At 69.2% G+C, this 55555-nt stretch carries 56 protein-coding genes (1 of these 56 cut by a window edge); 26 read left to right on the top strand and 30 right to left on the bottom strand.

Annotated features, from left to right (window positions below; genetic code table 11):
• The 6 genes from QQK83_RS06615 to QQK83_RS06590 all read right to left on the bottom strand — a co-directional run.
• Nucleotides 1-564, bottom strand: partial view of a M16 family metallopeptidase gene (locus tag QQK83_RS06615; protein ID WP_284262805.1) — the 5' end (the start) only. Its footprint begins 813 nt before the window's first position; 564 of the gene's 1377 nt are visible here — the first part of the coding sequence; it begins with the start codon at nt 562-564; the stop codon falls past the left edge of the window.
• An 86-nt stretch (nt 565-650) separates the two neighbouring features.
• Complete coding sequence (locus QQK83_RS06610; protein WP_284262803.1) at nt 651-1187, bottom strand: DUF3035 domain-containing protein; 537 nt, start codon at nt 1185-1187, stop codon at nt 651-653.
• 24 nt (nt 1188-1211) lie between these two features.
• Nucleotides 1212-1706 (bottom strand): signal peptidase II, encoded by a 495-nt coding sequence (gene lspA / locus QQK83_RS06605; RefSeq protein ID WP_349816220.1) that lies wholly within the window; start codon nt 1704-1706, stop codon nt 1212-1214.
• Nucleotides 1707-1760: 54 nt separating this feature from the next.
• Nucleotides 1761-3344 carry a bifunctional phosphoribosylaminoimidazolecarboxamide formyltransferase/IMP cyclohydrolase gene (gene purH / locus QQK83_RS06600; protein ID WP_284262802.1) on the bottom strand — a complete coding sequence of 528 codons (1584 nt, stop codon included), beginning with the start codon at nt 3342-3344 and terminating at the stop codon, nt 1761-1763.
• Between the two features lie 15 nt (nt 3345-3359).
• Complete coding sequence (locus QQK83_RS06595) at nt 3360-5117, bottom strand: heparinase II/III family protein (RefSeq protein ID WP_284262801.1); 1758 nt, start codon at nt 5115-5117, stop codon at nt 3360-3362.
• Nucleotides 5118-5177: 60 nt separating this feature from the next.
• The gene (locus QQK83_RS06590) at nt 5178-6428 is read right to left on the bottom strand and encodes an RsmB/NOP family class I SAM-dependent RNA methyltransferase (protein WP_284262800.1); all 1251 of its coding nucleotides are present in this window, start codon (nt 6426-6428) and stop codon (nt 5178-5180) included.
• 68 nt (nt 6429-6496) lie between these two features.
• On the opposite strand from QQK83_RS06590, the gene QQK83_RS06585 reads away from it, so the two are divergent.
• A complete protein-coding gene (locus tag QQK83_RS06585; RefSeq protein ID WP_284262799.1) occupies nt 6497-6688 on the top strand; it encodes a DUF1674 domain-containing protein in 192 nt (63 codons plus the stop codon).
• A gap of 38 nt (nt 6689-6726) precedes the next feature.
• Here QQK83_RS06585 and QQK83_RS06580 read toward each other — a convergent pair whose 3' ends face one another.
• The 6 genes from QQK83_RS06580 to QQK83_RS06555 form a co-directional block, all read right to left on the bottom strand.
• Nucleotides 6727-9105, bottom strand: a complete 2379-nt coding sequence (locus QQK83_RS06580; RefSeq protein ID WP_284262798.1) for a Tex family protein — start codon at nt 9103-9105, stop codon at nt 6727-6729.
• A gap of 120 nt (nt 9106-9225) precedes the next feature.
• Nucleotides 9226-10005, bottom strand: a complete 780-nt coding sequence (locus QQK83_RS06575) for a citryl-CoA lyase (protein ID WP_284262797.1) — start codon at nt 10003-10005, stop codon at nt 9226-9228.
• Nucleotides 10002-11213, bottom strand: coding sequence for a CaiB/BaiF CoA transferase family protein (locus tag QQK83_RS06570; protein WP_284262796.1), 1212 nt, complete (start codon nt 11211-11213; stop codon nt 10002-10004). Before QQK83_RS06570 ends, QQK83_RS06575 begins: the two co-directional genes overlap by 4 nt.
• The gene (locus tag QQK83_RS06565; RefSeq protein WP_284262795.1) at nt 11203-12717 is read right to left on the bottom strand and encodes a tripartite tricarboxylate transporter permease; all 1515 of its coding nucleotides are present in this window, start codon (nt 12715-12717) and stop codon (nt 11203-11205) included. The genes QQK83_RS06570 and QQK83_RS06565 overlap by 11 nt, the downstream gene beginning before the upstream one ends.
• Nucleotides 12718-12729: 12 nt before the next feature.
• Nucleotides 12730-13224, bottom strand: a complete 495-nt coding sequence (locus tag QQK83_RS06560; protein ID WP_284262794.1) for a tripartite tricarboxylate transporter TctB family protein — start codon at nt 13222-13224, stop codon at nt 12730-12732.
• Between the two features lie 156 nt (nt 13225-13380).
• The gene (locus QQK83_RS06555; RefSeq protein ID WP_284262793.1) at nt 13381-14367 is read right to left on the bottom strand and encodes a tripartite tricarboxylate transporter substrate binding protein; all 987 of its coding nucleotides are present in this window, start codon (nt 14365-14367) and stop codon (nt 13381-13383) included.
• 109 nt (nt 14368-14476) lie between these two features.
• Between QQK83_RS06555 and QQK83_RS06550 the strand changes: the two genes are divergently transcribed.
• The 3 genes from QQK83_RS06550 to QQK83_RS06540 are packed head-to-tail and all read left to right on the top strand — an operon-like array spanning nt 14477 to nt 17507.
• Nucleotides 14477-15145: a response regulator transcription factor gene (locus tag QQK83_RS06550; RefSeq protein ID WP_284262792.1), complete on the top strand. Its 669-nt coding sequence runs from the start codon at nt 14477-14479 to the stop codon at nt 15143-15145.
• A complete protein-coding gene (locus QQK83_RS06545; protein ID WP_284262791.1) occupies nt 15145-16512 on the top strand; it encodes a sensor histidine kinase in 1368 nt (455 codons plus the stop codon). Before QQK83_RS06550 ends, QQK83_RS06545 begins: the two co-directional genes overlap by 1 nt.
• Nucleotides 16482-17507: an ABC transporter substrate-binding protein gene (locus QQK83_RS06540; RefSeq protein ID WP_284262790.1), complete on the top strand. Its 1026-nt coding sequence runs from the start codon at nt 16482-16484 to the stop codon at nt 17505-17507. Before QQK83_RS06545 ends, QQK83_RS06540 begins: the two co-directional genes overlap by 31 nt.
• Nucleotides 17508-17787: 280 nt before the next feature.
• On the opposite strand, the gene sctU is transcribed toward QQK83_RS06540, so the two are convergent.
• The 13 genes from sctU to QQK83_RS06475 form a co-directional block, all read right to left on the bottom strand.
• The gene (gene sctU, locus QQK83_RS06535; RefSeq protein WP_284262789.1) at nt 17788-18909 is read right to left on the bottom strand and encodes a type III secretion system export apparatus subunit SctU; all 1122 of its coding nucleotides are present in this window, start codon (nt 18907-18909) and stop codon (nt 17788-17790) included.
• A gap of 10 nt (nt 18910-18919) precedes the next feature.
• A complete protein-coding gene (locus QQK83_RS06530) occupies nt 18920-19369 on the bottom strand; it encodes a type III secretion system chaperone (protein ID WP_284262788.1) in 450 nt (149 codons plus the stop codon).
• 48 nt (nt 19370-19417) lie between these two features.
• Nucleotides 19418-20665: a hypothetical protein gene (locus tag QQK83_RS06525; protein WP_284262787.1), complete on the bottom strand. Its 1248-nt coding sequence runs from the start codon at nt 20663-20665 to the stop codon at nt 19418-19420.
• 86 nt (nt 20666-20751) lie between these two features.
• A complete protein-coding gene (locus QQK83_RS06520; protein WP_284262786.1) occupies nt 20752-21216 on the bottom strand; it encodes a type III secretion system chaperone in 465 nt (154 codons plus the stop codon).
• A gap of 16 nt (nt 21217-21232) precedes the next feature.
• A complete protein-coding gene (locus QQK83_RS06515; RefSeq protein WP_284262785.1) occupies nt 21233-22753 on the bottom strand; it encodes a hypothetical protein in 1521 nt (506 codons plus the stop codon).
• 4 nt (nt 22754-22757) lie between these two features.
• A complete protein-coding gene (locus tag QQK83_RS06510) occupies nt 22758-24665 on the bottom strand; it encodes a hypothetical protein (protein WP_284262784.1) in 1908 nt (635 codons plus the stop codon).
• A gap of 16 nt (nt 24666-24681) precedes the next feature.
• Complete coding sequence (locus tag QQK83_RS06505) at nt 24682-25083, bottom strand: hypothetical protein (protein ID WP_284262783.1); 402 nt, start codon at nt 25081-25083, stop codon at nt 24682-24684.
• A 10-nt stretch (nt 25084-25093) separates the two neighbouring features.
• Nucleotides 25094-25804, bottom strand: coding sequence for a hypothetical protein (locus QQK83_RS06500; RefSeq protein ID WP_284262782.1), 711 nt, complete (start codon nt 25802-25804; stop codon nt 25094-25096).
• A gap of 172 nt (nt 25805-25976) precedes the next feature.
• Nucleotides 25977-27956: a protein kinase domain-containing protein gene (locus QQK83_RS06495; RefSeq protein WP_284262780.1), complete on the bottom strand. Its 1980-nt coding sequence runs from the start codon at nt 27954-27956 to the stop codon at nt 25977-25979.
• Nucleotides 27957-27966: 10 nt separating this feature from the next.
• The gene (locus tag QQK83_RS06490) at nt 27967-28440 is read right to left on the bottom strand and encodes a hypothetical protein (protein WP_284262778.1); all 474 of its coding nucleotides are present in this window, start codon (nt 28438-28440) and stop codon (nt 27967-27969) included.
• Between the two features lie 90 nt (nt 28441-28530).
• The gene (sctX, locus tag QQK83_RS06485) at nt 28531-28908 is read right to left on the bottom strand and encodes a type III secretion apparatus assembly protein SctX (RefSeq protein WP_284262775.1); all 378 of its coding nucleotides are present in this window, start codon (nt 28906-28908) and stop codon (nt 28531-28533) included.
• Nucleotides 28909-28914: 6 nt separating this feature from the next.
• Nucleotides 28915-29532, bottom strand: coding sequence for a hypothetical protein (locus tag QQK83_RS06480; protein ID WP_284262772.1), 618 nt, complete (start codon nt 29530-29532; stop codon nt 28915-28917).
• Nucleotides 29533-29672: 140 nt separating this feature from the next.
• The gene (locus QQK83_RS06475; protein ID WP_284262770.1) at nt 29673-32390 is read right to left on the bottom strand and encodes an FHA domain-containing protein; all 2718 of its coding nucleotides are present in this window, start codon (nt 32388-32390) and stop codon (nt 29673-29675) included.
• 446 nt (nt 32391-32836) lie between these two features.
• On the opposite strand from QQK83_RS06475, the gene QQK83_RS06470 reads away from it, so the two are divergent.
• The 5 genes from QQK83_RS06470 to QQK83_RS06450 all read left to right on the top strand — a co-directional run bounded on the left by QQK83_RS06470 (nt 32837) and on the right by QQK83_RS06450 (nt 38809).
• Nucleotides 32837-35125 carry a secretin N-terminal domain-containing protein gene (locus QQK83_RS06470; RefSeq protein WP_284262768.1) on the top strand — a complete coding sequence of 763 codons (2289 nt, stop codon included), beginning with the start codon at nt 32837-32839 and terminating at the stop codon, nt 35123-35125.
• An 85-nt stretch (nt 35126-35210) separates the two neighbouring features.
• Complete coding sequence (locus tag QQK83_RS06465; RefSeq protein ID WP_284262767.1) at nt 35211-35687, top strand: hypothetical protein; 477 nt, start codon at nt 35211-35213, stop codon at nt 35685-35687.
• A 47-nt stretch (nt 35688-35734) separates the two neighbouring features.
• Nucleotides 35735-36823 (top strand): Tle-like phospholipase domain-containing protein, encoded by a 1089-nt coding sequence (locus QQK83_RS06460; protein ID WP_284262765.1) that lies wholly within the window; start codon nt 35735-35737, stop codon nt 36821-36823.
• A gap of 94 nt (nt 36824-36917) precedes the next feature.
• Nucleotides 36918-37397 carry a type III secretion system chaperone gene (locus QQK83_RS06455; RefSeq protein ID WP_284262763.1) on the top strand — a complete coding sequence of 160 codons (480 nt, stop codon included), beginning with the start codon at nt 36918-36920 and terminating at the stop codon, nt 37395-37397.
• A gap of 11 nt (nt 37398-37408) precedes the next feature.
• Nucleotides 37409-38809 (top strand): hypothetical protein, encoded by a 1401-nt coding sequence (locus QQK83_RS06450; RefSeq protein ID WP_284262761.1) that lies wholly within the window; start codon nt 37409-37411, stop codon nt 38807-38809.
• A gap of 69 nt (nt 38810-38878) precedes the next feature.
• Here the strand turns inward: QQK83_RS06450 and sctT are convergent, their stop codons facing one another.
• Nucleotides 38879-39694, bottom strand: a complete 816-nt coding sequence (sctT, locus tag QQK83_RS06445) for a type III secretion system export apparatus subunit SctT (protein WP_284262760.1) — start codon at nt 39692-39694, stop codon at nt 38879-38881.
• A 158-nt stretch (nt 39695-39852) separates the two neighbouring features.
• Here sctT and QQK83_RS06440 point away from each other — a divergent pair, with 158 nt between their 5' ends.
• The 9 genes from QQK83_RS06440 to QQK83_RS06400 all read left to right on the top strand — a co-directional run bounded on the left by QQK83_RS06440 (nt 39853) and on the right by QQK83_RS06400 (nt 46344).
• Nucleotides 39853-41049, top strand: coding sequence for an HrpJ domain-containing protein (locus tag QQK83_RS06440; RefSeq protein ID WP_284262758.1), 1197 nt, complete (start codon nt 39853-39855; stop codon nt 41047-41049).
• A gap of 12 nt (nt 41050-41061) precedes the next feature.
• Nucleotides 41062-41448: a hypothetical protein gene (locus tag QQK83_RS06435; RefSeq protein ID WP_284262756.1), complete on the top strand. Its 387-nt coding sequence runs from the start codon at nt 41062-41064 to the stop codon at nt 41446-41448.
• A gap of 75 nt (nt 41449-41523) precedes the next feature.
• Nucleotides 41524-42069, top strand: a complete 546-nt coding sequence (locus QQK83_RS06430; protein WP_284262754.1) for a tetratricopeptide repeat protein — start codon at nt 41524-41526, stop codon at nt 42067-42069.
• A 1-nt stretch (nt 42070) separates the two neighbouring features.
• The gene (locus QQK83_RS06425) at nt 42071-43102 is read left to right on the top strand and encodes a hypothetical protein (RefSeq protein WP_284262752.1); all 1032 of its coding nucleotides are present in this window, start codon (nt 42071-42073) and stop codon (nt 43100-43102) included.
• Nucleotides 43103-43123: 21 nt separating this feature from the next.
• On the top strand, nt 43124-44008 hold the full coding sequence (locus QQK83_RS06420) for a hypothetical protein (protein WP_284262750.1): 885 nt from the start codon (nt 43124-43126) through the stop codon (nt 44006-44008).
• 4 nt (nt 44009-44012) lie between these two features.
• The gene (locus tag QQK83_RS06415; RefSeq protein ID WP_284262749.1) at nt 44013-44537 is read left to right on the top strand and encodes a hypothetical protein; all 525 of its coding nucleotides are present in this window, start codon (nt 44013-44015) and stop codon (nt 44535-44537) included.
• Nucleotides 44538-44577: 40 nt separating this feature from the next.
• Nucleotides 44578-45030: a tetratricopeptide repeat protein gene (locus QQK83_RS06410; protein ID WP_284262747.1), complete on the top strand. Its 453-nt coding sequence runs from the start codon at nt 44578-44580 to the stop codon at nt 45028-45030.
• Nucleotides 45023-45553 (top strand): tetratricopeptide repeat protein, encoded by a 531-nt coding sequence (locus QQK83_RS06405; protein ID WP_284262745.1) that lies wholly within the window; start codon nt 45023-45025, stop codon nt 45551-45553. Before QQK83_RS06410 ends, QQK83_RS06405 begins: the two co-directional genes overlap by 8 nt.
• A 5-nt stretch (nt 45554-45558) precedes the next feature.
• Nucleotides 45559-46344 carry a hypothetical protein gene (locus tag QQK83_RS06400; protein ID WP_284262743.1) on the top strand — a complete coding sequence of 262 codons (786 nt, stop codon included), beginning with the start codon at nt 45559-45561 and terminating at the stop codon, nt 46342-46344.
• Between the two features lie 10 nt (nt 46345-46354).
• Here QQK83_RS06400 and QQK83_RS06395 read toward each other — a convergent pair whose 3' ends face one another.
• Genes QQK83_RS06395 through sctV form a run of 4 tightly spaced genes read right to left on the bottom strand, consistent with a single transcriptional unit; the run spans nt 46355 to nt 50218 of the window.
• Nucleotides 46355-46963, bottom strand: a complete 609-nt coding sequence (locus tag QQK83_RS06395; RefSeq protein WP_284262740.1) for a hypothetical protein — start codon at nt 46961-46963, stop codon at nt 46355-46357.
• The gene (locus QQK83_RS06390) at nt 46951-47337 is read right to left on the bottom strand and encodes a hypothetical protein (protein ID WP_284262738.1); all 387 of its coding nucleotides are present in this window, start codon (nt 47335-47337) and stop codon (nt 46951-46953) included. Before QQK83_RS06390 ends, QQK83_RS06395 begins: the two co-directional genes overlap by 13 nt.
• The gene (locus tag QQK83_RS06385) at nt 47324-48106 is read right to left on the bottom strand and encodes a MotA/TolQ/ExbB proton channel family protein (protein WP_284262735.1); all 783 of its coding nucleotides are present in this window, start codon (nt 48104-48106) and stop codon (nt 47324-47326) included. The genes QQK83_RS06390 and QQK83_RS06385 overlap by 14 nt, the downstream gene beginning before the upstream one ends.
• Nucleotides 48107-50218, bottom strand: a complete 2112-nt coding sequence (sctV, locus tag QQK83_RS06380; RefSeq protein ID WP_284262733.1) for a type III secretion system export apparatus subunit SctV — start codon at nt 50216-50218, stop codon at nt 48107-48109.
• A gap of 131 nt (nt 50219-50349) precedes the next feature.
• Between sctV and QQK83_RS06375 the strand changes: the two genes are divergently transcribed.
• From QQK83_RS06375 to QQK83_RS06340, 8 genes are all read left to right on the top strand, one after another.
• Entirely contained in the window at nt 50350-50730 is a 381-nt protein-coding gene (locus QQK83_RS06375; RefSeq protein WP_284262731.1) for a tetratricopeptide repeat protein, read from the top strand.
• Nucleotides 50727-51287 carry an EscI/YscI/HrpB family type III secretion system inner rod protein gene (locus QQK83_RS06370; RefSeq protein ID WP_284262729.1) on the top strand — a complete coding sequence of 187 codons (561 nt, stop codon included), beginning with the start codon at nt 50727-50729 and terminating at the stop codon, nt 51285-51287. The genes QQK83_RS06375 and QQK83_RS06370 overlap by 4 nt, the downstream gene beginning before the upstream one ends.
• A 29-nt stretch (nt 51288-51316) precedes the next feature.
• Entirely contained in the window at nt 51317-52111 is a 795-nt protein-coding gene (gene sctJ, locus QQK83_RS06365) for a type III secretion system inner membrane ring lipoprotein SctJ (RefSeq protein WP_284262727.1), read from the top strand.
• A 38-nt stretch (nt 52112-52149) separates the two neighbouring features.
• Nucleotides 52150-52797: a hypothetical protein gene (locus QQK83_RS06360; protein WP_284262725.1), complete on the top strand. Its 648-nt coding sequence runs from the start codon at nt 52150-52152 to the stop codon at nt 52795-52797.
• Entirely contained in the window at nt 52794-53420 is a 627-nt protein-coding gene (gene sctL / locus QQK83_RS06355; protein ID WP_284262722.1) for a type III secretion system stator protein SctL, read from the top strand. Before QQK83_RS06360 ends, sctL begins: the two co-directional genes overlap by 4 nt.
• Nucleotides 53404-54765, top strand: a complete 1362-nt coding sequence (gene sctN / locus QQK83_RS06350) for a type III secretion system ATPase SctN (protein WP_284262720.1) — start codon at nt 53404-53406, stop codon at nt 54763-54765. Before sctL ends, sctN begins: the two co-directional genes overlap by 17 nt.
• Nucleotides 54762-55259 (top strand): type III secretion system stalk subunit SctO, encoded by a 498-nt coding sequence (gene sctO / locus QQK83_RS06345; RefSeq protein WP_284262718.1) that lies wholly within the window; start codon nt 54762-54764, stop codon nt 55257-55259. The genes sctN and sctO overlap by 4 nt, the downstream gene beginning before the upstream one ends.
• On the top strand, nt 55256-55555 hold a 300-nt coding region (locus tag QQK83_RS06340; protein ID WP_284262716.1), incomplete at its 3' end, for a hypothetical protein. The genes sctO and QQK83_RS06340, both read left to right, overlap by 4 nt.

Here is a 55555-nt window from a genome sequence, read left to right as displayed (position 1 = left end):
GTGACGCCAGCCGATGATCGGGATGCCGTAGGGATGGTTGAGGTAAAGCGCCGCGGCCATCTGTTCGTTGAACAGGCCGCCGGGCGAGCTGTCGGTGCGCTGCGCGCGCTCCTCGATGATGACACTGCGCTCGGTCGCCACTTCCTCGGGGTCGAAGACGAGGTCGCGCATCCGGTCGGCCTCCATCTGCATCATCAGGCCGAGGCGGTCGGCGGCGACGCGCTGGAAATAGCCGGTGTAATCAAGGCTGGTGAAGGCGTTGCCCGATCCGCCATTCGCCTCGACGATGTCCGAGAACTCGCCCGACGCCAGGTCATCGGTGGCCTTGAACATCAGGTGTTCCACGAAATGCGCGATGCCCGACTGGCCGGGCGGCTCGTCGGCGGCGCCGGTGCGATACCAGACCATGTGGGTCACGGCAGGAGTGCGGTGATCCTCGATCACGATCACCTGCATGCCGTTGTCGAGCATGAACTCGGCCACCTCGCCCGCGGCCTGTGCCGCAAGGGGGGCCATGAAGGCGGGCAGTGTCAGCCCAAGGGCCAGCGCAAGGCGACGCAGCATGTGCATCCTCCGGATTGCGTGAATTTCGATTGAGATATGTGCCCCGCGCAGCCCGCATCAACCGGCGTTGACGCGGCTGTGAGCGGTCACTCGTACAGTTCTTGCGGCGGGGCGGCGGGGGTGCGCACACCCGCGCGGCGCATCCGCTCAAGCTCGGCGTAGCGGTCCAGCGCCATCGGGCGATAGGCGCGGTAATAGACGTTCACGTTGAACACCCGCTCGAGCAGCCGGCCGTCGTTGCGGCGACGATAGTCGAGATCCTCGGAGGCCAGCGTGCCGCGGATGTCCTGCGCCACGCCGAAGCGCGACGCGTAGGAGATCACGTCGCCAGACGCGCGCGCGGCGCGCACGGGGTCACCGCCCAGCGCGCGCACCGCGTCGCCCTCGGGGTCGGGATCGGTGCGGTTCACGCCGCCGGGCGTGGGCGTCGGCAGCGACGCAAGATCCTGCGGCATCTCGATCGGTTGGGTCGGCAGGACCGAGAATTCGTCCGGCCCGGATTCGGTGTTGCGCAGGTTCATCAGGTTCGGGTCGCCCGACCCGCCGCAGGCAGCCAGCGCGACAAGCATGGCCCCGAGCGTCAGTGTCTTCATCAGGCGCGGCATCCGGCGGTCCTTCGTCATCCTTGCCCCGTGCTATCGCAAAACTCAGGCGTCGTCACGGGGCATCTTGCTGTCATTGGCGAAGATCAGCAACCCGAAGGCGCCGAGGAAGATGCCGATATCGGCCACGTTGAAGGCGAAGGGGTTGGTGATGCCGCAGCACGACATGTTCAGGAAATCCGCCACCGCCCCGTACAGCAGCCGGTCCAGCGTGTTGCCCAGCGCGCCGCCCACGATGGCCCCCGCCGACAGCAGCGCGATGGGCCGCGTCAGCCCGTTGCGCGCCCACCAGATCAGCCACGCGATGATCGCCACGGCGATGGCGATCAGGATCCAGCGCGTCTGCTCGGGGCCGCCCGAGAACAGGCCGAAGTTGATGCCGGTGTTCCAACCCATCTTGAAGGTCAGGAGCGGCGGAAACACCTCGATCACGCCGCGCTCGATCAGGCCCATGGCGTGAACCACGGCGTATTTCGACCCCTGGTCGAGGGCGAACCAGATCGCGGCGGACATCAGGACAAGGCGCATGGCGGCTTCCATGGTATGATTTTGCCCGCGGGATAGGCCATCGCGCGCCGGAACGCCAGCGCGTGCCTAGTGGCGGAAGTGGCGCATCCCCGTGAACACCATCGCAAGCCCCGCCGCGTCGGCCGCCGCGATGACCTCCTCGTCGCGCATCGAGCCGCCGGGCTGGATGATCGCCGTCGCCCCCGCCTCGGCTGCGGCCATCAGGCCATCGGCGAAGGGGAAGAACGCATCCGACGCCACGACCGAGCCGCGGGCAGGCGTCTCGGGCAGGCCCAGCTCCGCGCCCATGCGCCCCGCCTTGAGCGCGGCGATGGTCGAGCTGTCCACGCGGCTCATCTGGCCCGCGCCGACGCCCACGGTCGCGCCGTCCTTGACGTAGACGATGGCGTTCGACTTCACATGCTTGGCCACCGTCCAGGCAAAGCGCAGGTCGGCCATCTCGGAAGCCGTGGGCGCGCGCCTGGTCACGACCTTCAGGTCGGCCTCGGCCACGAAACCGGTGTCCTTGTCCTGCACCAGCAGGCCACCCGCGACCTGTTTCCAGGCGGTCACGGCGGCGCGCGGGTCGGGCAACGCGCCGGTGGTCAGCAGCCGCAGGTTCTTTTTCGCGGCGAAGATCGCCTTGGCATCTTCATCGGCGTCTGGCGCGATGACGACCTCGGTGAAGATCTTGACGATCTCCTCCGCCGTCGCCCCGTCGAGCGTGCCGTTCAGCGCCACGATGCCGCCAAACGCGCTGGTGCGGTCGCAGTCGAAGGCTTTCTGATAGGCCTCGGCCAGCGTCGCGCCGCGGGCCACGCCGCTGGGGTTGGCGTGCTTGATGATCGCAACGGCGGGGCCGTCCGCGGGCGCGAATTCCGCCACCAGCTCGAAGGCCGCGTCGGTGTCGTTGATGTTGTTGTAGCTGAGTTCCTTGCCCTGGTGCTGCACCGCTGTCGCCACGCCGGGGCGGTTCGAGCCATCGGTGTAGAAGGCCGCCGCCTGGTGCGGGTTCTCGCCGTAGCGCATCGTCTGTTTCAGCGTCCCGGCAAAGGCGCGGCGGCGGGGCGTGGCGTCGCCATGGGCACCCGCCATCCAGCTGGAAACAGCCGCGTCATAGGCCGCCGTCCGCGCATAGGCGGTGCGCGCAAGACGCTGGCGGAAGGGCAGCGTGGTGCCACCCTGCGCGGCCAGTTCGGCCAGCACATCGGCGTAATCCTCGGTATCGACCACCACGCCGACAAAGGCGTGGTTCTTGGCCGCGGCGCGGATCATCGCGGGGCCGCCGATGTCGATGTTCTCGATGCAGGTGTCATAGTCGGCACCCGCGGCGACGGTGGCCTCGAACGGATAGAGGTTCACGACCAGAAGATCGATCGCGCCGATCCCGTGCGCCTCCATCGCCGCGAGATGCTCGGCATTGTCGCGCAGCGCCAGAAGCCCGCCATGCACCATCGGGTGCAGCGTCTTGACGCGGCCGTCCATCATCTCGGGAAAGCCCGTCACCTCGGCCACGTCCCGCACCGCAAGCCCCGCATCGCGGAGCGCCTTGGCGGTGCCGCCGGTCGACAGCAGTTCGACCCCCGCGGCATCGAGCGCGGTGGCAAACTCGATCAGCCCGGTCTTGTCGGACACGGAAATCAGCGCGCGGCGCAGGGGCACGGTGGTCATGGGGAGATGTCCTTTTCAGTCGTCTTGCTCATCCGCGCCGGGCGCGGCCAGAAGGCCCACGGGCCGCGCGAGCGTCCAGCTCACGGCGCTGCCATACCCGGTCAGGTGACCGGTGAGAACGATCTGTTTTGTCGCGCGCGGCTTCAGCCGCCCGCCGTCGAGATAGACCGAGGGTTCCAGCGTCAGCGTCGCGTCGCCGCCGTAGCGAAAGACCCAGGTCTCGCGCCCCGGAAGCTGGATCGACACGGCGGTGCCGCCCATGTCGATCTCGGCGCTGGCGTCGGGGTGCAGGTGAAAGCGCACCGCGTAGCGCAGCCCGGTGTCGGCGGGCAGGCGCGCCAGCACGCGGTCGAGCGTGGCGCGGTCGGCCTCGGTCATCGCGGCCAGCCCGTCCTCGCCGCGCAGAAGGCTGCCGTCGCGGTCCAGCTGGAGCGAGCGCAGGTGGACAAGCCCGTGCGTCTTGCGCCAGCCGTCATGGGAAAGGGCAAGGCCCTCGGCCGTCTTCATCTCGGCCTGCTGCACCTCGACGGTGGCGGGGCCCTGCACGAAATCCTGTTTCTCGGGCATCTCGCGGTCGCCGCCGCGCGCCAGCCGCGCGCTGGCATAGCCCATCAGCGACAGGGTGGAATGGCTGGCCGTGGCCCGCCCCGCGCGCCGCCAACCCGCCCCGAAACGCCGCCCCGAGCCCGCCGAGACGATCACGGGCTGGCGGCCCGAGACCAGTTCGAAGGCCAGCGTCGAGGCATGGGCATCGAAGCTGCCCGGCCCCAGCATCGGCGGGGCGGCATCCACGATCAGCGACACGCGCCGCCCGCCAAGGCGCGCATAGCCCATCGCCAGCCCCTTCACGCGCGAGGGCCGCACGTTGGAGCGCGCAAGTGCCGCGTCCAGCCGGCCCGGCGCGCCCTGTCGGCCGCCATGCATCCGCACCAGCGTCCCGTCGGCGTGGCGCAGGCTGCGCAGCGTGGGCGCGATGCGCAGGATCGCGGTGTCGATGGCGGGGTCGGGCGGCTTGCCGATCTGCCGCAGGATCGCGGCGACCCAGGTCAGCAGGTTGAAGACCTCGAGCAGCTCCTCGGGATTGCGCGAGGCGATGCCGCCGCTCGCGTCGATCCCGTCGGCGCATTCCTGCGCAAGCGCCGTCAGCGCGGGGCGCAGAAGCGTCTCCAGCCCGGTCAGCGCGCAGGCGGAATAGACCAGCCCGGTCAGCGCCTCGAACCGCGGCAACCCGCGGCGGGTGTGACGCCAGCGCGCCTGCAACACGCCGCCCTGCCGTCCGAGGATGGCGAAGAAGCGGCGGCGCTCCTCCGGGGTCTGGCCGTTCATCAGGAACAGCACATGGGTGATCAGCCGCATCTGCCGCCGCCCGGTCAGGTCGGGCGTCCAGCCGGGGCCGCGCCCGGTGGCGTATCGGCTCAACCAGCCCGACAGCCAGGTCTGCGCCGTCTTGCGCCCGGCCCCGCCGGGCACGGCGGCGAGATCGTCGAGCCAGTCGAACCCGTGCAACGCCTCGAGAAAGGCCCCGTTCGGCGGCGCGAGATCCCAGGGCAGGCGGCCCTGCGCCTCGACCAGCCGCCCGCCAAGCACGAGGTTGCCGGCCATCAATTGCCGCCCCCGCGCCTCGGAGCCCGTGAAGCTCGGTTCCGGCTGCCAGGTGAAGCCGCGCACCCGCGGCGCGGACAGCCCCGCGCGCCAGACCGCCCAGCGGTCGGACAGGCGCACGTCGCCCGCGCTGGGCGGGGCTGGGGCGTCAGGCTCTGCGGGGTCGGCCATTGGGGGCTTCTGCTCGATCCGGTGTCTTTGGGGGCAGGATACGCGCGGCTCCGCGCGCTGTCACGGGCGGGTGAGCGCGGCCATGTAAAACCCGTCGATCCCGCCGAGATCCGGCCAGAGATCGGGGCGCAGGCGCAGGCCGCCCTCGGGGCTGTGCCATGCATCGTCGCCGCCCAGCGCCGCGGCATCGGTGGGAATGACGCTGAGGCCCTCGTGCCGCTTCAGCGCGGCGGTGACCTGGAACTCGCCTTCGACGGGCAAGAGCGAACAGGTGCAATAGACCAGCGTGCCGCCGGGCTTGAGCAAGCTCAGCGCGTGGTCGATCAGCCGCATCTGCAGCCGCGTCAGCGGCTCGACCTCGGTCCATGCCTTGACGTGGGGCAGGTCGGGGTGGCGGCGGATCGTGCCCGAGGCGGTGCAGGGCGCATCCAGCAGGATCGCGTCATAGGGGTCGGCGGCGTGGTCCAGCGCGTCGGCGGTGACCAGATCGGCCGACAGGCCGGTGCGGGCAAGGTTCTCGCGCACGCGGCCCATGCGCGGCTCGGACAGGTCCAGCGCCGTGACCTGCGCGCCAAGGGCCGCCAGTTGCATCGTCTTGCCGCCCGGCGCGGCGCAGAGGTCGAGGACGCGGCTTCCCCGGACCTCGCCCAGAAGCCGCACGGGCAGCGCCGCGGCGGCGTCCTGCACCCAGAGCGCGCCCTCGGCATAGCCCGGCAGCGCGGTGACCTGCGTGCCGGGCGGCATCCGCAGGCTGCCGGTGGGCAGGCGCGTGGCCTCGGGGATATCGACGGTCGCGCCCGGTTTCACCGTCAGGTCGAGGGGCGGCAGCGCGACATGCGCCGCCTCGATCGCGCGCAGCACCTCCGCGCCCCAACGTTTCTTGACCGGCCCGGCGATCCAGCCCGGCAGGCGCTGCGGCGGGGCGTGGGCGATGCGCTCCGGCCCCTCGGCGGCCACCTTGCGCAACACGGCATTGACCATGCCGCCCATCCGGGCGGTCTTCTTGCCGCGCTTGGTCAGCGTCACCGCGCTGTCGACGACGCCATGGGCGTCCTCGCCCGCGATCAGCAGCTCGGCGGCGGCCAGCCGCAGGATCAGCAGCGCGGGCAGCGGCGGCTTGCGGTCGAGATAGGGGGCGAGGCAGGCATCCAGCGGCTCGAGGTTGCGCAACACGAGCGAGGCCAGCCGCGCCGCGCGCGCCGCATCGCCGGGCGCAAGCCGCGTGTCGGCGGGCAGATGGGCGAGCATGCGCTTTTCGCGCAGCACCCAGTCCAGTGCCCTCAATGCGGCCTTGCGTGCCTCCAGCGCCATGTCCGAACCCTTGTTCCCGAAGCCTTGCCGCGTATATCACGAGGCACACGGCGACAAGGATAACCGCGATGAGCGATCAGTCTGACCCCCGCGACATCTCGCACCTGCCCCCCGCGGCCCAGCGCGCGCTGGCCGAGGCCGAGGCGCGCCGCAAGGCCGCGACGGAGATGGAGCTGCCGACCGAACTGGGCGGCCGCAAGGGCCCCGAACCCGTGCGCTACGGCGATTGGGAGAAGAAGGGCATCGCCATCGACTTCTAGCGCGGCACCGGGGGAGGCACCGGGGGGCACCGCCCCCTTCAGCGCCGGTCCTTCATCGCCGACAACAGCGCCGCACCCAGCGCGCTTTGCCCCTCGGCGGCAGTCTTGCCCCTGGGCGCGCCCGCGCCGCGGGGATTGCCGCCCTGTCCCTTGCCTGCGCCCTTGCCCGGTCCGCCCGACCCCTTGCCAGCGCCCTTGCCCTGACCGTTGCCGCGGTCCGGCTTGCCCGCGCCCTGCTCCGCCGGGGCGTGCTTGCGCATCGTCAGGCCGATCCGCTTGCGCGGGATGTCGACCTCGACCACGCGGACCTTGACCACGTCGCCCGCCTTGACGACCTCGTGCGGGTCCTTGACGAACCGGTCGGCCAGCTGGCTCACATGCACCAGCCCGTCCTGGTGGACCCCGATGTCGACGAAGGCGCCGAAGGCCGCGACATTGGTCACCGTGCCTTCCAGAAGCATACCGGGTTTCAGGTCGCGGATCTCCTCGACCCCGTCGGCGAAAGAGGCGGTGCGGAAGCTCGGGCGCGGGTCGCGGCCGGGTTTCTCGAGTTCCGACAGGATGTCGCGCACCGTGGGCAGGCCGAAGCGGTCATCGACGAAATCCTCGGGCGCAAGCCCGTTCAGCGCGGCGGCATTGCCCATGATCGCGCGCAGGTCGCGCCCGCAGGCGGCGACGATGCGGCGGGCCAGCCCGTAGGCCTCGGGGTGGACCGAGGAGGCGTCGAGCGGCTCGGCCCCGTCGCGGATGCGCAGGAAGCCCGCCGCCTGTTCGAAGGCCCGCGGCCCGAGGCCCGGCACCTTCAGAAGCGCCTCGCGGGTGGCAAAGGCCCCGTGGGCGTCGCGGTGCGCGACCACCGCCTCGGCCAGCCGCGCGCCGAGGCCCGAGACATGCGCCAGAAGCGGCGCGGAGGCGGTGTTGAGGTCCACGCCCACCGCGTTCACCGCGTCCTCGACCACGCCCTCGAGCGCCTGCGCCAGACGGCGCTGGTCGACGTCGTGCTGATACTGGCCCACGCCGATGGATTTCGGCTCGATCTTCACCAGCTCCGCCAGCGGATCCTGCAGGCGCCGCGCGATGGAGACGGCCCCGCGCAGGCTGACGTCGAGGGCGGGAAACTCCCTCGCGGCCAGTTCCGAGGCGGAGTAGACCGAGGCCCCGGCCTCGGAGACCACGACCTTCACCGGCTTCGGCCCGTCGCCGGGCAGGGCGCGCAGGGCATCGGCGACGAAGCGTTCCGTCTCGCGGCTGGCGGTGCCGTTGCCGATGGCGATCAGGGCGACGCCGTGCCGCCGGATCAGCGACAGCAGCGCGGCCGATGCGCCCGCCACGTCGTTCTTCGGCTGGAACGGATACAGCGTGTCGGTGTCCAGAAGCTTGCCGGTCGCATCCACCACCGCGGCCTTCACACCGGTCCGGATGCCGGGATCGAGGCCCAGCGTCACCTTCGCGCCCGCGGGTGCCGCCAGCAGCAGGTCGCGCAGGTTGCGCGCGAAGACGCCGATGGCGGCCTCGTGGGCGCGGGCGCGCAACTCGCCCATCAGGTCGACATACATCGTCATCGACAGTTTCACCTGCCACGCCCATGCCGCGGCCTGCCTGAGCCAGCGGTCGCCGGGGCCGTCGCCCGCGATGCCGATCTCGGCGGCGATGATGCCGATGGCCCGCGGCGGCCCGGTCTCGGCGTCGGGGCCGGGGGCGATGTCGATGGTGACGACCTCTTCCTTGGCGGCGCGCAGGATCGCCAGCGCCCGGTGGGCCGGGATCGCCTCCCACGCCTCGCGGTGGTCGAAGTAATCCGAGAATTTCGCGCCCGCCTCTTCCTTGCCGGGCATGACGCGGGCGGTGATGACCGCCTCGCGGCGCATGAAGTCGCGCAACGCCCCAAGGAGCGACGCGGTCTCGGACAGCTCTTCGACGAGGATGTCGCGCGCGCCCGCCAAGGCCTCCTTCACGCCCGGCACGGCCTCGGTGACATAAGCTTCGGCCAGCGCCTCCGGCACGGCCGCACGGTCGGCGCGGATCGCCTCGAGCAGCGGCTGCAGGCCGTTCTCGCGGGCGATCATCGCCTTGGTGCGGCGCTTGGGCTTGTAGGGAAGGTAGATGTCCTCGAGCGCGGCCTTGGTGTCGGCGGACAGGATCGCGCGGGCCAGATCGTCGGTCAGCTTGCCCTGCTCGCGGATCGAGCCGAGGATCGTGTCGCGCCGCGCTTCCATCTCGCGCAGGTAGGCGAGCCGGTCGGACAGGGTGCGCAGCTGCGTGTCGTCGAGACCGCCGGTCGCCTCCTTGCGGTAGCGGGCGACGAAGGGCACGGTCGCGCCCTCGTCCAGCAGCCCCGCGGCCGCGGCCACCTGCCGGGCGGAGGCCCCGATCTCGGTGGCGATCCGGGAATGTATGCGATCATCGGTGGCGGTCACTGGGCACGTCTCCTGCAAGGCTCGGAGGCGTGTCTTACCCGCCGCGAGGCCCCGCGCCAATGCCCGCGTTGCACTGCACGGGGCCGCCCGGCGGTCCTGCCGCCGCAGGCCGCCCCGCCGTCACGCGCCGTCATAGGTCCAGCGGTAGCCCGGCGGGGTCGGCCCCTTGTTGCGGCCGCCCTGTTCGGTCTGTTCCCAGGCATGGGCCAGAAGCCCCACCGAGCGCGACAGGCCGAAAAAGCCGCGCGCCAAGGGCGGCGGGCAGCCGAGTTCCGCGTAGATCACGGCGGTCGCGCCGTCGATGTTCATCGGCACGGGCTTGCCGCGTTCCTCGGCGAGGTGCCGCTCGATGGCGCGGCTGATCCCGGCATAGGCACCCGAGACGGCCCCGGCCTTGGCCGCCTCGTCGACCAGCGCCAGAAGGCGCGGGCTGCGCGGATCGACGGGCTTGTGGAACCTGTGGCCGAAGCCGGGGAGGAAGCGGCCATGCTCCGCCCGCCACGCGTCGAGCGCATCGGCCAGTCCCTCGGGGCCTGCGCGTTCCACAGCGCGATAGAGCTCGACCGCCTGCTCGCCCGCGCCGCCGTGGACATCGCCCAGCATGTTGAGACCCGTGGCCATCGCCGATTGCAGACCGACGCCGCAGGTCGCCGCCATCCGCGCGGCGGCGATCGAGGGGGCCTGCGGCCCGTGATCGACGGCGGCCACCAGCGCGGCCTCGAACAGGGCGGCGCGGGGGCCGGTGATCTCTTCGCCCATGACCATGAGCCAGATCATCTGGGCGAAACCCGTGGTCCCGATCAGCTCCTGCACGGGGCGGCCGCGCAGGTGGATGCGGCCCGGTTCCATGTCGATGATCCTGGTGCGCCACCAGTCGGCCACATCGCGTCCGTCGCTCAAATCACGCCCTCCGCGCGCAGGGTTTCTATTTCGGCCGCGCTGTAGCCGAGGTCGGACAGGATGTCCGCGCTGTCCTGTCCCAATGCGGGTGGCGGGGCCGCGACCGAAGGGCGCTGCCCGTCGATCATCGCGCCGATGCGGACAAGGTCGATGGGCCGCCCCACGCCCGGCACATCCTCGAACCGCGCGAGGAAATCGCGGCCCGTCACCTGCGGGTGGGCCAGCACCTCGGGCACGCCCAGCACCTCGCCCGCGGGCACGCCGAGGGCGTTCAGCTCGGTGGCCCAGTCTCGCGCGGGGCGCGCCGTCAGCACCGTCTCCAGCTCGGCGCGCAGCGCGTGGCGGTTGGCCTTGCGGTCCTCGCGCGTGGCGAAGCGCGGGTCGGAGAGCAGGTCGTCGCGGCCAAGGTGACGGGCGAGCGCCAGCCATTGCTCATCCTTGTTGGCGGCAATGTTGATCGGCGCGTCGGCGCATTGGAAGGTGCCCGAGGGGGCGCTGGTCGGGTTCTCGTTGCCGTTGGGTACGGGCGCGACACCGCCGATCAGGTGGTTCGACACCACCCAGCCCATCGTCGCCAGCACCGCCTCGAGCATGGAGACGTCGATGAAGGCCCCCCGCGGGCTCGCGTTCAGCGCCGCCGAGATCGCCATCGCCGCGGTCAGCCCGCCCACCGTGTCGGCCAGCGGGTAGCCCACGCGCAGGGGCGCGCTTTCCGCGTCGCCGGTGATCGACATGACGCCCGAGGCGCCCTGCACGATCTGGTCATAGGCGGGCCTGTCGGCCCATGGCCCGCCTTGGCCAAAGCCCGAGATCGCGCAGTAGATCAGCCGCGGGTTCGCGGCCCTGAGCGCCTCGCAACCAAGGCCGAGCCGGTCCATCACGCCGGGGCGGAAGTTCTCGACCAGCACGTCGGCGCGGGCGGTGAGCCGCCTCAGCGCCTCTTTCCCGCGCAGGTCTTTCAGGTTCAGCGTGAGCGACCTTTTCCCGGCGTTCTGGGCGAGGAAGCTGATGCCCATGCCGCGCGCCGAGAGGTCCGGGTCGGCCCCGAGGTTGCGGGCCAGATCGCCGCGGCCCACGGCCTCGACCTTGATCACCTCGGCCCCGAGATGCGCAAGCTGGTGGCAGGCGAAGGGCCCCGCCAGCACGTTCGTCAGATCGAGAACCCGCACCCCGGCAAGGGGTGCGGGCGGCCCCGCGTCAGTCGCCATCGGCGACCCCTTCGGCCCGTTTGCGCGCCCGCCGTGCCCGGTAGCTCGGCAAGAGCACCAGCAGCGCCGCCAGCACCAGAAGCGCCAGCGTCATCGGGCGTTCGAGGATGAAGCCGACGCCTTGGTAAAGCTGCATGGCGCGGGCGAAATTGTCTTCCAGCATGGTGCCCAGGATGAACCCGATCAGCAGCGGGGCAAGCGGATAATCGGCAAAGCGCAGCAGGGTCGCCACCACTCCGAAGCCCACGAGGATCAGCAACTCGGTCGAGTTGTTCTGCCCGATGTAGCTGCCCATCAGCGTGAAGAACAGGATGAAGGGGATCAGGAAGGTCCGCGGGATCGTCAGGATCTTCGCAATGTAGGGGATCAGCGGCAGGTTCAGGATCAGCAGGACGAGGTTGCCGATATACATCGAGATGATGACCGCCCAGAACACGTCCGGCTCGTCCGTCATCAGCCGCGGCCCCGGCGTCACGTTCAGCGCGATCAGCGCGCCGAGCAGGATCGCCGTGGTCCCCGAGCCGGGGATGCCCAGCGTCAGGAGCGGCACGAAAGAGCCGGTGCAGGCGGCGTTGTTCGCCGTCTCGGGCGCGGCAAGGCCCTTGATCGAGCCCTTGCCGAATTCCTCCTGCTCCTTGCCCTTGGCGATGTTGCGCTCGACGGCGTAGCCGAGGAAGGAGGCGATGGTCGCCCCGGCCCCCGGCAGGACGCCGATGAAGAAGCCTTGCAGCGATTGCCGCCCGATCACGGGCGCGATGGCCTTGGCCTCGCTGCGCGAGATGCGCAGGCCGGTGATCTTGCCGCCTTCGCCCTGCGCGGCGCGTGCCGGGTTCATCACGAGGAACAGCGCCTCGGGCAGGGCGAACATCGCCATGGCCAGCGTGATGAAGGAAAAGCCCGATTGCAGCTCCATGATGCCGAAGGTGAAGCGCGGCATGTTCGACAGTGCGCCCTCGCCCACGGTGCCCATCATCAGGCCGAGGATCGTCATCATCAGCGCCTTGCCGACCTGCCCCGTCCCCGCGAAGGCCGCGATGGCCGAGAGGCCCACGACCATCAGCGCGAAATATTCGGCCGAGTGGAACAGAAGCGCGACCGTCGAGAGCGCGGGCGCGAAGATCATCAACAGGATCGCGCCGATGGTGCCGCCCGCGAAGCTGGCGATGGCGGCGATGGTCAGCGCCTTGCCGGCCTGCCCCTTTCGCGCCATCGGGTAGCCGTCGAAACTGGTGGCGACCGTCCCCGCGACCCCCGGCGCGTTCAGCAGGATGGAAGAGGTCGAGCCGCCGAAAATCGCCCCGTAATAGACACCCGACAGCAGGATCAGCGCGGCGGTGGGGTCGCCGAGGCCAATGGCGACCGGGATCATGATGGCGATGATCGACATCGGCCCGAGGCCCGGCAACATGCCGATCAGCGTGCCGATGACGCAGCCGAAGACCACCATCATCAGGTTGAAGGGCGTGACGGCGGCGGCCAGCCCGATCAGAAGTCCCTCGATCATCTCGGTGTCTCCTCAGACCAGGAAGGTGGGCCAGGGGCGCAGGAAGATGCCCAGCACCTCCTGCACCAGGTACCAGATCGACCCGGCGGCGATGCCTGCGACCGGGATCAGGATGTGCAGCTTGCGCTCGCCGAGGATCACCGCGCCGAGCACGAGGAACAGGACGGTCGAACTCAGAAATCCGACCGGCCGGAGCGCGAAGGCATAGGCGACCATCAGCCCGATCAGCGCCAGCGCCTGTCCGACGTGGTAATCGCCCAGCCGCGACAGGTCGATCACGCCGTCGGCCTTGGCCTTGTCCGCATCGGCGGCGGGCTTGGGCGAGAACAGAACGATCATCCCCACGACGATGCCCGCGATGGTGAGCATCTTGGGAAAGGTCGAGGGCCAGATCGGGTTGCGCCGCAGGATCGGCGGCAGGCTGTCATCCATGGTGAAGAAGGCGGCATAGCCATACACGCAGCACAGCGCGATGAAGGCCAGCGCGATCCAGCGATCGAGAGCCATCGGGCGTCCCTCCCGGTTGCGGGCTTCGTGGGGTCGGTGAAGACGGTGTTTGTGAAGACAGTGTTGGTGAAGACGGGGCCGCCGCAAGCCTTGGCGGGCGGGCGGCCCCGGATGTCGCCCCGTCCGCCGCGCGGGCGGACAGGGCTGGTCATGGCTTCAGAGGAAGCCCAGTTCGCGCATCAGGTCGCCGATCTGCTGCTCCTGCGCCTCGAGGAAAGCCTCGAACTCGTCGCCGGGGCGGAAGATGTTCACAAGGCCCATGCGCCCGCGCACGGCTTCCCATTCCGGGGTTTCCAGCATCGCGCCCAGCATCTCCTGGTAGGCTGCGACCTGCTCTTCCGGCATGCCCGGCGCGCCGAAGAAGCCGCGCCAGTTCACGAATTGCGCGTCGATCCCCTGCTCGGCGAAGGTGGGCGCGTCGGCATAGGCCGCAACGCGCTCGGGCGCGGTCACGCCGAGGATGCGGACCTCGCCCTGCTCGGCCAGTGCCACCGCTTCGGAGAAGCCGGTCGAGAGCGCGTCGATCTCGCCCGACAGAAGGCCCGCCATCGCCTCGCCGCCCGCGTCGTAGCCGATGTAGTTGAAGGCGGTCGGGTCTTCGCCCGCGGCCTGCATCACGATGGCGGCGACGAGGTGGTCCATGCCGCCCGGAACCGAGCCGCCGCCGATGGCGAAGCCCATGCCGTCCTCACGATACATCGCCAGCGCGTCTTCCATCGACTGGATCGGGCTGTCGGTGGTCACGACGAGGGCCGCGTAATCGCCCACGGTGCCCGCGATCAGCGTCAGGTCACGGAAGCTCTGGGCGATCTCGCCGGTCAGCGCGCGGATCACGATGGGGGTGGAGTTCACCATCAGCGTGCCGTGGCTGGAGGCCGCGTTCTCGATCAGGTGCGCGATGGCGACACCGCCGCCGCCGCCCGACATGTTCTCGTAGGTCGCGTTGCCGACAAGGCCCGCGTTGGTCAGCGCCTCGCCGGTGCCGCGCGCGGTGCCGTCCCAGCCGCCACCGGCGCCGCCGGGGATCAGGAAGTGGACGCTGTCCATCATCTGATGGCCATCGGCCTTTGCCATGCCCGAGAAGGCCAGGGTTGCGGTTGCCGCGGCGATCATCGCGCGGCGGGTCCACCCAAGGGTGTTCATGTGGTCATCCTCCCATTTGACAGGCGGTCCTCCGCCGCCCATGGTTTCCTTCCACCACAGGAAGCTGACATGGTCCTGACACGGACGTCGGGCGGGGGACGGGGCAAGGGTGCGCTATCTTCTTGTAGAAGATAATCGGGAACTGGCGGATGCGATCCTCGGTCGCCTCGCGCTGGACGGCCATGCCGTCGATCACGCCGCCAGCCTGTCCGAGGCCGAGGAGTGGCTGGCCACGGCGGGTTATGACCTGATCCTGCTCGACGTGATGCTGCCCGACGGCGACGGGCGCGATTTCCTGGCGCGCAGCCGCGCGCATCTGGAAACGCCGGTGATCATGCTGACCGCGCGCTCGCAGGTCAGCGACCGGGTCGGCGCGCTGGACATGGGGGCGGATGACTACATCACCAAGCCCTTCGACTTCTCCGAGCTGGAGGCGCGCTGCCGGGCCGTCCTGCGCCGCCGGGGCGGGGCCGCGCGCAACCAGGTCGCGCTGGGTCAGGCGCTGTTCGATCCGCTGGCGGGCACCCTGAGCCACGCGGGCCGAACCGTCGAGCTGCGCAACCGCGAGCTGCGCCTGCTCGAGGTCTTTGCCCGGCACCCCGGCCAGATCCTGTCCAAGACGCAGCTGATGGACCGGCTTTTCGCGCAGGACGCCGATGTCACCGAGAACGCCATCGAGGTCTATGTCGGCCGCCTGCGCCGCCGCATCGACGGGATGGGGGTGCGGATCGAGACGGTGCGCGGTCTGGGCTACCGGATGGAGACGGGCGGCCCGTGATGAACACATGGTCCATCGGGCGGCGGCTGACGCTTCTGTTGGCCGGTGTCGCGGCGCTGCTGTCGGTGTTGAGCTGGGGCATGGTCACCAGCCTTGCGCAGCAGGCCGCCGAGCGCACGCAGGACAATGTGCTGGCCGCCTCGGCCACCACCATCGCTGAGACGTTGCGCAGCGAACAGGGCGAGGTGCGGCTGGAACTGCCCTATTCCGCCTTTTCCATGCTGGGGGCCATCGGGCAGGATCGCGTGTTCTACCGGGTCACCGCGGGCGCGGAGCTGCTGACGGGCTACGAGGACCTGCCGCCCCCGTCCGCGGCCCTGACGCCGGGGGCCGTCACCTTCGACACGGGCAGCTACCGCGACGAGGAGATCCGCATGGCCTCGCTCACGCGGCTGGTGCTGGCCGGCCCCGGCCCGGTGCCGGTCACGGTCAGCGTGGCGCAGACGCGCAGCGGCGTGGCGCGCATCTCGGCCGAGCTGTCGCGCACCGCAGCGCTGTTCTCGGTGGCGTTCTTCGTGGTGGCGGTCGGCCTGTCGGCCTTTGCCGCGCGCGCCTCGCTCAGGCCGTTGAACGAGATCGCCGCCGCCGTCTCGCGGCGCGGGCCGTCCGACCTGCGCCCGCTGCGCCGCGCGGCCCCGGCCGAGCTGGTGCCTCTGATGTCCTCGCTCAACCGGTTGATGGACCGGCTGGGTCAGTCGATCCGCCGGTCCGAGGATTTCATCGCCGAGGCCGCGCATCGCGTCCGCACGCCTTTGGCGACCGTCCGCACGCAAGCCGAGATCGCGCTGCGCACCGTCCGTGACGAGACCGAGAAGCAGCGCCTGCGCGGCATCATCCGCGCGGTCGACGAAAGCTCGCGCTCGGCGGGGCAGTTGCTGGACCACGCCACCGTCGCCTTCCGCGCCGAGGATTTGTCGCGCGACCCGGTCGACCTGGCCGAGCTGGCGGCGCAGACCGTCGCCGCGCTGGAACCCACGGCGGCGATGAAGGACATCCGCCTGCGGCTCGAGGCCGAACGCGCCATGGTCCGGGGCGATGCCGTGTTGCTCGACAACGCGCTGCGGAACGTGCTGGACAATGCGATCAAGTATTCGCCCGAGGACACCACCGTGGTTCTGCGTATCGAAAGGAATGGCCGCGAGGCGCGTCTGACGGTGCGCGACGAGGGGCCGGGGCTGGGCGATGGCCCGGTCGAGGCGCTGACCGAGCGGTTCCGCCGCGGGACCAACACCGGGGGCATCGTCGGCTCGGGCCTTGGCCTGACCATCGCGCGGGATGTCCTGCAGGCGCATGGCGGCCATTTGCACCTGGCGACCGCCGAAGGAGGACAGGGAACATGCGTCACGCTTGCCTTGCCGTTGTCCTGACGCTCTGGGCCGCGATGGCCGCGGCCTTCGAGGTCGAGGATCACCGCCTTTACCCCGGCACGGGCGACGCGGTGCTGCGCATCGTGTCGACCGCCGATCTCGAGGTGTTCGAGCCCTACCTGCTGGCCTACCAGGCCGCGCGCCCTGCGCTGTCGATCGACTACACGGTGGTGTCGTCGGCCGATCTCTACCGCGCGCTGCGCGGCGGGGCGGCCTTCGACCTTGCGATTTCCTCGGCGATGGATCTGCAATTCCGGCTGGCCAATGACGGGTTCGCGCGGCCGCACCGGTCGGAGGCCACCGCGGCGCTGCCCGACTGGGCGCGCTGGCGCGACCTGATCTTCGCCTTCACCGCCGAGCCCGCCGTGGTCGTGCTGTCGACCGAGCGGCTTGCGGGGCTGCCGGTGCCCGACACAAGGCAGGAGCTGATCGCGCTTTTGCGGGAACACCCCGAGCGGTTCCGCGGCGCGGTCGGCACCTATGACGTGCGCGAGAGCGGCCTGGGCTACCTGTTCGCCACGCAGGAGGCGCGGTCGACCGATGCCTATTGGCGGCTGTCCGAGGTGATGGGCCGCCTCGATCCGCAGCTCTACTGTTGCTCGGGGCAGATGATCGACGACGTGACCGAGGGACGGCTGGCGCTGGCTTACAACGTGCTGGGCAGCTACGCCGCCGAGCGGATGGCCCGCGATTCGGGCGGGCGGGTGCAGATCCTGCGGATGCAGGATTACGCCAATGTCATGCTGCGCACGGCACTCATCCCCGCCACCGCGCAACAGGTCGAGGCCGCGGGCGGGCTGATCGACATGCTCGCCCGCCTCGGCCTGCGCGACGCGCCCGAGGACTGGCCGTTGCCGCCGCTCGGCCAAAGCGGCGACACGCCCTTCACCGGCTTCGGCCCGATCCGGCTGGGGCCTGCGCTGATGGTCTACCTCGACCCGCTGAACCGCCGCACCTTCCTCGAGGAATGGGAAAACGCGATGGAGCAGCGATAGGCAGGCACGCGCCGCCGCGGTGGGCGGCCGGGTGCGGGCATGACCGTCCTGGGCGCGCGCCACGCGCGGCGGCATGGGAAACTCCGCCTGGTCTGCGTGACGGCAACGCTTGGCCCTCTTCCGGCGGAACAGGGTTCGCGGGGTCTGCTGGTCAGCACGCAGCGCAGGATGCGGGGGGAGAGAGACGCCGGGCGACCCGGCCCACGCTCGGGCCGCGCCTGCCCGCAGGCGGTGGGCACCGCGCGGCATGATTGCCGACACCGGCCGACATGGTCGTCGCTCAGGGGCGGCGTGCCGCTTCGGGCAGGTGATCGCCGCTTTCCATCTCCAGCACGCCATGCGGCAGGGGCCCGGCGTAAAGCCTGCCCTGGTTGCGCTTCACCCAGGCGAGGATTTCGGCGATGGCGGCGAAGGTGTCGTCGGGGACGTAATCATCCACATCCGCCTCAGCAAAGAGATTGCGGGCCAGGGCCACGTTGCGGAAGATGGGCACGCCCGCGCGCTCGGCCTCTTCGCGGATGTCCGCGGCGATGAAGCCCCTGCCCTTCGCCACCACGAGCGGCAGGGGCGTCACCCCCTCTTCGTATCGGATCGCCACGGCGATATGGGTGGGGTTGACCACGACGGCGGTGGAGCGGGGCACCTGTTTCTTCACCTCGCCCATCGCCAGTTCGCGGGCCAGCTGCTTGCGTTGCCCCTTCACGATCGGGTCGCCTTCGGATTCCTTGTATTCCCGCTTCACCTCGTCCTTGGACATCATCAGGCCCTTGGTGTGGGTGTGGCGCTGGTAGACGAAATCGAGCCCCGCCACGATCACGAAGACCACGGCGGTCACCGCGAGCAGAAGAAGCGTCACGTCGACGGTGACCGCGATCAGGCAGCCCATCCCGCAGGTGATGCTCATCAGGAAGGCGCCGGTCGACCAGGTCAGCACGAAATAGAGCGCGATGGAAAGGAACAGGATCTTGAAGACCGATTTCAGCATCTCGACCAGCTGCTTCATCGAGAAGATGCGCTGCGCGCCCTTGATGATGCTGATCTTCTCGAGCTTGGGCGAAATCGCCTCGAAGGAAAACAGGCTGCCGACCTGGACGTAATTCGCCGCGACGCCAAGCGCGATGGTCACCGCCAGAAGCGGCATGTGGATGGCGACCGCGGCAGACCATGTCGCGTCCAGCCCGCGCTGCAGTGCCATGGGATCATCCGAGGCGGCGAAGCCCGCGATCTGGTCGATCAACAGCACGAGGCGGTCCCAGATCGCCGACCACATGGCGATGATCACCGCGATCAGGCCGAAGAGCGAGACGGTCGTCACCACCTCCTGCGAGCGGGCCACCTGGCCTTTCTGCCGGGCGTCCCGCTGCTTTTTCGGGGTTGGCTGTTCGGTCTTTTCCCCGCTCATCGGCCCACCGTCAGACCCGGAAGGTCGTCATTTCCGACGCGTCGGACGGCATCGGCTGCACCGCGTCCCCCCCGGTCAGCGCGGGCCCCTCGATCTGCCAGTAATGGGCGTAGATCAGGAAATCGGTCACCCGTTCCTGGAACAGGTCGACATCGAGCGCCGTCAGGTCGATGACATCGACAAGGGCCGCGCCGTCGCCGATCGGGCTCCAGGCCAGTTGCGCCGAGCCGCTTTCATGGCCGAGGCAGTTGCCCTCGAGCAGCCTTTGCAGGCCATGCGCATCGAGAGACAGGCCGGAGAGCGGGACCGCAAGCCGGACCTGGCGCGGGCCGAACTCGGTGGCGACGAAAAAGATCTCGTCGCGGCCGAAATCCTGTTCGAGGCGACCTTCGGCATCCATTCCCGCCCGTTGCAGGTCGAAGGCGGTGGCGAGGATCTTCATTGCATCATCGGTGATCATGCGGCGATCCTCCGGTCACGGGTCGGGGTGGCGGGGGTGCGGATCGGGTCAAGCATCTTTGCGATACTCCGCCGGCATGCCGAGCGCCTCAAAGAAGGAATCCATCGGTTCGCCCTGGTGCTTGTCGCGCAGGGTGTCGAACAACTCTTTCGCGGGCTCGTAGTGCTTGGTGCTTTTGTCCGTGGAGACGCCGTTCACCAGCGCCTGCATGAACCTCGTGGCTTCCTTGACGATGTAGCCCGCGGGGGCGTCCATGGCTTGATTGGACGTGAATATCTCGGCGACCACACCGCGCAACAGGAAGTCGTTGGCCAACAGGCTGCGCGCCATGCCGGCTTTCTCTTCGTGCCTTGCATCCGATGACCCGATCACGTCCATCTTTGCGCTGGTGAAGGCCTTGAGGTCGTCAGACTGGTCGGCAACCCAACCATCCGTGGCGAAGATCTCGTCCAGCATGCGGTCCGCGGTTTCGAAGACCGCGACCACGACCGCATGTCTCGCCTCCTCGGCCCTTGCATCGGCCTCTGGCGTGCCTTGCGGCATCAGCTCATTGTAGATTGACGCCCCCATGTATTCGCCCGCGGCTTCGAGAAAGGCTTCGTATTTCTTCGCCGCGCCGATGATCTGATCGGAGCTGGACGAGATGACATCCTGGCCAATCGACACGAAATCGAGATGCGATCTTACGAATTCCTTGTTGGCTTTCACGCCATCCTGTGCACCCCGAAACAAGGTGCCGAACACCAGCTCCCTCTGTGCCGGATCGGATTCTCCGTCCACCGACCTCATCATGGCATCGATCTGCGTCTGAAGTTCGGTCAGGGCAGTGACGGATTTCGGCGTGCCCTCTCGAGCCGCCCCGATCACGGGTCCGGTGGCCTCGGACAGGGGCGCGAACTCGGACAGGGGAACGAAGGTCTCTCGCGTCAGCTGGGCCGGGGGCGTGTTCCCGAGATTGAGATTGTAGGCAGGTTGCGGCTTGAACAGGTCGGCGATCTTGTCGGCGACCTTCGTGAAGACGGACTTGATGCCGTTGCCCACGCTCGAGAAGAACTTCTCGATACCGCTCTTGCCGCGCGCCTGGTCGAGGCGGGGCGCATCCTGAGCGGTTCCCGCCCGGATGTCGGGGCGGATGTCCGGGCCCCTGCCACTCTCGCCGATGCCGTCGATGGTCGCGCGAAGCCAGGCGGTTTGCGCCTCGGGCGTCTGGCCCGCCGTATCTGTCGTTTGGACATCCTGCCCGAGGCCGACATGACCGACCCCGCCCGGGACCCCTCCGATTCCTCCGCTGCCCATGGCATCTGTTCCTTTCACCTGCCGCTTCGGGTGATCTATCCTTGGCGGCACGGCACATCTGTGCCGTTTGACAATGGATCGTCCGGTCAGAGCCGGATCGTGGTGTCATTCGATACGGCCCGCTCGCGCGCCGCGCGCAGCTGCACCGCCCTGGCCAGAACCCCGTCACTCGTCGCGTCGAGGTCGACGCCACCTCGCAGGAAATCCTTGATCGCCGCTATGAGCGAGGCCGGGGAATGTTCGGCGACCTGCAGGCGCTGGCGCCAGAAGGCGCGGCCGGTGCCGGGCTCCAGCGCGAAGCAGCCATTGGTGGAGCCGGTGTTGACCTTGAGCATCTCGGCCAGAACGTCCGGGTCGGTCTGCCCGTCCAGCCGTGCCGCCCGGATCGACATGTCGAGCCCCAGGGTGTCGCTGTCGGTGCAATGGAAGAAACAGGAGAGGCGTCCGCCGATGACGATCTCGAAATTGTCATGCGCATCCGGGCGCAGGTCCGTCAGGCCCGTTGCCCGAGCGATCACGGACACGACATCGTGGCGGCTTTGCAGGGTCATTCTCGTCTGTCTCCACTCAGATCAGGATCGACCGGATGATCTCGGCCGTCCGTGACAGGACATTGCTGCCCATTTCGTAATGTCGGTTCTTCTGCTCGTTCATGCGGGCGATCTCCTGCATGCGGATCTGGCTGTCGCGGCCGATCTGCTGGGTCGCTTCGCCGAGGTTGAGCGAGAAGCGGTCCCAGACATCCTTGGGATGGGTCGCCATGGGCGTCCCCAGCATGTCGAGCAGCGGGCGCAGAACGGAGCGTTCGCTTTCGACGGGGTGGAAGGTGTTCGCCGCATCCATCGTGCCCTCGTTGAACATGGAGATCACTGCACGGTCCTCGGGGGACACTTCGGCGAGGCTGCCGTAGGCGGCGACCGACACCTCGGCATCGGACCCACGGTCGGCAAACAGCTTGAGGGTCCGGTTCAGGATGTCCTGCATCCGGGAGTAATCCTTGAGCAGGATGTTGTTCTGGTTGAGCTCTTCGGTCTTGCCCTCGGCCTCGGCCTCGGAGGCGCGGGTGGCGAGGCTTTGCAGGATGAAGATCATCTGCGGGACATCGGCGGGGCGACCGTTGAACTCGCCCGTCTCGGCCAGGTCGAACCGCGCGCGGGCGATGTCGTAGAGCCGCGCCTCGACCCCGAGAAAGATCTCGGCGGCCGAGGCCACGCTGGTGCCGCCGTCGGAGGTGTTGACGTTGCGCGGAAGCGTGCTGTCCGACGCGGGGATTTCCGCCGTCATCGACTGGTAGCGCTCGAGCCGCAGATAGCGTTCGCCAAGGCCCGCAAGCAGCTCGTTGATCGCGTCGGGCTCGAAGATCGCCATCCGGTCCAGCCGCGTCTCGAGAATGTCGAGCTGGGCGAGAAAGAAGTAATGGTAAAGCTCGCGCCGCGCCGCCGGGTCGCTCTCGAACAGCGCCTGCCGATCCGGGACGAAGGCGGGCGAGGCCTCGATCCGGGTGCGGATCTCGGCGATGTCCGCCTTCAACGCGTCGCGCACGGCCTCCGGCCCGGCATCGCCGACGGCAGGGCGCAGGTTGAACGCCGGGGCGATGGTGTCGACGAACTCCGGCAGGGCGGCGAGCACCCTTTGATCCTCGAGCGACAGAAGCGCGATGTCGGTGGGCCGCAGGGTGGCGAGCGTGATCGCCTGCCGCCCGTCCTGAGTCAGAAAGACCGTCAGGTCGGGGGGGCCCGGAACGGTGGCCACCCGCGCGGACAGATCGCCGATGTCGTCGCTCAGGGTCCGCAGGCTGCCGTGTGTGTTCAGGTATTCCAGCTGATGCGCCGCGTGCCAGTTCATGAAGGAGGCGGCACTCGGGTTTTCGAAATCCGCCGGACGGCCCGGCATCAGGTTCACGCGCCCGTCGAAGACGGGAAAGATCGTCCGGGCATCGGCCGAGACGCGCGCCCAGTCGAGCTGGTCCGTGGCCGAGACAGAGAGCGCGGCATAGGGCCTCTCCAGCGCATCGCCGGGCGTGGGCTGGATCACCGGCTGGGCCGGGTCCCGGTTCTGCGTCGCCCAATGGGGGCCGACCGTCGTCATCGCCTCAGATCCGGCCGATGGACATCAGGATGTCGTTCATCTTGCGCAGGGCGTTGTTGCCCAACTCGAAATGGCGGTTCGCCTGTTTCTCGGCGTTCTGGATCTCGTTCTGGCGGATCTGGTTCTGCTGGTTGAGGATGGTGACGGTCTCGCTGAGCTGGGTGGCGAAACTGTCCCATTCGTTCTTGGACTTGAGCGCGAGGCTGTCCTCGCCAACGCCAAGCCGCCGGTCGAGAATATCGATGAGCGGCCTGTTGGCCCCGTAAAGGGTTTCCAGCGGGTGCGTCCGGTTGTTGGCGGCACGGTCGATCTGGCTGTCGCCCATGAACATCGACAGGGCCGCCGCGTGCCTGTCGTCGAGTTCATTCCCGGTCCAGGCCGGTGTGCGATCGCCCTCTCCGATCTCCGCCGCTTTTTTGGCCAGGTCGGAGAAGGACGAGCTGCCCTCGAGGATCAGCGAGAAGTGAAAGCGCGGCATGTTTCGGTCACGCATCACCGCGACGAGGTCCGAGGAATAGGTTCCTACGATCCCACTGCCCGTCGTGGTGTTGAAGAGCGCGTATTGAACACCCCGCACGTCGTCGACCTGGGCAAACTCGGTTTCGATGAAATTGCCGTCCCGCGTGAAACCGTCCGTGTAGCTGCCGACATTCATGAAGCGGCGTTTTTCATCTTGCTTCGACGGGTCGTAGAAGCCGATCTGCTTCTGAACCATCTGCTGCATCAGGGCGTAATCCTGCAGCAACTTGTTGAGCTGCCGAATTTCCTCGGTGCCCGCATCCGCGGTTGCGCGGGCTTCATCCTCGTAGCGCAGCTGGAAGAAATTGATAAGGTTGGCGACATCGAGGCGGGGATCCGAAAAGGGAAGACCCGCCTGAACCGCTCGCATCGTCTGGCTTGCGAGAATGGCCCGCTCGGCGCGCATGAATTCGGCATATCCGCCCCGGATCGTCGCCCCGCCGTCGGTGCTGTTTCCGTTGTAGATCAGCGACGCCGTGCCGACCGTGCTCAACAACTCGGTCGTGGGCTCCGGCGGGATGATGAAGTACGGCGGTTGCTTGACAACGCGCGCTTGGGTGTGGACGGGAAACGGGTCGGGCGTCGCGTGAAACCGGATCGCCCGGTCGAGCCTTTCGCTGACCGCCGCGATGCGTTCGGCGTAGACATCCGTGGCGATGGCCCCGGTGATGTTGGCCATCATGTCCGCGTCGGCCACCGCCGCCGTGCTGCGTGGATCGCCCCCGCGCAAGAGCTGGAACTGCGCGAAGAACACCGCCTTGTCGGCCTCGGGAAGGCCGCTGTCGTCGATCGCGGTTTGCAGGTTGGACAGGGCCGAGCTGACCGTCGAGAAATCCGTCGTGAGGCCAAGGGCGTCGAGCCGACCGATGATCTGGAGATAGCCACCGATCGTCCCGGCCGCGACGCTCCGGTCGGCGGCGGAGAGCTTGCCATACTCGGCCTTGGTCATCGTCATCAGGTTGACCGGCCTGTCATCATCGGTCAGCGCATAGAAGGCGATGAGGTTTCCGGCGTCGTCACTGATCGAATAGGTGTTCGGCACAAATGGCGTGGTCTGGTTCTTGAGCCACTCCACCTGATAGGCGGAATGCCATCTGGCGAAATCGGCGGGGGCGTCGCTGGAAAAGCTCGCGGGGCGTTCGGTCACCGGCAGCCGCCCGTCGCCGATCCCGGTGAGCGTGGGATAGACCGCCTGCGCCGCCGTGGTGTAGGCCGCCGGCCGTGCCCCCGCCGCCGAGCCCGGCATGTGCTGCGAGGGGAGCTGCTGCGCGTCGCCGGTCGTCGGCTCGAGCACCCCCCGCCCGTCGTTTGCACCCGCCCAGGAATTGTCCACAAGCGGCGCGGGGGCCGGCGTCGGGCCCGATCCGGTAAACGAAGGAGGGGGAATGGCCATCAGGTGCTCCGCTCTCTCATAGGCGCAAGGGGCCGCGCGCCAGTTCGGCAAGCTCCACGGTCCTGCTCTGGTCCAGCACGAAATCGCTGCCCGAGGGGCCTGCGGCGATGCTGCGCCGCGCCACGGCGGCCGCGCCGTCGCCCGTGGCGAAACGCTCGCGGGGGGCGGGGGGCTCCCGGCCCTCGGCCAGCGCCTGAAGCCGCTCGAGCGCGTTCAGCCGGTCGTTGACATACTCGGCCAGCCGGTCGGTCGCTGCGTGCAGCTCTTCCATGTCCTGCGCGGCCAGCATCGCGCGCAGCCGCAGCTCGGCCTCGAGGTCGCCCTTGAGGAAGGGCGCCTCGACCAGCAGGCGCAGGTGATCGCCCAACTGCCGCAACAGCGTGGACCAGTCGCCAGGCAGGCCCGGCGCCGGTGTCATCCGGGCCGGATCAGACGGCAAGCCGCACTCTCCCGTCGACCTGGGCCTGGGGGCCGTTTACCCCGGCGTTCTGCGGCACCGCGGCGTTCGACAGCTGCCCGACGGCATCTGCCACGATCCCCAGCGCCAGCGCCACCGCGGCGGCCTGCTGCGAGACCTCGGGCAAGGTCCGCTCGGACACGGTGGGGTTGACGACCTGCGCGGTCAGCTCGCGTTCGTCGGTGCGCTCGAAGACAAGGGCGCTTTCCTCGACCGCGGCGGAATTGGCCGTGCTCTGGGCGCTGTCGAGCGGCTGCACCACGCCCGACTCCGTTGCCGTCTGAGACTGCAGGCCGAAGATCGACAGGAGCGCGTTCGCAATCTGCGACAGGAAGCCGAGGAAATCGGTCGATCCCGGCTCGAGCCCCGCGATCTCCCGGTCGGCCCCACCCAGAAGCGAGCCGAGACGGTCGAGCAATGTCGCGTTCTGCGACAGCTCGGCGGCGGTCGCCAGGCTGCCGGTTTCGCCCGTGGTGCTGTCAAGCTCGGCCGTGACCTGCGCAAAGATCATGTCCTGGTTCAGCACGTTGGAGGGGGCCGACAGGCCCATGGCCTGCGCCGATCCGCCGAATACCGCGCCAAGGTCGAAGGACGGCGAGGCCGGCCCCGCCGGTGTCGCCGTCGAAGCGGTATCGAGCGCGGCGGGCGCAAGCGTGGGTGTTGCCCCGATGGCCGTGGTCATGGGTGCTCTCCTGCAATTGGTGTGATCAGCCTAGAAGCAGGGACGATCATCCCTTGTGCCAAACATCACTAAGCCCGACAGGTATGGCCGCCCCGTTGGCGGCGATCCGGCAGATCCGCCTCGAGGGTCGGAAAGGGGGCCAGGCCCGCGCCGGTCCGACGCGGGCGGCTGGTCAGGCTTCGCCGGCCACCTGCTGAGGCCCGGCCTCGACCGCGACAAGACGGGCGGCCTGGATCGCCTCGGCATCGCCCGACGAGATCGCCCGGATCAGCGCCCGCGCCGCAGAAGAGCCGATCAGCGCCTTGTCCGGCAGATCCATCCCTTGCATGAAGTCCACGAGATTGGCGGGGCGGTCAGCCGGGTTGGGTGCCGTCAGCCTGTTGACCAGTTCGTTCAGTCCCGCGTCCCCGAGCGTGGAGAAGAGACCCCCCGCGCCGATGCGATCCTCACCTCGCTGGGCAAAGGCCTCCATCTCCCGTTGAATGAGGTAGGTGAACTTGGGTTCCGCTTCCATCGGCTTGCTATCGCCGCGCACGAGGTTCTGGATGGATACGCCCAGCGAATAGGCATCGGCAGCGGCACCGTCGAGATCCCTTTGCGCGGTCCGTGCCGCCGCGAGGGACCCGTCAAGCGAGAACAGCTTGTCGATTGCCGTCTTGGCAGTGTCCGGCAAACCCTCTTTCAGAGCGACCTTGGTCTGGGCTTCGGGGAACAATTGCCCCGGGTACAAGGCAACGCGCAAGGACAGCACGTCGGCCGCGACCTCGGGGACGAGTTCGGCGGCAAACGCGTCCTTGTCCGCCTGCGCCTGATACATCACATGCGCGTCTTTCCATTTCGGGTTGTCGACATCGGACAGGGCACTCATCTTGAGGCCATCAAGCTGGATCGACGTGCCGAAATCGGCCACCTTCACCACCCCATCCAACCCGATGAAGGCATTTTGCGGCTTGAAATCGAGGTGCGCCAGACCGGCCGCATGAATCGCATCGAGACCATAGGCCATGTCTTCGGCCAGGGTCAGGGCAACGATCAACCTTTCCTGCTCGGTCAGTGTCTCGGCGCCGACCATGTCCTTGAGCGTGGCTGCGAACTCCATCGCGGTTCCGGCCGAAGAGGCAAGCTCGCTGACCATGACGAACGTGCCGTCATCGCTGCGCAAGGCACCCTTCAGGCCGAGGATTGCATCCTCACCCAATTGGGCAAGCACCTTGTGCGCGGGGATTTCCTGCGCGAGGGCCCTGTTCGCGCCCTCCGTGACCTTGCCCAATTCCATCTTGGGGATCTTCACCGCGACGGGCTCGCTGCCATCGCGGGCGTCGTAGCGATAGACATCGGCAAAGCCGCCGGTCCCGATTTTCGGACCCCGGTCATAGATCGTGTCGCCCAGGGTGATCGTGGTCAGGTCACCGGAGACCTGGTGCCCGCCGATCGCCGTGTTGCAGGCCCGGAAAAAGGATGTGCTCAGAAGCGCGGTCAGGGCCTGATCATCCCCCTCCGACAGCTCGCCGCCAACCTGCGACAGCACCAGGTCGCGCATCTGCCCGATCAACGCCGCACCGTCAGAATAGATCGCATCGGGGTATTCCCGTGCGACGACCGGATGGGTCATGCCCTCGTGCAGGCCCGCGGCAAGACGATCCGCAAGCGCGCCCATCTCGCCGGGGGATTGGCCCTGCGCCATCTGCGCCGCGATCTCCTGAGCCGCGAGGCGCACCTCGGTCCGGGGTGCGAGAAGAAGCTTTTCCAGCGCCGGAACGTCATTGCGCTGCGTCGCGTCCTGCAGGGGCAGATGATCGCCCAGCTCCGCCGCGATATCCATGACCAGACGCAAGTGCGAGGCCGTTGGCGTCGCGGGCGCATGGATGAGCATCTCGGCCAGGCCATCCAGCGCCTTGCCGCCCGGATCGGTCTCCCGGAACTGAGACTTGAAGAGCGAGAGCGCCTCTTTCACCGCCGCATCGCTGCGCTTGTCGTCGCCCATGATCTTGGACCAGACCGAGGGTTTGGAATGCTTCGCCTGGTAGAGCGTGACGGAACCGTCGTCATTCTCGCGCGCCTTCAGGCGCTCCTTGCCGGTGGCCGCATCGGCGAAGGCCTTGAGGTCCTGGATCGAGGTGTTGCTGGTGACGGTGATCGAGGGGGTGGGCATGGCGGTGTCCTCACAGGCGGATCATGGTGTCTTCGGGGCGGGTTTCTGCAGCGGACGGGTCCGGGCCGATCTCGGCCAGCGTGCGCCAGGCATCGCCGACCTGCCGGAGCGCCTCGAAGGCCATGAGCATCCGCTCGGCCGTCACCATCTGCAGGGGGATGTCGGTGGTCACCGCCATCGGCCCCTCGGCCCCGACCAGCCCGACATGCACCGGCACGGCGCGCTCGGGGATCAGGTTCGACACCAGCATTCCCGCCATGAGTTCGGGCGTGATCTGCGCTGCGGGCAGATCGAGGAACAGCTCGAACACCAGCCTGAGGCTGAGCGACTCGGCGCGCAGCCGCACCGATGTGCCGTCGGCATAGGCGACGATCCACTTGGTGCCAGCGACCTGGCGGACGCTGTCCACCTCGTCATGGGTTTGCCCGTAGGCGGTCAACGCCTCGGAGATATACTGGTCGATCTCGGGTTCGAACGTGGTCATGCGTGTCTCCTTCTGTTGCAGGGACCGTCGCATCTCCAAAGGCGGGGCGGAGTGCCTTTCGACACAGGGCCGCGTGGCCCCGGCGCCGCGTCAGCCGCGCAGCACCAGTGCCATGGCGGTGCGGATTTCCTCATCAAGCTCGGCTTCGTGCTCGAGCATCCGGGCCACGTCATCCGTCACCCCGCCAAGCCCCGCGTCGCGGAAGGCCGCGGCCAGCGACAGGCGGGTTTCGGTCATTGTGGCGGGCTCCGTCAGACCCAGATCGAGCGAGGCGGGCACGACGTCGAGGGCCAGCCGCTCTTCGAGGCTGGGAGGTCGCAGCACATCGTCCAGCGCCTCGGAACCGGGCAGGAAGATGGGCCGGGTCGATGTGCCGACGGCCGGCAGGTGGTCTTCGGCCAAGGGGCTGACGCGGTCGTAGCCGCTGACACCGATCCCGAGGTGGGGCAGTCGACCGAGACCGGACATGCCCCGTCAGACCTTGCGGACCTGGGGGTCGGCCGTGTCATGGAACTGCAGTTTCAGCAGCTCGCGCTGCGCATAGCGCAGGACGCCGCGAAAGCCCGGATTGCGCCGGGAGATATGCGCCGCCATCGCAAGGGAATTGCGCGCATCCCGGACGGCGCTCAGCTCGCCCTGGATCGTGCCGAGCATCGCCAGGGGCCGCGGATCGTCCGTCCAGACGGCCGCGAGGAATTGCGCGATCTGCCGGGCCTGCTTGGCATGGCCGGCCTGGAAAAGCTGTGTCGCCAAGCCGTAGAGGGCGGCAACCGGCGCGTCGCCGCGCACGGCGAGCCGGAGAAACGACACGGCCGCCTGATCGCACTGTCCAGACTGTCCGAGGGCCGCAGCCGCGGCGTGATCCACATCGACCTCGGGCAGGGGAGGCGCGGTGCGCAGTAACTGAAGCAGCGCCGACAACTCGAGACGGACATCGCCGCAGGAGAACACGATGCGTTTCGACTGCACCGGATCGGCCGCGGCATCCTCGGGATGCAACTCGACCGTCAGGGGCAACCTCGCTGCCGATCCCTGCTCGGCCGGGGGGAACGGATCCATCGCATTCAGGAGAACTGTCTGCAGCAAGGTCAATCGCGCCTTCCTGGTGTGTGGGCGTCATGTCGCATCATTTCACCGATCTCCAGTCCACGGTTTATCGTTTGTCACACACGCCAACGAGGTATCACGGCGGCGTGATCGTCCCGAGGGGTGCAGCGCGCCATGTCCGGGGGTCATTCCTCGACCCGCCAGTCGAGATCCGCCGGATAGAGCGCCAGCCTGTAGCCGTCGCGCACCCGCAACAATGCGCCCAGCTCACCGATGACAACCACGCGGCTGGCCGCATCGGGCGCGCCCCCTTCGCGCAGCACCCGAAGATCACCCAGCGCGATGCGGCGTTCACCGGACAGGTCGATGCCCGAGATATCGAGCTCTGCCCGCGGCACATCGCGGAACACGTAGTCGAGGAACGACTCGTTGCGCCAGATCTCGTTGAGGAAGGCGGAGGCCTCGATCAACTGTTGCGTGTAATCGACATCGTCGGCCCCCATGCAGCGCAGAAGGCGCACCGGCGACAGCGCGGCGTCGAAAACCTGCAACTGCGTGTCGAGGCCGAGCTGACCCAGCTCTCCCGTCTCGCCGAGACTCAGCATGTCGAGCCACAACAGCGCGGCCGGAATATCGGCCGAGTCGAAATGGGCTCCGCGCCAGCATCCCGCGCGGCCTGCGCCCCCCGGATCGGTCGGCAGCGCCGCAAGCGGTGCCGGGCGCGGCGGCGGTGGCGGCAACAACGACCCGCCCAGTTCGAGCGCGGACTGCTGTTCGCGCACCAACCGCAGGAGGTCAGGCGCCACCCTGGCGAGCGAAGGTGCGGCCTCGGGTCCGGCGGGCACTGACTGGTCCGCCGCACTGTCCTGGCGCAACAGCGCCGCCGTGGCCCCGAGGATACCCAGATCGGCCGAACGCAGGGTCGGGAACCGGGTGAACCCCTCCGTCATGGCAGGGGCACTGCCGACTTCGGGCAGCGCGGCATCCGGGATGCGCGGCGCCGCACCGGGAACCGGCGGCGCGCCGTCGGCCTGGGCCTGCCGAAGGGTCGAGCTGTCCGCGCTGTCGGTCAAGGGATCGAGGCGTCCGACCGGCGCGACAGCCGATTGGACCGACCCGGCAAGCACCGCGTCGCCATCCGCCCCCGTCGCTTCTGCCCCCGTCGCTTCTGGCCCCGTCGCTTCTGGCCCCGTCGCCTCTGGCCCCGTCGCCTCTGCCCCCGTCGCGGTGGGGCTGACAAACCCGGCAGCGACCGCCGCCTGTGCCGGGGCAGGTCCGATGCGCCCCCCCGCCGGCAGCGGCGGCAAGCCGGGGCCTTCGGCCGAGGCCGGAACCGTCCCGGGGGCAGGAACCGCGCGCAACTCGTCCAGCCCGTCGAAACGGCCGCCCGTCACCTCGCGGATGATCGTGTCCACCAGGTCAGGGTTGCGGGCGGCGAAATCCAGGACCATCGCCGTGGCGACGGGCGACGACGGGGTCCGGGTGTTCCCCCCGTCAGTGCCCCCGCCAGCGCCCCCATCAGTGCCCCCGCCAGCGCCCGCGGCAGCGCCCGCAGCTGTTGCGGCCGTGGCGGTGTCGGGTGCCTCGCCCGCGCCCGGCGACTCCCCTTCCGAGGGAAGGCTGCCGAAGACCTCGTCAAGGCGAAGGTCCTGGTCCGGGCCGAGGCGTTCCGTCGGAATCCGCCGCCCCCCGAGCCCGTCCAGCTCGCCCGCACCGCCCACGACCAGCGGTTCGGCCGCGGCACCGGCCGGTGCGGATTCAAGCGTCACGAAAGACCGCAGCGGCAGGATGTCGGCGTAACGGTTTGCGTAGGTCTGCACGAAGCCGATCCACCGTTCCGCGCGGGCATTGGGGATCACCCCGGTGGTTTCGATCAACAGCCCGTCAAGGCGCGCGATGACCACATCGCCCAGCCCCGCCTGTCCCAGCAGGGTATCGACGGCGGCGAGGATGTGCTCGGCCGTCTCGATGCGGTTGTCGATGGAAGCGACGCCGAAAACCTCGTTGCCGATCATGGAGACCAGCGTTTCGGCCCGCGCAGGATCGAGCACGCGCCCCTCCAGACGGACGACTCCGTCCGGTGCGACGGTCGAGGTGACCTCGAGCCCCTGCGAGTCGATCATCCCGTCGATATCCGTCCGCATCGCCTCGCGCACCCAGATCCGCCTGCGGGCGTTCGGATCGATCTCGGCGACCGCCGCTTCGACCGCGCGGCGTTCCGCGGCGGTCTCGACGTAGCCAGAGACGATGCTGCGCCCGTCGGCCTCGATCTCGAGACTCAGGACAGGGCCAAACGGAAAGCCGTCGATGGCGGCCTGCAAGGCGGCCTCGGTCGACGCGCTCTCGGCACCCGCGACGGTCGGCCCGGCCGCGCCGCTGCCCTGCCAGACCAGCCCGGCGACGGCCAGCAGCGCCAGCACGCCCAAGGCCGGCACCATGAGGCCCCTGCCTGGGCCGCCGTCCGACCTCGTGGCGCGGCGCGGCGCGGTGCTGCCGGACGTGTCGGCGGGGTCAAGCACATCGGCCCAGCGCGCGGCACGGTCTCCGAGGGCAAACTGGGTTGTCCCGGCGCGGACGCGGTCGAGCTGCGCGATCTCGTGCCAGCTGTCGCCGCCCGGTTCGATGGCAAGACCCGAACCCGTGATGATCGCTCCGCCCGTCGCCTGCAGCTGGATCTTGCCGCCCCCGATGCGGATCTGGCCGTGCAGGGGGGCCATGGTCACATCGAGGAACCGGACATCGGCGGCCTCGTCGGAGCCGAAGGTGAACTGGCCATCGGGCAGGTTGACCTCGACCCCCACCTGCGACCCGGTCAGAACCTTCAGCGTGACCGTGCCGCTCCCCGATGTCGGGGGGGCTGCGTCAGACCGAGGGGAAGATGTGGAAGGCGTCGTGTCAGACATTCGGCAATCGCACCACCAGAACCCGGCGCGGCAGCGTGCAGGGTATCCCCGCTGTCCGAGCGCAAACAAATGCTTGTTCCCACGGCACGACACGGTGCCGGAGAGCGTGAACGCGCTGCCAGATTACAGCGGCTTGCCCCGTGCTGCCAATTCGCTGGCCCGGCATTCGTGACAAATGTCACTCCCGCTGATGGCTGCGATCGGGCCGCAAGCAGCATCCTTGGGCAATGCATGGATGAATTCCCTTTTGTTTTTCATGTTCTTTGAGGCCCTCCGAATTCGATTCGAGGCCATTGCCCGAGACGTGACAGGGCGCGGCAGCGGCGCGACGGCCGCGCGGCGCAGTTTACAAAATTCACGGACAGCGCCTATTTTTCGACGTCAGAATAACAATGCCTGACCGCGGGTTCATTCAGAAGCCGTCAGGCCGGGTTGGAGCGGTGGTAATGGTGGCGCAGGTGGTTTGCAGCGCGATACGGTCCCTGGGCTGGGCACGTGCGGCCCTGATCGTGACGGCGTCGGTGATCGGCCTGTCGGCCTGCGACACGACCGGGGCGACCGACCGGACGGCCGGCCCGAACCTTGTCGCGGTGCAACCGCGCGACGGTGGCCCCGAGGTCATCGTGCCCCAGGGCGAGACATCCGCGCTGCGCGCATTCTTTTCCGCCGAGAACCTGCGCGCCACCACCTTCTCGGGCCAGTTGGGCCCGCGGCTGAACGCGCCGAACGGACCGGAGCTTCATGGCGGCGTCCGGGCCGAGGCGCTCAACACGCGGGGCAACCAGGGCACCATTTCGGATTTCGACTTCGAGATCGCCTCGGAAGACCTGGTGTTCGAACCCGTGCGCCGCCAGCGCATCATCGGCGGGGAATGGCAGAACATCAGCGATGCCGGGCCGTCGGTGTCGATGAACTTCACCGACGAACCGATGCGCAGCTTCGTGGAAAAGGTCCTCGGCAACCTTCTGTCGGTGAACTACGTGGCCAGCGACACGCTGGTCGGCTCGGTCACCTTCCGGTCCGAGAACAGCTTTTCCCGGCCCGAGGCGCTGCAGATCTTCAGCGACATCCTCGCGCGGAACGGCTATCTCGTGCAGTTCTTCAACTCGGTCTACCATGTCGGGACCGCCGATGAGCTGACCCAGCTGACCGGGTTGAGCCGGCAATCCGACACGGGCGGCGCGATCCACACCTTCGACCTGTCCGGCCCGGCGCCCGAGAACCTTCTCGAGGTGGCAAGCGTGCTGATGCCCACGAGCAACACGCTCGCCCTCGGCGGGAACGGCAACCGGATCATCGTGCGTGGCGATCCCTCGCAGTTCGACTCGATCGAAGAGCTGGTCCGCTCGCTTGCCGGTGAGGGCCGCGGGCCGCAGGAACTGGCCATCGTTCCACTGCGCCATGCCGCCCCCACGGTGGTGGCGGCGCAGATGTCGGAACTCTACCAGGCGCGCAATCTCGGTGACCTCCTGTTCCTGCCGATCGAGCAGCGGCAATCGGTGCTGGTCGTGGCGCGCTCGCAGGCCTCGATCACCTCGGCGCGCAACATGATCCGCACGCTCGACGCCGACATCCGTGACGAGGTGAACGTCCGCGTGATCCAGCTCACGCATCTCGATGCCGAGGAAACCGCAGGCCAGCTTCTCGCCGTCTTCGGACAGGCCGGGCTCGGGGCCTCGGGCGCGGCCGAGACGCCCGCGGCCCCGAGTGACGGCACCTCGGCCATCGCCAGCGCGACGATCCGAGCGTTGCGCGGCACTTCCGGCGGCGAGCCGGTTCCACCCCCGCAGGTGCAGATCGGCCAGTCGGGCGGCGGCGCTCAGGCGCGCGCGGCGCCCCAGGGCGGCGACCGCAGCGGCGAGGTCTCGATCGTGGCCGACACGCGCAACAACTCGCTTCTCGTGCGCTCCAGCTTCGCCGACTACCGCCGCATCCAGCAGGCGGTGACCGCCCTCGACGTGCCGCAGGCGCAAGTCGTGATCGAGGCCACCATCATCGAGGTGACGATCAACGACGCGCTGCAATACGGCGTGCAGATGTTCCTGCAATCCAACGGCCTGACGGTCCGGTCCTCGTCGACCCAGGCCGCCGGCGACGGGGGCGGCAGCGGCTTTTCCGCGGTGGTCAGTTCGACCGGGTCGGGTTCGACGAACATGCAGCTCGTGCTGAGCGCGCTGCAGTCGGTCACGAATGTCCGGGTGATCTCCTCGCCCTACCTGACGGTGGCGAACGGCAGCACCGGCACGCTCAGCGTGGGCGACCAGATCCCCTTCATCACGGCCTCGCAAAGCTCGTCGCAGGACGGCCAGGTCGTCGTGACGCAGGAGGTCTCGACACGGGACGTGGGGGTCTCCCTGCAGGTCACGCCGCGCATCAGCCCCGCCAACGAGGTGGCGCTGACCATCAACCAGCAGATCAGCAGCGCGAACCTTTCGCAGACCGTGGCGGGCAGCAACCCGGTCGTGTCGCAGCGCAGCCTGAGCAGCCAGGTCAACATCCGGTCCGGGGACACCGTGCTTCTGGGCGGCATGATCCAGGAACGCTCGGAAGTGGGCGAGGACGGGGTTCCCGTGCTGCGCCGCATCCCCGTGCTGGGGCAGGCGTTCAACCGCACCACGAACACGCAGTCGCGCACCGAGCTTCTGATCCTGCTCACACCGCGCGTCGTGCGCTCGGACGCGCAGATCAACGACCTGACCCGCCAGTTGCGCCTGCAATCCGCCGCCTCGCGCTGACCCGTCCCCGGTGTGAAGGGCGATACAGGTGCCCTTCGCCGATCCGCCTACACCTCGGATGACACGGTTGAGACGGATCAGGATGATGGAACAAAGGGATTTCGGGCGGCTGATCGAGGCGCTTTCGGGACATATCCGGCAGGGGCTGGACGCGTCCTCCGGCACGGTGGTTCTGGCGCGCGGCGACAAGTCGGTTGCGATGATCATCGAGGCGGGTCCGGGCCCGGAGGCCTGCACGGCCATCGCCCCCTTCGGGCGTCTGAGCGGCAACCGCGATCTGGACACCGCCCGCGCGGTCGCGCTTCTCAAGCTCAACGCCGACCGCGAGGCGCTTGGCGGCATTGTCCTGTCGGTGGACAGCGCGCGGGGCGTTTTCCTCGCCCTCGAAACGCTGCCCCTCTCGATCAACGTCATCACCTTCCTGCAACGCATCGAGGCGCTTTGCGGCCTCGCCCAGGGCCTCGCGCTGCACATCGCAACGGTCGAACCCGAAGAGATGCCGGCCTCGGCTCCGGGTCCGGGCCCGGCAGGACATGGCGAGGACTGGGTCCTGCGGATCTGAGCGGGTCGGAACGGACAGGACGGAAAGCAGGGGAAAGGACCACCGACATGAGCACGACGATCCCTTCAGCCCCGATGATCGGGCAGCATCGCATCGCTGCGGAAACGGCACAGGGCGCGCCCCGCACGGCCGAGGCCCCGCCCGGTCCCTCGCACCTTGCCGGGACATGGCAATCGCCGGAGCCACGCGCGCTGCCCGCCGATGGCCGGGTGCCGCAGATGGTGCTGGGGGCGGCGCGGGGCGGGGCCGGCGCCTTGCAGGCCCTGCAGCCCGCAACACCGCAAGCCGGTGGTCCCTACCGCAAGGAGCCGCCGCCGCAGGACCCCGCCGCGCGCGCGGCGATCCTGAGCGACGCGCGGCTGTCGAACTTCGCCTACACCCGCGACGCAGGCGCACTGCCCGAGGGCTGGACGACCGGGGCTGCCCATCAGGGGCTCAAGACGGTGATGTCCGATGTCGCGGCACAGATGGGGCTGCACGGCCCGGCCGAGGGTGACACCCGCGCCTATGGCGCCGAATTCGGAACCTTCGTCGATGCGAAAAGCGGGCTGACCGTCAGCGTCCTGCACAATGCGGAGGCCAACGAGGTGGTGCTCTCCTTCGGCGGCACGACTTCGGGCAAGGCGACGGGCGACGACCTCTTCGCCCGGTCGAAGCCCGGCAACAATTTCTTGTCGACCGTCAAGCAATGGGGCGCCAACCTGTTGGCGGGGTTGGGCGTGGTGCCGACAAGCTACAAGCAGGCCGCGCAGTTCACGCAGGGCATCCTGGCCATGCTGCCGCAGGCCGGCCTGCCCGAGGGCACGCAGCTCCGCACCATCGGCCATTCCAAGGGCGGCGGCGAAGCGATGTTCGCGGCCCTGTCGCAGGCGCAGCCGCTCACCTGCACGGCCTTCTGCCCCTCGCATCTGCAAAAGGGGCTGATCGACCGGCTGCCGCCCGACAACGTGGCGCGCGCGCCCGAGTTGGTCACCTCGATCTCGCCCTATGGCGATCCGGTCTCGGCCCTGCGCGGCACTGTGCCGTTCATCGACGGGCTGGGAACCGGCATCCATTTCCAGTCACCGCTCGACGGCAACATGCTGGATCTGCACGACCAGTTCCTCAAGCACGTCGAAGCGGAATTCGCCGCCTGACCACCCCGCCCGCACCGCGGGTATCGGACAGCACGCCCGGCCGGGCGGCGGGGCAATAGCCTGCCTGCACGAGCCTAACGATGGGAACCACCAGATGAGACGCATTCTTGAAAACGCCCTTTCGCGCTTCGGCGAAAGGATCGGCCTTGCCCTGACGCTGGACGAGCAGGGCAGCCTGTCGCTGGCGCTCGACGAGATCGAGATCGGCATCCGCATGGACCGCGCCGAGACCGAGGTGATGTTCTACGGCATCGTCGGCAGCCTGCCCGACGACGCGCCCGACGTCTTTCACCGGATGCTGATGGCCGCGAATTCGCAAGCCGCGCTGACCGATGGCGGCAGCCTTGGCTACGATCTCGAGGACGAGATCGTGACGCTGACGCGCGTTCATCCGATCGGCTGGATCACCGACACGACGCTCGAGGAGTCGCTCGACCGGTTCGCAACGACCCTGAGGACCTGGCAGACCGCCCTGCGCGACATCGCGCATGCAGGACGGATGCCCCTGGGCGCCGCCGCGGGCGACATGCCGGCAACCGATGCGGCCGATGCGGCCGACTGGATCAAGCTGTGAGGACCTGACCGATGAGCATCGACCGTTTCCAGAATGCCGCCGCCACCGGTTTCACCGGGCGGCTGACCCTCGACAAGCTGAACAACGAGCAGGCGCAGAAACCCACGATCTTCGACAAGATCGCCTCGAAGATCTCGAACCTCTTCAAGCCGATGCATCCTGCCGCCGTCGCCGATCGCGGCTTCGAGGACCGGACCCTGCGCCGGGCCCTCGCCAACGATCTGCGCGCAGCCTATCCGCAACTGCCCGAAACCTTCCTCGACACCATCAAGGAACCGCGGGACAAGTCGCTGAAGAAAACCGAGCTGCGCCAGATCATGCAGGACGCGAGAACCCTCGCCCTGCAGAACGGCCTGACGCTTCCGGGGCGCGATGCGCCCGTGACGGTCAGCCCCAATCTGATCGCGCCCTCGGTCATCGCGGCCAATCCCGATATCGTGGCCCGCCTTCAGGACAAGGTGAACAACGGCGCGGCGCTGGTCGCCGACATCCTCCAGGGCAATCCGCCCGAGGGCGCGGCCAGCCTCTCGGATGTGTCGGACGTGATGTGGTTCCTCCATCTCGCCGCCGAGGAAAGCGTCGGCGCCTTCTCCTCGGGCGCGGCGACCGTTCCCGATCCGGGTGGGCGTCTGCGCGCCTTTCTCGACGGCTGCCCCGAGGCCTACCAGCGGAAATCCTCGCATCTGTCGGCCTTCCAGCGCGAAGAGCACGGGGCGCATCGCGGGATCGACCTCGACTTCGGAAGCAAGACCGATCTCGACACGCTTCTGCCCAACGGGCGAGCGACGGTGCTCTATGGCACGATGGCCGAGGGCACGCTGGGGATGACCGAGGAACGCCTGTTCATCAAGCTGGAGTCGCATGGCTGCCGCCTGGGCACGCCCTCGGAAAACCGGCGCGACGCGGACGGTCCGGCTGGCCGGGACGTGCGGCTTGTGCATGACGTGAAGAGCTCCCTCGGGCACCTGCTGTCGTTCATGGAGGGTATCGAGGCCCGTGCCACGGGCGAACACGCCGCCGAGTCCCGCAAGGAACGGGTCGGGCGCGAATTCCTCGACGGCTACAAGGCCGTTCTGGACCGGGCCGCGGCCCTCCCCGGCGTCGGCGCGCAGCTGACCGAGCGCCTGATGGAAAACGATCCGTTGAGCAAATCGGGCGGCATCCGCGTGATGGTCACGAACATGGACGCGGTGCTCGATGCCGCGCCGGGAACGTTCGACTTCGAGGGAGCCATCGGGCTTGGCGGAGCCGACGAGGACGCGACGGCGGACGGCCTGGAGTTGGTCGGCGACTTCATGACGACCCTGCAGGCCTTTCGCATGCAGATCATGGACCGCTACCCCGCCGACACCATCCGGCATCGCGTCGGCAACGAGGCGGTGCTGACCATGAACGACCTGATCCCCGCCTGACGACGCGCGGCGCACAAGGCGCGACCCGGTCCGGATGTCCCTCCGGTCCGGGTCTTTTCATGCCTGCCCTCAGCGCAGGTCGCGGCCGGCTTCGAGGATCGCGTAGAATTCGTCGAAGAAACTGCGGAAGCCGAGGCCCTGGTCGAGCCCGTAGTCGAACAGAAGCGGCACGTAGAAGATCAGGATCAGGATCGCCACCGCGCTCTTGATCGGCATGGCAAGGATGAAGACCTGGATCTGCGGCGCGAAGCGGCTGACCAGCGCCAGCGCGAATTCCACCAGGAACATGATGACGATCACCGGCCCTGCATACAGCACGGTCAGGAACATGCCGCGGTCCAGCACCCCGAGGATCAGCGCGGGAAACTCGGGCAGGGCCAGCGGCAGCGTCTCGAACAGCGGCCAGCGCAGATAGCTGTCGTAGAGCGCCCCGATCAGGATCAGGAAACCGCCGACCGAGAAGAAATAGGTGATGAAGGCCTGCGAGAAGAGGATGCCGAGCGGCGAGGCCTCGTGCCCCTGCAACGGGTCGATCGAGGCCGCGATCGCCGCACCGCGCTGGTTGTCGATGTAGTTCCCCGCCGCCTGCATCGACCAGAAGATCCAGAACACGAGGAAGCCCATCACGAACCCCAGCGCGACCTCCTTGGCGAAAAGGATCATGAACAGCGGCAGGTTGTCTTTCAGGCTCCCGGCGAAGGGCACGGCCAGCGGCGTCAGCGGCAGGGCGATCACCAGGATCGCGACATTGCGCGCCATCCGCGGCACCGCGGTGGGGGCCAGCAACTGCGACACGGCGATGAAGGCATAGGCCCGCGGCAGGCACAGCAGGAAGGCCCCCAGGATATGGGCGCCTTCGCGGAACATCGCGCTCACCTGTTCCATTCTGCGGGGCCCGGTCCTTTCCCTGCTCGCAGGGCAGCCTGCCCCGTGGGGGCCACCATGCGCCGGACGTTGCTCGAGGCCTGTGCTGATTGTCACCCGAGCCGCGCAGGCGCGCTGCTAGCGTTGATGCGTCGACGCCTCGAACCCGGACCCGACCCATGAGCATCACCTCCGCCCGCGAAACCATCCAGAGCCAGATCGCCACGCAGAACGCCGCCTCTCCGGTCGGTGCCGAGGTCATGGCCGAGGCGATGGGCCGGTCGCGCGGAACCGGCGAACCGGTGCAGGTCTCGGCGGCCAAGGCCGACATGACGGACGCGCTGGAAGAGCTGGGCATGGCCGCCGCCACGCGCGGCAAGACGGACCTCGACAAGATGAAGCTGCGCCGCGGCGCGGGGGCCAACCTCGAGGCGCTGGGTCGCATCGCCGACTATTACGACAAGCTGCCGTCCATGCCCAAGGACCAGCAGCTGCGCGACCTGGTCAAGCAGTTCAAGGATTTCGAGGATCTCTTTCGGCAGGACATGGGCGGTGGCGGCGGCGGCAAGCTGCCCACCGCCGAGGACCTGCGCGAGGCGCTGCGCGCCTTCGACGGCGAGATCGCCCACCAGTTCGCCGCCCTCGAGACGATCCGCCAGCAGGCGGTCGAGAACGGGGCGCCCGCCGATTACATCGCGCTGCTCGACACGATCCGCGCCGAGATGCGCGCGCCCGATGCCGCGCGGGCGATCATGGCGGGGTTTGCCGCCGCACGCCCCGCGCAGGCGCTTGCCGACCAGATCGGGGCCGATCCGCAGACGGTGCGCGACAGCTACCGCGCGCTTCTGCGCGAGCCCCCCAGCATGGCGCGCGCCTTCGACGAGCTGCGCAAGTTCAACATGGTGCAGAACTTCGACGCGGTGATCGACAGCTTCGTGTCGGCGGCCGGTTCCGAGATGTCCTCCTTCGGCCCCTCGACCGACGCCGCCCAGCTGCGCGAGGTGGTGGCCGAGCTGACCACGCTGCGCAGCCTGCGCACCGTGCTCGACATGGCGATGGACACCGGCATGAAGCTCGACCGCATGTATCCCCCCGGTCCCGGCGCGGCCCGCCCCCCCGGAGAGGAGATCGCCGCAAGGCTCTTCGGCTTCACCTCTTCGGCGATGCCCGCGCTCGCCGATGCGGAGCGGCTGGTCCAGCCCTATGCCGACGAGCCGCCCGAGGTGGCGGTGGCCGCGGTCAACATGCTTTCGGACCTTCACGCGCGGATGCCGATGGCGGCGATCCCCTCGGATGCCGCTCGGCTGTCGCAGGCAAAGGTGCTCCTTACCCTGTCGGACCGCCTTGTCGCCGCCGAAGAAGCGGCACAGGCATAAGGAGACGCCACGATGCCAGACCTGCCCCGTTCCGCGCAGCAGGCCGTCACGGCCTTCGCCGATGACATGGGCCTGGTGGCGCTTGTCGCCGATGACGGCGCCTACAGTTTCGACTTCCGCGAGACGGGGCGCGTTTCGGTGCTGGCCGGTCAGACCGGCGAGGTGCTCGTCAGCCTGACGCGGCGCATCATCCTCGACGGTCTCGGCAATCTCGGGATGCTCGCGGGCCGCGCCCGCGCCCATGGCGAGGATGGCAGCGGGCGGGTGATCCAGGCCGCGCTCAACAAGGCCGAGCAGCCGGTCCTCGTGCTGCGGATGCGCCCCGAGGAGATCGACCGGACCACGCTCGAGACCTCGGTCCTTGCGCTGGACGCCGAGTTTCGCGCCCTCGGATGGTGACCGGGGGCGGTGTATCCGATGTCACCCGTCGGGCCGCCGGGCGTGGCTAAGGTTCGGACAAGGATGGAGGGCGGCATGTCGCACGTGGCACAAGACAGCATGGACCCCGGAACGCTGCGCGCGGTCGAGGCGGTGGCCGAGGCCTGGGCGCAGTTCAAGACCGACTCCGGCCTTGCCGATCATCCGATCGTGCTGGGGCTCGAGGAGGGGCGGACGCTGGCCCAGATCCAGGGCCTGAGCCGCGACGACCTCGAGGTGATCTACGCGCATGGCTTCCGCCTTCTGTCGCAGGGGATGCGCGACAAGGCCGAGATCGTCTTCACCCAACTGGTGATGATCGACCCGCTGATGGCGCGCAACCATTACTGTCTCGGCCTCTGTCACCAGCTGGCGGGCGACCCGGGCAAGGCGCTTGGCCTGTTCGAGATGGCGGTGGCCCTCGATGCGACCAATCCCGAGGGGCTGATCAAGATGGGCGAATGCTACGCCGCCTTGAACCGCCCCGAGGATGCCGCGGACTGTTTCCGTATCGTGCTTGCGGAGGCGCGCAAGGGCAACGGCACCGAGGATGCCGCCGCACGGGCGGCCGCACGTCTCGACAGCGTTTCACAGGGGGCATGACATGGCCATTCAGATCAACAACGGCGCTGGCGGAACCGTCACGGTCACCACCGACGCGCCCCCGGCTGCGACACCGCTTGACGGCACCGCAGGTGTGGGAACGGGGGTCGGGGGTGTCAACGGTCCGGTCCCCGACACGGTCTCGCAGCAGCCCGCGGCCTATGCCTCGATGCTGGCGGGGCTTGCGGCCTTCGCGCCCGACGCCGACATGGGCGATTTCGAAACCCGCCTCGCCGAGGTGGCCGGCAAGCTGCAGGAGGCGCGCGGGGATGCGAGCCTTGACCGGCTGAAGAACGAACAGGAGCTGAAGAAGCAGCAGATCGAGGAGAACAAGGAGCTTCTCCAGACCTCGCAGGACAAGGCCGAAGGCGCCGAGGTCGCAAGGGACGGCAGCCGCGTCACCAGCGGCGTCGGCGCGCTTCTGCAAGGTGTCGCAGCCGTCGCCATGATCATCGGCGGTGCCGCGCTGATGGCGGTGCCGGGCGGGGCCACCCAGGTCGCCGGTGTCGCGCTGATCGTGGCGGGCGGGTTCATGGCGGCCTCGGCGATCAACAGCGGCATCGCCGCATCGACCGATCACGGCATGGGGGCCGTCGGCTCGATTGCGATGCTGGCCAACGCCGATGCCGACACCGCGCGCACGATGGAGATCGTGTCGACGATCACGCTCGCGGTCGGCACGCTGGTCGCATCGGTCGTGGCCGCCGTCGCCTCGGGCGGGGTCGCCGCCCCGGCCGCGGCGGCACAACTGGCCGCAACCATGGGAACGGTCAGCGCACTTGTCGGTGCCGCCGGCTCGCTCACCTCGTCGGCAGGGGGCATGGTGTCCTCCGCCGTGGCCTCGGACGCGGCCCATGCCCAGGCGGACCTGCAAGAGCAGCAGGCCGGGATGCAGCAGACCGACGACCGGGTGGACCAGCTTCTGAGCTTCGTCGCCTCGTCGAACGAGCAATACAACGCGATGATCGACGCGATCACCGAAATGGCGCTGGAAACGGCGCAAAGCCTGACCAGCGCGCGCTTCGCCGGCTGAACGAGGAAAGGGTCAACCGCCATGAAAGTCACGTCGCACGACCAGACCATCACGCTCGACATCACCGACCGGACCGGCTTCGAGGGCAACACGAAGCTCGAGATCGGGCGCGGCAACCAGGGGATCGGCTTCGACCCGGCGCAGTTGGGCCAGCTGTCGGACTACCTCGGGGAGGACGGCACCCTGAACATTCCCGGCGTGGGCGTGTTCAAGCCGTCCGAGGATTTCGACTACGAAGGAACGATCAACAAGCTGGAAACCGCGCTGGCGAACGCCATCGCAGGCGACGAGGGCGGCCTCGATGCGCTGAAATCGCTACTGGGCGAGCTGGGCATCGGCGCCGACCTGTCGGAACTGATGGTCGAATTCGCCGCCATGGGCCGCCAGAACGCGCTGGACCAGCGCCTCGCCTCGCGCGAACAGGCCAAGGACGAGCTGTTGTCGCAAGCCTCGGCAACGCGGGAAGCGGCCGTCACGCAGGTCGTCGTCGCCGCGGCGACACTTGCCGTCTCGGCCTTGACCGCAGGCCTGTCGCTCAGCCAGGCCGGGAAGGCCGGCGAAACCTCAAAGCAGTTGGGGAAGCTCGCCGATGAAGGCGGTGACAACCAGGCGCAGGTCGCCGCGATCACCAATGCGGCCACCAAGACCCAGCTCCAGAACCAGGCCGTGACCCAGGGCGTCGGCATGATCGGCCAGACCTTCGAAGGGGCGGGCGGCCTTATCTCGGGCTTTCAGCAGGCCGGCGGCCAGGTCGATGCGGCCAATGCCCAGTTGGAACAGTCGAACTCGGACCTCTCCAAGAAGGTGATGGACGATTTCGAAGAGATCGTGCGCGCCACGATCCAGTTCCTGAAGGAAATGCAGCAGGCCGAGACCGACCTGATGGCCAGCATGACCCGCGTCTGACCCGATGAGCGGCCTTTCCCTTCCTCCGGTCGACCGTGCCGTGCATGCCGTCTGGGCGGCCATGGGCCTTGCCCTGCCATCCGATCCCGTGGGCACCGAGGTCGAGTTCGACCTCGACGGCACCCCGATCCGCATCGCCGAGGCGCTGCATGGCCGTGGCGTCCGGCTGGTGGCGCAGATCGGGGCCCTGCCGCCCGATCCCCATGGCGCAAACGACGCCCTGCGCCGGGTGCTCCGCCTGGCGCTGCCGCTGGCCTCCTTCAACCGCGCCACGGTCGCGCTGCCCGCGGGGCGCGACAGGGTGCAGATGGAAAGCCTGATGCGCGGGCTGGCCACTCCACCCGCGGTGGTCGAGGCGACGATCGTGATCGACGACCCCGCCACCGCCCCCGCCGCCCTGCAGGAGCTGATGCAGTGGCGTCACTACGTCGCCGACATCCTTCTGCCCGTCGACAGCGGCGCGCGCGACGAGGCCGCCCCGGCCCCGGCCCCGGTCGATCCGCCCGACATGATGATCTTCCAGCCCTGACAGCCCTGACAGCCCCTTGCCCCAACAAGACGACCACACCATGACCGAGACCACGCCCGCCCCCGTCGGCCTTGCCGCCCGCTTCGGCCTGTCCGCCGAGGATCTGCGGCCCAACGCCCGCCACGCCAAGAGCCTGCGCGACAGCGGCCGCGCCGAGGAGGCGTTGCGCATCTTCGCCACGCTGGTGCTGGCCGCGCCCGAGGATGTGGGCTTCCAGCTTGGACTTGCGGACAGCGCGCTGGCCACCGGGCGGCCCGAGGTCGCGCTTCAGGCCGCCGCCGCCGCCATCGCCTTCGACCCGAAGAACCCGGTCGCCTTTCTCGCCTCGGGGCTGGCCTGCCTGGCGATGGACGAGCCCGCGCTGGCGCGGGAAGACCTGGCCGACGCCCTGCGCCTGTCCGAGGCCGCTCCGGCCAGCGCCGAGGCCCACAAGGCCGCGGGCAGGATCGCCGCGCGCCTGCTCGCCGGGCTGGCCGGGTCGGCCGATGGCTGACTGCGCCGAGGGCCTGCCCGCCCCCGACCTCGAGGGGCTGCGCCGGGACCTGGCGCTGCTCGCGGCCGAGACCGGCTTTGCCTATGACCGTGTCTTCGACCGCATGGCCGGGGGCGCAAGCATCGCCGAGGCGCTGGACCTGCCCGAGGGCACGGCGGCGGCGATCTATGCGCTGGCCTATGCGCGGTTCAACGCGGGCGACATCGACCGCGCCCTGCCGCTGTTCCGGGCGCTGGTCCTGCTGGGGCCGCGGGGCCGCGACCACTGGCTCGGGCTGGCCCTGTGCCTGCGCGGCAAGGGCCTGATGGCCGAAGCGGGCACGGCCTTCGCCACGGCGGCGGCGCTTGCGCCCGACGACCCGATGATCCTGTTCCACCGCACCGAGCTTGCCTGCCACACCGGGGATTGGGCAGCGGCGAAGGCGGGGGTGGCCCGCTTCGCCGGGATGCCGCAAACCCCGGTGTGGCGGCGTCTGCTGCCCGAGATGCGGAAGCTCGCCACCGCGGTCGAGCTGCGGGGCTGAGGGGGATGTCGGGCGGCTTCGCGGATCTCGACCTCGTCCGGTCCAGGATCGCCACCGAACTCGACCGCCTGCGCAACTGGGTCGAAGACGGCGACCGGACCGAAGCACTTGGCGATGCCGCCCCGCTTGCCGCGACCGGGCCGCACATACCCACGGAGCTGTTCCACCACGACGACGCCCCGCCCCCCGCACTGGAGCTGCTGGCCCCGCCGCGGGCGGACCTTGCCGCCGGCACGGCCTGGCTGGCCGAGTGGCACCTCACGCCGCCCGGCGGCATCGCCGCGGAGCCTGCCGTGTCGTCGCCGATGGATTGGCGCGACCCCGACGACCGGCTCGAGACCGCGGTCGCCCTGTTGCTCGACACCGCCCCTGCCGGGCTGGGCAGCCCCGGCACCACCGGGGCGCTGGTCATCCTGAACGCCGCCTTCATCCCCGGCTGGCCCTTTCCCGATGCTCTGGTCCGCGACAGGCTGCCCGCGCCACGGTCCGATCCCGCGCTCGCCGCGCTCGGCGACGGGTTCTCCACCATGTCCGAGGCCGAGCGGGCCGCGTATCTCGCGCGGCTGGGACTGCCCTTTCAGCTGCCCGCGCAACTGCGCACGCTGCTGGACCGCACGCTCGACCCCAAGGTCGCGCGCGGTCTGCTGCTGGCCTTCCTCGAGGCGTTGTCGACCCTCGTCGAGGGGCTTGCCCGGTTCGAGGCCGAACTGAGCGACCATCGCGCCGCCCGCGAACGCCTTGCGGACGCGATGCCACGCCATCCGGGCGGCAAGACCCGGCTGCAGGTCTGAGCGCGGTGGCCTAGGCTCGGCGGGCGCGGCGCAGCCAGGCCAGGACCGCAAGCCCCGACAGGAAAAGGGCAAGGTTCCCCGCGCGGCGCAGGGCGTCTTGCCAATTGCGCGCGGGTGCAGGGGCCGCACCACCGCCACCGGCCCGCCCGCCCGCGCCCTGGTCCAGCACCCGCGCCAGCGCGGCGGGAAACTCGGCGCGGGTCACGCCCGCCTCGGCCAGAGCGAGGAAGCGGGGGTTCCAGCCCTCGGGACCACCCAGCGCCGGGGGCACCGAGATCTCGCGCCACTCTGCCACGCCGCGGGCGCGCAGGGCCGCCACCGCCTCGGGGTACCCCTCGTGCGACAGCACGAAGACCAACGGCTCGGCGGACCCGCCGCCGCCCTGCAGCGCCCCGCCTTCGGCGGTGACGACCAGCACCGCCCGCCTCTCGGGGTGAAGCGCCTGCCAGAACGCCTCGACCAGCTCTGTCGGCCCCGCGGGCACCTGCCGCTGGAGGGGGGCCGCGGGCGCTCCGGCCTCGGGCCGGAGGGCTGCGACCGCCACCAGCACAAGCACCACCGCCAGCAAGGTCGCGGCGATGTCGGGCAACCAGGCCAGGCCCCGCCCTAGCGGAGACATGCCAACACCTCGGCCATCTCCGTCGATCCGATGCCGGGACAGGCCCCCGAAAGGCGGCGGATCTCGATCTCGGGCCAGCCCGCCCGCGCCGCGGCGGATTCCGCGAGGAACGCGGCCTCGAGCCCGCCGGGCTCCACCACCAGCACGGGCACCCCCGGCCCCGGCGCAGGCACCTGCCCGGCGGCGAGCGCATCGAGGCCGATCCGCTGCCCGGTGCCAAGCGTCAACCCCTCTGCCGATGCCAGCCAGATCAGCCCGTCGGCCGCCGGAGCCGCTGGCACCCGGACCAAAACCACCGCCAGCACGAGAAACATCACGCCCGCCAGACCCAGCATCAGGTCGGCCACGGCAAGCCCCGGATCAGGCCCCTTCATCCGCCGCCACCAGCGCCGCGAGCGTCAGCAGCACGATGGCCGCCCCGATGCCCAGCAGCGTCGTCTCGAAGGCCAGCGCCAGCCCGTCGAGCAGCCCGCGCAACAGGACCGGATCGGCGCTGCCCCCGGCGAAGATCATGGGCAGGGCCGAAATCGCCTCCATCAGCCCGGCGACCGTCCCGAAGAACCCCAGAAGCGGCAGAAGCCCCACGAGCGTGCCCCGGACCCCGAGCGCCCGCGACGACACCGGCGCCGCGAGCGGCAGAAGCGTCAGGACGAGACAGACACAGGCCACGGCGCAGATTACGAGGTGAACCGGCCCCCGCAGGAAGACCAGCCGCAGGCTGTCGGCCACGACCCCCTGGTGCAGACCAGCGAGTGCGAGGAGAAAGAGCGCAGCCCCCAGAAGCACCGCGCCCGTCAGCCCGACCGGTTGTGCAGGCCTCGTGCCGATCAGGGCCGCGGCGAGAAGCAGGAGGACGACGGGCCATTGTCCGAAGGCCGCGATCGCGGCGGCGTCCCGCCCCGCGGGACCGGCGACCGCCGCAAGCCAGACGCCCATCGCAAGCAGGAACCAGGCCGCCGCCGCAAGGCCCGGCGGCACGCGCAGTCCGAGGGCCGCCAGCAGCCCCAGCGCGACCGCGACCGCAAGGGCCGGGTCGAGCAGGGTCCAGAGACCCTCGGGCACGAGAGCGCGGGCGGCCCAGACCATCGCCGCCGCGAACAGGACCATGGCAAGATGGGCGATGGCCTGCCCCCCGAACGACATCTAGCGAAACTCGATCCGGTCGAGCGGCTGCACGCTGACCTGCGGCGTCAGCTCCTGGAAGGAGAGCACGGCGAGCTCGGGGAAATCCCGTTCGACGAGCTTGCGCAGGAAGCGGCGGATGTCCATCGGCGTCAGGATCACCGGGCGCAGGGTGTGCCGGCTCAGGTCGCCCAACGTCGCCTTGAGGGCCGCGACCAGCTTGCGATGCGAGTCGGGCGAAAGCGTCAGGTAGGAGGCACCCGAGGTCTGCCGGATCGCGCCGCGGACCTCGTCCTCGATCGCCTTGGACAGCAGGTAGGCCGAGATCACGCTTTGCCCGCCCGCGAACTTGTGGGTGATGTAGCGGCTGAGCGCCGAGCGCACGTGTTCGGTGAGCAGGATCGGATCCTTCTCGCGCTGGCCCCATTCCACCAGCGCCTCGAGGATCGTGCGCAGGTCGCGGATCGAGATTTCCTCGGACACGAGGCGCTGCAGCACGTCGGCGATGGTGATGACCGGCAGCGTCCGGTTCACCTCGCGCACCAGCTCGGCGAAATTCTTCTCCATCTCGCCCAGGAGATACATGGTCTCCTGCACGCCCACGAATTCGCCCGCATAGGACTTCAGCACATGGGCGAGGTGAAAGGTCAGCATCCGCGGCAGGTTCATCACCTGCAGATCGGCGCGGCGCAGCAGTTGCTCGTGCTTGACCGAGACCCAGAGGCTTTTCGTGTTCGGCAGGAAATCCTCGCCCGGCTCGTAGGGGATCTTGAACATCTCGAGGTTGGCGGGGGTCTCGCGCACGATGACATGGCCGGGGCGCGAGCGCCCGACGGCGACCGGAATCTCGTTCACGAGGATGCGGTATTCATCCTCGTCGAGGCTGTCGTTGAGGCGCAGGTGAACGCCGGGAAAGGGCACGCCGAGGTCGAAGTAGAGCGCGCGGCGCACCTTGGCGACCTCGGCATCGAGGCGGCGGGGGTCGATGTAACCCCGCACCGAGGGCGAGATGTCCACGATCAGCGGCACGGTCAGGGCGAAGGTGACAGGCTCCACCTTCTCGATCGGCGCGTTCGACTTTGCCTCGGCGGGCAGCGCGGGGACGAGATCGGGGGCATTCGCCGGGGCGAGGGCGGGCATGAAGCGGCTGGAACTGACATCGGCCTCGCGCTTGCGGTTGCGCGAAATCAGAAGACCGCCGCCGCCGACCAGCGCCGCAAGCCCGAGGAAGACCGGTGTCGGAAAGCCGGGCACCAGCGCGAAGCCGATCAGGATCGCCGCCGCGATGAGCAGCGCCTTGGGCTCGTTCATCACCTGGTTGCCGATATCCTCGCCGAGGTTCTCGTTGTCCTCCGAGGCGACACGGGTGACGATGAACCCCGCGGTGATCGAGATGAACAGCGCCGGGATCTGGCTGACCAGCCCGTCGCCGATGGTCAGGATCGCATAGACCTCGAGCGCCTCGCCCGAGGTCATGCCGCGCTGCATCGTGCCGATGGTCATGCCGCCGATGATGTTGACGAAGATGATGATCAGGCCCGCGATGGCGTCGCCCTTCACGAATTTCATCGCGCCGTCCATCGCGCCGTAGAGCTGGCTTTCCTTCTCGAGCTTGCCGCGGCGGGCCTTCGCCTCGTCCATGTCGATCAGGCCGGCGCGCATGTCGCTGTCGATGGACATCTGCTTGCCCGGCATCGCATCGAGCGAGAAGCGCGCCGCCACTTCGGCCACGCGTTCCGACCCCTTGGTGATCACGAGGAAGTTGACGATGGTCAGGATCAGGAAGATCACCGCGCCGACCACGAGGTTCCCAGCCACGACGAAATTCCCGAAGGTCTCGACGATCTGGCCCGCGTCCGCCTCGAGCAGGATGAGGCGCGTCGTGGTGATCGACAGCGCCAGCCGGAACAGGGTGGTCAAGAGCAGGATCGAGGGAAAGGCCGACAGCGCGGTCACGTCGCGCAGGTAGATCGCCACCATCAGCAGGATGGCCGACAGGCTCAGGTTGATGCCGATCAGAACGTCCACCAGCTGCGTCGGCAGCGGCAGGATCATCATGAAGACGATGCAGATCAGCAGGAATGCGAGGAAGACGTCGTTGCGCTTCGACAGCGATGAGAGAAACCGTTTCAACGCTGCTCCTGCCTGTCGCGCCCCTGTTGCGGCGGACCCTAGCCGCCGACGGGCACGGCGGGGTGTGATAAACTTCATTCGCGGGCGAAGCCGTCTGTGTCACTCCGGTCTCGAGGCCTTGGGGACGCAGCATGATACTTGCACGTGAGGACAGGAAGCTTCTGACGGAAATCGGCTTTCTGGGCATCAGCTCGAACCGCCCGGACGAGGCCGCGGCGATTTTCGCGCTGCTCTGCGAGGAGATGCCGGACAATGACGCCGGTTTCGTCGGGCTGGCCTTCGCGCGGATGGCACAGGGGCGGCCGGACGCCGCGCTGGATGTCCTGTCGCGCGCGCCCGCTTCGGACGTGACCCTTGCCATGTCGGTGCTGGCCCTCGCGGCCGCGGGGGCCGTGCCCGAGGCGCGCGACCGCCTGGCCGAGCTGGAGACCCTCGGGCCGACGGATGACCTGCTCGCCATGGCGCGCGCCGCGCTCGACGCCCCCGCTTCCGCAGAAGGATTGCCACGATGACGACCATCGTTCCCGACAGCCTCGCGGCCCAATGGGCCAATCCCACCGCGCTCACGCCGCAGGGCACCCTGAGCACCCCGTCGCTGCGAGCGTTCGAGGATGCGATGACAGCCGCCACGCAGGGCCTTCAGCCCGCAGGCGGCGCGGCCCTTCCCGGCCCGGACCCGATCCAGGTGGCGCAGGCCGCGACCGGAACGCTGACCGATGCGCCGAACCCGCTGGTGCCCCTTCCGCCGAGCGCCGCCACCGGCTCGGCGTCGGCCGACACCGGAACCGGCACCCAGGGCGACCGCGCGGCCGCGGCCCTCGGTCTCGAGAGCAACCGGGCCGAAACGCCCGGCGACGCGATCCTGTCCGGGCTCGAACAGCTGCGCGGCGTCTTCGACCGCAGCCTCGGCAACGTCAGCAGCATCGCCGAGGGCAATGCCGTCATGAGCATCGGACAGATGGTCGAGCTTCAGGCGCAGGTCACGCAATTCTCGCTTCTCGTCGACGTGTCCTCGAAGCTGGCCGGCAAATCCACGCAAGCCATGGACAGCCTGATGAGGGGTCAGTGATCCGCGCGCGCCCAGGGACCCCTCCTTCCATGTTCCGCAGTTTTCGCACCCGCCTGATCGCGGCCCTTGCGGGCCTCCTGCTTCTCGGGGCCTGCCAGGCCGAACTCTATTCCAGCATTACCGAACGCGAGGCGAACGAGATGCTGGTCGTCCTCCTTGCGGAGGGGATCGACGCGCGCAAGATCAACGCCGGGGACGGCACCTTCTCGCTGTCGGTCGGTGACGGCGACGTGCAGCGCGCGCTGGCCATACTCGACGCGAACGGCCTGCCGCGCAGCGACCGCGCCTCGATCGGGCAGGTCTTCGCGGGCGGCGGGATCGTGTCCTCGCCCTTCGAACAGCGGATCCGCTACATCTATGCCCTCGGTGAAGAGGTCGCGCAGACCCTGCAGCAGATCGACGGTGTGCTGGTGGCGCGGGTCCATATCGTGATGCCCGAAGACCCCGCCCTGGGACAGGAGGTCAGACCCTCATCGGCCGCCGTCTTCATCAAGCAGCGCGCGGGCTATGACCTCGATTTCCTGGTGCCCCAGATCCGCCGCCTCGTCGCCAATTCCATCGAAGGCGTGGATGTCGAGGCGATCACCGTCGCCCTGGTCGAGGCCTCGCCGGAACCCGTGGCGCAGTCCGGCATGGGCGAGGTGCCGATGGCGACGCTTCTCGGGGTCCAGATGCCGCGCGCCTCGGTCCAGACCGTGACCATGGCGCTGGGGGGGCTGGCCCTGCTTGCCGTCCTGGCGCTGGGCGCGGCCGGGTTTCTCGCCTATCGCCTGCGCGCGCTGCAAGGCCGGCGCACCGAGGCCGAAGACGGGGACGCCGCGTGAGCGGGGCGCTGCCCCCTCTTTCGTCCGACGCGGGTCGGATGGCCCTGCGCCTTTCCGCGCTGCTGGCCGATCCGCTTCCGGTGCTGTCGCAGGGGGCGCGCGACAGGATGGTGCCCGGCGCGCTTGCCCCGCTTCTGGGCCAGCCCGCATTGCGGCGGAGCCTGTCCGCCAACCTGCGCCGCAGGCCCGAGGGGGCGGTGCTGTCGCGCATTGCCGACCGGCTGGTCGCAGGCGATCTGCCCGACGCGGCGCGGCGCGTCTTCGACATCGCCCTTCTGCCGCTGGCGCGGCTCGACCCGCTGCTGGCGCGGCTTGCCGCGGTGATCCATGCGCCCCGGTTCCGCGCCGCGGTCCTGAAATCCGACCGCGCGGCGCTGCAGGCGCTCTTCGGCCCCGAGCTGTCGCGCCTTGCGACCGAGGAAGGGTTGTCGCTTCTGGCCCCCTTGGGCGAGCTGGATGACGGCGCGCCCTTTCCGCCCGCCGCTGCACCGGGCCTGACCTCCGACCACCCCGCGCGCAGGCGCGCGCTCGAGGTTCTGTGCGCCCGGCTTGCGCAGGGCTCGGGCGAGGCGGCGGCGCTTTTGTGGTGGCGGATGACCGGCAGCGGCGCGCCGGACTGGCCCCACCTGACCGCCCGGCAGGACGCCTGCCTTGCGACACTGCTGGCACGGGGGGGCGTGTCATGACCGGCGGCATCCTGCGCCTGCGCCATATGGGCCTTGCGGCCCACGCGCCCGAGGGCATCCTGCGCGCGGCCGACCTCGAGGCGATGGGCAGCGCCGATGCCCTGATCCGCGCCGCCGAGGCGCAGGCCGCAGAGATCCTCGCCGGGGCCGAGGCCGCGCTGGCCGAGCACCGCGCCCGCGGCCATGCCGAGGGGATGGAGGCCGCCCGCGCCGAGGCCGCGGGGCTGATGCTGGCCACGCTCGCCCGCATCGACCAGCGGCTCGGCGGGCTCGAGGCCGAGCTGGGCCGCCTTGTGCATGACTGCGTGCGCCAGATCATCGACAGGTTCTCGGACGAGGACCTGGCCCATGACCTCGCGCGGGCCGCACTGGCGACCATGCGCGACCAGCGCCGCGGCCAGCTTTTCGTCGATCCCGCGGTGCAGGGCAGCGTCCGCGCCGCCCTCGGCACCTTGCTCGAGGAATTTCCCGAGATCGACCTGATCGACGTGATCGCCGATCCCACCCTAAGCGCGCCCGACCTCAGGCTCGAATCCGACCTTGGTGTCGTCTCCTTCTCGCTCGAGGACACGCTGGAGGATCTGCGCAACCTGCTGGTATCGGCCCATGCTCGATTTGCCTGATCCCGCGGTCCTGTCGCAGCGGCTGGACTGGCTGTCGGATGCGCCCGGACGGATGCGGACGCGGGCCGCCGGGCTGCACCCGTTCCGCGTCGTGGGGCGGGTGCGCAAGGTGGTGGGCACGATCATTCACGCCGTCGCCCCCGAGGTGCAGGTGGGCGAGCTGGTGAACCTGCACACGCGCGAAACCGGCCATCGCCTCGCCGCCGAGGTGGTGGGCTTCGCCGGGGCCGAGGCGCTTCTGTCGCCCATCGGCGACACCCAGGGCATTTCCCCCAGCACCGAGGTTCTGCCCACCGGCAACGTGCAGACGGTCGCCGTGGGCCCCGGCCTTCGGGGGCGGGTGCTGGACGGGTTCGGGCGCTTCATCGACGGGCTGGACCTGCCCTTCGAGCCCGACGCGCATTACCCCGTCTACCGTGCGCCGCCCGACCCGATGAAACGGCGCATCATCGACCGGCCCCTGTCGCTGGGGGTGCGGGTGCTCGACGGGCTGCTGACCTGCGGCGAGGGGCAGCGCATGGGCATCTTCGCCGCGGCGGGCGGCGGGAAATCGACGCTCCTGTCGATGCTGGTCAAGGGTGCCGACGTGGACGTGACGGTCCTGGCCCTGATCGGCGAACGCGGCCGCGAGGTGCGCGAATTCATCGAGCATGACCTCGGCCCCGACGGGCTGGCCAAATCGGTGATCGTGGTGGCGACCTCGGACAAATCCTCAATGGAGCGGGCCAAGGCGGCCTCGGTCGCAACCTCGATCGCGGAGTATTACCGCGACCAGGGCAAGAAGGTGCTGTTCCTGATGGACAGTGTCACCCGCTTCGCCCGCGCACAGCGCGAGATCGGCCTTGCCGCGGGCGAGCCGCCGACGCGACGCGGCTTTCCGCCCTCGGTCTTCGCCACCTTGCCCCGGCTTCTGGAACGCGCGGGCATGAGCGAGACGGGCTCGATCACGGCGCTTTACACCGTCCTCGTCGAAGGCGACGACATGAACGAGCCCGTCGCTGACGAGACGCGCTCGATCCTCGACGGGCACATCATCCTGTCGCGCAAGCTGGGTGCGCAGAACCATTACCCGGCCATCGACGTGCTCGCCTCGAAAAGCCGGGTGATGGGCAAGGTGACCACGCCCGAGCACCGGCAATGGGCGGGGCAGATCAACGAGTGGATGGCGCTTTACGCCGATGTCGAGCTTCTGGTGAAGATCGGCGAATACCAGCGCGGCGCGGACCCGCGCACCGACCGCGCCATCGACAAGCAGGACGCGATCCGCGACTTCCTGCGCCAGCGGACGGACGAGCTGAACGATTTCGACACGATCCTCGCCAAATTGCGTGAGCTGGCCCAATGATCGCGCAGTTCCGCACCCTTGGTCAGGTCAAGAAGCTGCGCGAGGACAAGGCGATGCGCGCGCTCGAAAAGGCGCGCGCCACCCTGGCCGAGGCCAAGGCCCGCGCCACGGCCCTGGAGGAGGAGGTTGCCCAAAGCGCTGCCTTCCTGCCCGAGCGCGAACGCGGGGTCTACCGTCCGATCCTGAACACCGCCGTGAGCGTGCCGGACCTCGACGCGGCGAAGGACCGGGTGCTGGCGCTGGCCGCCGACCACCGGGCGCTCTGCGACAAGCGCGACCGCGCGCTGGAATACGTGCAACGGTGCCGAACCCGGCTCGAGGAGGCCCGGACCGAGCTGCGCCGCAGGCAGACCGAGACCGAGAAGATCGAGAGCCTGCTGACCGACATGATCGAGACGGCCGAGCTTGAGGCCGTGGCGCAGGAAGACGCCGAGATCGAGGATCTCTTCGCGCGGCCCGTCCGGCAACCGGCGACGGAAGGGGCGGAGCCATGAGCGGGATCGACACTGGCGGCAAGCGCGAGCTTGCGGGGCAGACGCCCGACAGCGGAACCCGCTTCACCGGGCAGGAGCGGCAGGGCCAGACCCCCGCGGCACTGCAGAAGCGCGCCGAGGAATTCGCACCAAAGCTGAAGTCCGCCGAGCAGGAGGCCGCGCGCGCCCTCGCCCTCGCGCCGCTTCGCAAGCCGCCGGAGGAGGAGGCCCTCGATTTCGCCCCGCTCACGCCGCAGCCGCAGGTGGCCGCCCCGCAGGCGCGCGGCGAGGCCGCCCTGCCCATGACCGGGCGCGAT

The sequence above is a fragment of the Roseicyclus amphidinii genome (assembly GCF_030163755.1).
GTDB classification, from domain to species: domain Bacteria; phylum Pseudomonadota; class Alphaproteobacteria; order Rhodobacterales; family Rhodobacteraceae; genus Roseicyclus; species Roseicyclus amphidinii.
Note: the sequence above shows the minus strand (reverse complement) of the source record. Positions and strands in the feature narration are given on the sequence as shown.

What these genes read in the sequence shown, in the direction of transcription:
- QQK83_RS06610 (WP_284262803.1), bottom strand. Translation starts at nt 1,187, where the DNA reads ATGACGAAGGACCGCCGGATGCCGCGCCTGATGAAGACACTGACGCTC.
- lspA (WP_349816220.1), bottom strand. Translation starts at nt 1,706, where the DNA reads ATGGAAGCCGCCATGCGCCTTGTCCTGATGTCCGCCGCGATCTGGTTC.
- purH (WP_284262802.1), bottom strand. Translation starts at nt 3,344, where the DNA reads ATGACCACCGTGCCCCTGCGCCGCGCGCTGATTTCCGTGTCCGACAAG.
- QQK83_RS06595 (WP_284262801.1), bottom strand. Translation starts at nt 5,117, where the DNA reads ATGGCCGACCCCGCAGAGCCTGACGCCCCAGCCCCGCCCAGCGCGGGC.
- QQK83_RS06590 (WP_284262800.1), bottom strand. Translation starts at nt 6,428, where the DNA reads ATGGCGCTGGAGGCACGCAAGGCCGCATTGAGGGCACTGGACTGGGTG.
- QQK83_RS06585 (WP_284262799.1), top strand. Translation starts at nt 6,497, where the DNA reads ATGAGCGATCAGTCTGACCCCCGCGACATCTCGCACCTGCCCCCCGCG.
- QQK83_RS06570 (WP_284262796.1), bottom strand. Translation starts at nt 11,213, where the DNA reads ATGGCGACTGACGCGGGGCCGCCCGCACCCCTTGCCGGGGTGCGGGTT.
- QQK83_RS06565 (WP_284262795.1), bottom strand. Translation starts at nt 12,717, where the DNA reads ATGATCGAGGGACTTCTGATCGGGCTGGCCGCCGCCGTCACGCCCTTC.
- QQK83_RS06560 (WP_284262794.1), bottom strand. Translation starts at nt 13,224, where the DNA reads ATGGCTCTCGATCGCTGGATCGCGCTGGCCTTCATCGCGCTGTGCTGC.
- QQK83_RS06555 (WP_284262793.1), bottom strand. Translation starts at nt 14,367, where the DNA reads ATGAACACCCTTGGGTGGACCCGCCGCGCGATGATCGCCGCGGCAACC.
- QQK83_RS06545 (WP_284262791.1), top strand. Translation starts at nt 15,145, where the DNA reads ATGAACACATGGTCCATCGGGCGGCGGCTGACGCTTCTGTTGGCCGGT.
- QQK83_RS06540 (WP_284262790.1), top strand. Translation starts at nt 16,482, where the DNA reads ATGCGTCACGCTTGCCTTGCCGTTGTCCTGACGCTCTGGGCCGCGATG.
- sctU (WP_284262789.1), bottom strand. Translation starts at nt 18,909, where the DNA reads ATGAGCGGGGAAAAGACCGAACAGCCAACCCCGAAAAAGCAGCGGGAC.
- QQK83_RS06530 (WP_284262788.1), bottom strand. Translation starts at nt 19,369, where the DNA reads ATGATCACCGATGATGCAATGAAGATCCTCGCCACCGCCTTCGACCTG.
- QQK83_RS06525 (WP_284262787.1), bottom strand. Translation starts at nt 20,665, where the DNA reads ATGGGCAGCGGAGGAATCGGAGGGGTCCCGGGCGGGGTCGGTCATGTC.
- QQK83_RS06520 (WP_284262786.1), bottom strand. Translation starts at nt 21,216, where the DNA reads ATGACCCTGCAAAGCCGCCACGATGTCGTGTCCGTGATCGCTCGGGCA.
- QQK83_RS06515 (WP_284262785.1), bottom strand. Translation starts at nt 22,753, where the DNA reads ATGACGACGGTCGGCCCCCATTGGGCGACGCAGAACCGGGACCCGGCC.
- QQK83_RS06510 (WP_284262784.1), bottom strand. Translation starts at nt 24,665, where the DNA reads ATGGCCATTCCCCCTCCTTCGTTTACCGGATCGGGCCCGACGCCGGCC.
- QQK83_RS06505 (WP_284262783.1), bottom strand. Translation starts at nt 25,083, where the DNA reads ATGACACCGGCGCCGGGCCTGCCTGGCGACTGGTCCACGCTGTTGCGG.
- QQK83_RS06500 (WP_284262782.1), bottom strand. Translation starts at nt 25,804, where the DNA reads ATGACCACGGCCATCGGGGCAACACCCACGCTTGCGCCCGCCGCGCTC.
- QQK83_RS06495 (WP_284262780.1), bottom strand. Translation starts at nt 27,956, where the DNA reads ATGCCCACCCCCTCGATCACCGTCACCAGCAACACCTCGATCCAGGAC.
- QQK83_RS06490 (WP_284262778.1), bottom strand. Translation starts at nt 28,440, where the DNA reads ATGACCACGTTCGAACCCGAGATCGACCAGTATATCTCCGAGGCGTTG.
- sctX (WP_284262775.1), bottom strand. Translation starts at nt 28,908, where the DNA reads ATGTCCGGTCTCGGTCGACTGCCCCACCTCGGGATCGGTGTCAGCGGC.
- QQK83_RS06475 (WP_284262770.1), bottom strand. Translation starts at nt 32,390, where the DNA reads ATGTCTGACACGACGCCTTCCACATCTTCCCCTCGGTCTGACGCAGCC.
- QQK83_RS06470 (WP_284262768.1), top strand. Translation starts at nt 32,837, where the DNA reads ATGGTGGCGCAGGTGGTTTGCAGCGCGATACGGTCCCTGGGCTGGGCA.
- QQK83_RS06465 (WP_284262767.1), top strand. Translation starts at nt 35,211, where the DNA reads ATGGAACAAAGGGATTTCGGGCGGCTGATCGAGGCGCTTTCGGGACAT.
- QQK83_RS06460 (WP_284262765.1), top strand. Translation starts at nt 35,735, where the DNA reads ATGAGCACGACGATCCCTTCAGCCCCGATGATCGGGCAGCATCGCATC.
- QQK83_RS06455 (WP_284262763.1), top strand. Translation starts at nt 36,918, where the DNA reads ATGAGACGCATTCTTGAAAACGCCCTTTCGCGCTTCGGCGAAAGGATC.
- QQK83_RS06450 (WP_284262761.1), top strand. Translation starts at nt 37,409, where the DNA reads ATGAGCATCGACCGTTTCCAGAATGCCGCCGCCACCGGTTTCACCGGG.
- sctT (WP_284262760.1), bottom strand. Translation starts at nt 39,694, where the DNA reads ATGGAACAGGTGAGCGCGATGTTCCGCGAAGGCGCCCATATCCTGGGG.
- QQK83_RS06440 (WP_284262758.1), top strand. Translation starts at nt 39,853, where the DNA reads ATGAGCATCACCTCCGCCCGCGAAACCATCCAGAGCCAGATCGCCACG.
- QQK83_RS06435 (WP_284262756.1), top strand. Translation starts at nt 41,062, where the DNA reads ATGCCAGACCTGCCCCGTTCCGCGCAGCAGGCCGTCACGGCCTTCGCC.
- QQK83_RS06430 (WP_284262754.1), top strand. Translation starts at nt 41,524, where the DNA reads ATGTCGCACGTGGCACAAGACAGCATGGACCCCGGAACGCTGCGCGCG.
- QQK83_RS06425 (WP_284262752.1), top strand. Translation starts at nt 42,071, where the DNA reads ATGGCCATTCAGATCAACAACGGCGCTGGCGGAACCGTCACGGTCACC.
- QQK83_RS06420 (WP_284262750.1), top strand. Translation starts at nt 43,124, where the DNA reads ATGAAAGTCACGTCGCACGACCAGACCATCACGCTCGACATCACCGAC.
- QQK83_RS06415 (WP_284262749.1), top strand. Translation starts at nt 44,013, where the DNA reads ATGAGCGGCCTTTCCCTTCCTCCGGTCGACCGTGCCGTGCATGCCGTC.
- QQK83_RS06410 (WP_284262747.1), top strand. Translation starts at nt 44,578, where the DNA reads ATGACCGAGACCACGCCCGCCCCCGTCGGCCTTGCCGCCCGCTTCGGC.
- QQK83_RS06405 (WP_284262745.1), top strand. Translation starts at nt 45,023, where the DNA reads ATGGCTGACTGCGCCGAGGGCCTGCCCGCCCCCGACCTCGAGGGGCTG.
- QQK83_RS06400 (WP_284262743.1), top strand. Translation starts at nt 45,559, where the DNA reads ATGTCGGGCGGCTTCGCGGATCTCGACCTCGTCCGGTCCAGGATCGCC.
- QQK83_RS06395 (WP_284262740.1), bottom strand. Translation starts at nt 46,963, where the DNA reads ATGTCTCCGCTAGGGCGGGGCCTGGCCTGGTTGCCCGACATCGCCGCG.
- QQK83_RS06390 (WP_284262738.1), bottom strand. Translation starts at nt 47,337, where the DNA reads ATGAAGGGGCCTGATCCGGGGCTTGCCGTGGCCGACCTGATGCTGGGT.
- QQK83_RS06385 (WP_284262735.1), bottom strand. Translation starts at nt 48,106, where the DNA reads ATGTCGTTCGGGGGGCAGGCCATCGCCCATCTTGCCATGGTCCTGTTC.
- QQK83_RS06375 (WP_284262731.1), top strand. Translation starts at nt 50,350, where the DNA reads ATGATACTTGCACGTGAGGACAGGAAGCTTCTGACGGAAATCGGCTTT.
- QQK83_RS06370 (WP_284262729.1), top strand. Translation starts at nt 50,727, where the DNA reads ATGACGACCATCGTTCCCGACAGCCTCGCGGCCCAATGGGCCAATCCC.
- sctJ (WP_284262727.1), top strand. Translation starts at nt 51,317, where the DNA reads ATGTTCCGCAGTTTTCGCACCCGCCTGATCGCGGCCCTTGCGGGCCTC.
- QQK83_RS06360 (WP_284262725.1), top strand. Translation starts at nt 52,150, where the DNA reads ATGGCCCTGCGCCTTTCCGCGCTGCTGGCCGATCCGCTTCCGGTGCTG.
- sctL (WP_284262722.1), top strand. Translation starts at nt 52,794, where the DNA reads ATGACCGGCGGCATCCTGCGCCTGCGCCATATGGGCCTTGCGGCCCAC.
- sctN (WP_284262720.1), top strand. Translation starts at nt 53,404, where the DNA reads ATGCTCGATTTGCCTGATCCCGCGGTCCTGTCGCAGCGGCTGGACTGG.
- sctO (WP_284262718.1), top strand. Translation starts at nt 54,762, where the DNA reads ATGATCGCGCAGTTCCGCACCCTTGGTCAGGTCAAGAAGCTGCGCGAG.